The organism is Sphingomonas sp., from assembly GCF_041661885.1.
In the GTDB taxonomy this organism is placed as follows: Bacteria; Pseudomonadota; Alphaproteobacteria; order Sphingomonadales; family Sphingomonadaceae; genus Sphingomonas.
Genome location: NZ_JBAZTL010000002.1, coordinates 113,620 through 168,373, shown reverse-complemented (window position 1 = coordinate 168,373; position 54,754 = coordinate 113,620). Strand labels below are relative to the sequence as shown.

At 65.3% G+C, this 54,754-nt stretch carries 58 protein-coding genes (2 of these 58 running past the window's edge); 35 read left to right on the top strand and 23 right to left on the bottom strand.

Annotated features, from left to right (window positions below; translation table 11 throughout):
- Nucleotides 1-1,488 carry the 3' portion of an ABC transporter permease/substrate-binding protein gene (locus WC704_RS04935; RefSeq protein ID WP_372888873.1) on the top strand. Its footprint begins 45 nt before the window's first position, so the window shows 1,488 of its 1,533 coding nt (coding positions 46-1,533); the start codon falls outside the window, past its left edge; it ends in the stop codon at nucleotides 1,486-1,488.
- 43 nt (nucleotides 1,489-1,531) lie between these two features.
- Here the strand turns inward: WC704_RS04935 and ubiG are convergent, their stop codons facing one another.
- On the bottom strand, nucleotides 1,532-2,272 hold the full coding sequence (ubiG, locus tag WC704_RS04930) for a bifunctional 2-polyprenyl-6-hydroxyphenol methylase/3-demethylubiquinol 3-O-methyltransferase UbiG (protein ID WP_372888872.1): 741 nt from the start codon (nucleotides 2,270-2,272) through the stop codon (nucleotides 1,532-1,534).
- 62 nt (nucleotides 2,273-2,334) lie between these two features.
- On the opposite strand from ubiG, the gene WC704_RS04925 reads away from it, so the two are divergent.
- On the top strand, nucleotides 2,335-3,594 hold the full coding sequence (locus tag WC704_RS04925) for an aspartate kinase (RefSeq protein WP_372888871.1): 1,260 nt from the start codon (nucleotides 2,335-2,337) through the stop codon (nucleotides 3,592-3,594).
- A gap of 14 nt (nucleotides 3,595-3,608) precedes the next feature.
- Here the strand turns inward: WC704_RS04925 and WC704_RS04920 are convergent, their stop codons facing one another.
- Complete coding sequence (locus WC704_RS04920; protein WP_372888870.1) at nucleotides 3,609-4,286, bottom strand: hypothetical protein; 678 nt, start codon at nucleotides 4,284-4,286, stop codon at nucleotides 3,609-3,611.
- 42 nt (nucleotides 4,287-4,328) lie between these two features.
- A complete protein-coding gene (locus tag WC704_RS04915) occupies nucleotides 4,329-5,390 on the bottom strand; it encodes a hypothetical protein (RefSeq protein ID WP_372888869.1) in 1,062 nt (353 codons plus the stop codon).
- Between the two features lie 425 nt (nucleotides 5,391-5,815).
- Here WC704_RS04915 and WC704_RS04910 point away from each other — a divergent pair, with 425 nt between their 5' ends.
- Nucleotides 5,816-6,802 carry an NAD(P)H-dependent flavin oxidoreductase gene (locus WC704_RS04910; RefSeq protein ID WP_372889103.1) on the top strand — a complete coding sequence of 329 codons (987 nt, stop codon included), beginning with the start codon at nucleotides 5,816-5,818 and terminating at the stop codon, nucleotides 6,800-6,802.
- 3 nt (nucleotides 6,803-6,805) lie between these two features.
- On the opposite strand, the gene WC704_RS04905 is transcribed toward WC704_RS04910, so the two are convergent.
- A complete protein-coding gene (locus tag WC704_RS04905; protein ID WP_372888868.1) occupies nucleotides 6,806-8,254 on the bottom strand; it encodes a hypothetical protein in 1,449 nt (482 codons plus the stop codon).
- 8 nt (nucleotides 8,255-8,262) lie between these two features.
- On the bottom strand, nucleotides 8,263-9,021 hold the full coding sequence (locus WC704_RS04900) for an ABC transporter ATP-binding protein (RefSeq protein WP_372888867.1): 759 nt from the start codon (nucleotides 9,019-9,021) through the stop codon (nucleotides 8,263-8,265).
- A gap of 98 nt (nucleotides 9,022-9,119) precedes the next feature.
- Between WC704_RS04900 and ybgC the strand changes: the two genes are divergently transcribed.
- The 10 genes from ybgC to WC704_RS04850 all read left to right on the top strand — a co-directional run bounded on the left by ybgC (nucleotide 9,120) and on the right by WC704_RS04850 (nucleotide 16,188).
- On the top strand, nucleotides 9,120-9,602 hold the full coding sequence (gene ybgC / locus WC704_RS04895) for a tol-pal system-associated acyl-CoA thioesterase (RefSeq protein WP_372889102.1): 483 nt from the start codon (nucleotides 9,120-9,122) through the stop codon (nucleotides 9,600-9,602).
- 8 nt (nucleotides 9,603-9,610) lie between these two features.
- Nucleotides 9,611-10,300, top strand: a complete 690-nt coding sequence (gene tolQ / locus WC704_RS04890) for a protein TolQ (RefSeq protein WP_372889101.1) — start codon at nucleotides 9,611-9,613, stop codon at nucleotides 10,298-10,300.
- A gap of 50 nt (nucleotides 10,301-10,350) precedes the next feature.
- Entirely contained in the window at nucleotides 10,351-10,788 is a 438-nt protein-coding gene (gene tolR, locus WC704_RS04885) for a protein TolR (protein ID WP_372888866.1), read from the top strand.
- Complete coding sequence (locus WC704_RS04880; RefSeq protein ID WP_372888865.1) at nucleotides 10,785-11,690, top strand: cell envelope biogenesis protein TolA; 906 nt, start codon at nucleotides 10,785-10,787, stop codon at nucleotides 11,688-11,690. The genes tolR and WC704_RS04880 overlap by 4 nt, the downstream gene beginning before the upstream one ends.
- A gap of 11 nt (nucleotides 11,691-11,701) precedes the next feature.
- Nucleotides 11,702-13,123, top strand: coding sequence for a Tol-Pal system beta propeller repeat protein TolB (tolB, locus tag WC704_RS04875; RefSeq protein ID WP_372888864.1), 1,422 nt, complete (start codon nucleotides 11,702-11,704; stop codon nucleotides 13,121-13,123).
- Between the two features lie 60 nt (nucleotides 13,124-13,183).
- A complete protein-coding gene (gene pal / locus WC704_RS04870) occupies nucleotides 13,184-13,681 on the top strand; it encodes a peptidoglycan-associated lipoprotein Pal (RefSeq protein WP_372888863.1) in 498 nt (165 codons plus the stop codon).
- 172 nt (nucleotides 13,682-13,853) lie between these two features.
- Entirely contained in the window at nucleotides 13,854-14,756 is a 903-nt protein-coding gene (locus tag WC704_RS04865) for an SPFH domain-containing protein (protein WP_372888862.1), read from the top strand.
- A gap of 10 nt (nucleotides 14,757-14,766) precedes the next feature.
- Nucleotides 14,767-14,982 carry a toxin-antitoxin system HicB family antitoxin gene (locus tag WC704_RS04860; RefSeq protein WP_372888861.1) on the top strand — a complete coding sequence of 72 codons (216 nt, stop codon included), beginning with the start codon at nucleotides 14,767-14,769 and terminating at the stop codon, nucleotides 14,980-14,982.
- The gene (locus WC704_RS04855; protein WP_372888860.1) at nucleotides 14,969-15,238 is read left to right on the top strand and encodes a hypothetical protein; all 270 of its coding nucleotides are present in this window, start codon (nucleotides 14,969-14,971) and stop codon (nucleotides 15,236-15,238) included. The genes WC704_RS04860 and WC704_RS04855 overlap by 14 nt, the downstream gene beginning before the upstream one ends.
- Nucleotides 15,235-16,188 (top strand): alpha/beta hydrolase, encoded by a 954-nt coding sequence (locus WC704_RS04850; RefSeq protein WP_372888859.1) that lies wholly within the window; start codon nucleotides 15,235-15,237, stop codon nucleotides 16,186-16,188. The genes WC704_RS04855 and WC704_RS04850 overlap by 4 nt, the downstream gene beginning before the upstream one ends.
- A gap of 132 nt (nucleotides 16,189-16,320) precedes the next feature.
- On the opposite strand, the gene WC704_RS04845 is transcribed toward WC704_RS04850, so the two are convergent.
- From WC704_RS04845 to WC704_RS04835, 3 genes are all read right to left on the bottom strand, one after another.
- Entirely contained in the window at nucleotides 16,321-17,196 is an 876-nt protein-coding gene (locus WC704_RS04845) for a S1/P1 nuclease (RefSeq protein WP_372888858.1), read from the bottom strand.
- A 74-nt stretch (nucleotides 17,197-17,270) separates the two neighbouring features.
- Nucleotides 17,271-18,185 (bottom strand): isoaspartyl peptidase/L-asparaginase family protein, encoded by a 915-nt coding sequence (locus WC704_RS04840; protein ID WP_372888857.1) that lies wholly within the window; start codon nucleotides 18,183-18,185, stop codon nucleotides 17,271-17,273.
- Entirely contained in the window at nucleotides 18,182-19,324 is a 1,143-nt protein-coding gene (locus tag WC704_RS04835; RefSeq protein ID WP_372889100.1) for an acyltransferase family protein, read from the bottom strand. Before WC704_RS04835 ends, WC704_RS04840 begins: the two co-directional genes overlap by 4 nt.
- Before the next feature lie 100 nt (nucleotides 19,325-19,424).
- Here WC704_RS04835 and ispG point away from each other — a divergent pair, with 100 nt between their 5' ends.
- The 3 genes from ispG (at nucleotide 19,425) to WC704_RS04820 (ending at nucleotide 22,056) form a co-directional block, all read left to right on the top strand.
- Nucleotides 19,425-20,549: a flavodoxin-dependent (E)-4-hydroxy-3-methylbut-2-enyl-diphosphate synthase gene (gene ispG, locus WC704_RS04830; protein ID WP_209612536.1), complete on the top strand. Its 1,125-nt coding sequence runs from the start codon at nucleotides 19,425-19,427 to the stop codon at nucleotides 20,547-20,549.
- Nucleotides 20,550-20,686: 137 nt separating this feature from the next.
- A complete protein-coding gene (locus WC704_RS04825) occupies nucleotides 20,687-21,580 on the top strand; it encodes a DMT family transporter (RefSeq protein ID WP_372888856.1) in 894 nt (297 codons plus the stop codon).
- A complete protein-coding gene (locus WC704_RS04820) occupies nucleotides 21,577-22,056 on the top strand; it encodes an N-acetyltransferase family protein (RefSeq protein WP_372888855.1) in 480 nt (159 codons plus the stop codon). The genes WC704_RS04825 and WC704_RS04820 overlap by 4 nt, the downstream gene beginning before the upstream one ends.
- 36 nt (nucleotides 22,057-22,092) lie before the next feature.
- On the opposite strand, the gene WC704_RS04815 is transcribed toward WC704_RS04820, so the two are convergent.
- From WC704_RS04815 to WC704_RS04805, 3 genes are read right to left on the bottom strand one after another with little or no spacing between them, the layout of a single operon-like run.
- Nucleotides 22,093-22,557, bottom strand: coding sequence for a RidA family protein (locus tag WC704_RS04815; RefSeq protein ID WP_372888854.1), 465 nt, complete (start codon nucleotides 22,555-22,557; stop codon nucleotides 22,093-22,095).
- Nucleotides 22,554-23,201 (bottom strand): HAD family hydrolase, encoded by a 648-nt coding sequence (locus WC704_RS04810; RefSeq protein ID WP_372888853.1) that lies wholly within the window; start codon nucleotides 23,199-23,201, stop codon nucleotides 22,554-22,556. Before WC704_RS04810 ends, WC704_RS04815 begins: the two co-directional genes overlap by 4 nt.
- Nucleotides 23,198-23,473, bottom strand: coding sequence for a DUF3572 family protein (locus WC704_RS04805; protein ID WP_372888852.1), 276 nt, complete (start codon nucleotides 23,471-23,473; stop codon nucleotides 23,198-23,200). Before WC704_RS04805 ends, WC704_RS04810 begins: the two co-directional genes overlap by 4 nt.
- 36 nt (nucleotides 23,474-23,509) lie before the next feature.
- On the opposite strand from WC704_RS04805, the gene WC704_RS04800 reads away from it, so the two are divergent.
- The gene (locus WC704_RS04800; protein WP_372889099.1) at nucleotides 23,510-23,872 is read left to right on the top strand and encodes a response regulator; all 363 of its coding nucleotides are present in this window, start codon (nucleotides 23,510-23,512) and stop codon (nucleotides 23,870-23,872) included.
- Between the two features lie 170 nt (nucleotides 23,873-24,042).
- Here WC704_RS04800 and rpmG read toward each other — a convergent pair whose 3' ends face one another.
- Nucleotides 24,043-24,210 carry a 50S ribosomal protein L33 gene (gene rpmG / locus WC704_RS04795; protein WP_010162189.1) on the bottom strand — a complete coding sequence of 56 codons (168 nt, stop codon included), beginning with the start codon at nucleotides 24,208-24,210 and terminating at the stop codon, nucleotides 24,043-24,045.
- Nucleotides 24,211-24,381: 171 nt separating this feature from the next.
- Here rpmG and WC704_RS04790 point away from each other — a divergent pair, with 171 nt between their 5' ends.
- The 3 genes from WC704_RS04790 to WC704_RS04780 all read left to right on the top strand — a co-directional run bounded on the left by WC704_RS04790 (nucleotide 24,382) and on the right by WC704_RS04780 (nucleotide 25,879).
- Nucleotides 24,382-24,705, top strand: a complete 324-nt coding sequence (locus tag WC704_RS04790; protein ID WP_372888851.1) for a hypothetical protein — start codon at nucleotides 24,382-24,384, stop codon at nucleotides 24,703-24,705.
- Nucleotides 24,706-24,715: 10 nt separating this feature from the next.
- On the top strand, nucleotides 24,716-25,279 hold the full coding sequence (locus WC704_RS04785) for a TMEM165/GDT1 family protein (protein ID WP_372888850.1): 564 nt from the start codon (nucleotides 24,716-24,718) through the stop codon (nucleotides 25,277-25,279).
- A 108-nt stretch (nucleotides 25,280-25,387) separates the two neighbouring features.
- Nucleotides 25,388-25,879 (top strand): Dps family protein, encoded by a 492-nt coding sequence (locus WC704_RS04780; RefSeq protein WP_372888849.1) that lies wholly within the window; start codon nucleotides 25,388-25,390, stop codon nucleotides 25,877-25,879.
- A gap of 4 nt (nucleotides 25,880-25,883) precedes the next feature.
- Here the strand turns inward: WC704_RS04780 and WC704_RS04775 are convergent, their stop codons facing one another.
- Nucleotides 25,884-26,714 carry a metallophosphoesterase gene (locus tag WC704_RS04775; RefSeq protein ID WP_372888848.1) on the bottom strand — a complete coding sequence of 277 codons (831 nt, stop codon included), beginning with the start codon at nucleotides 26,712-26,714 and terminating at the stop codon, nucleotides 25,884-25,886.
- 49 nt (nucleotides 26,715-26,763) lie between these two features.
- Here WC704_RS04775 and WC704_RS04770 point away from each other — a divergent pair, with 49 nt between their 5' ends.
- Genes WC704_RS04770 through pip form a run of 3 tightly spaced genes read left to right on the top strand, consistent with a single transcriptional unit; the run spans nucleotide 26,764 to nucleotide 30,683 of the window.
- Nucleotides 26,764-28,353: a cisplatin damage response ATP-dependent DNA ligase gene (locus WC704_RS04770; protein WP_372889098.1), complete on the top strand. Its 1,590-nt coding sequence runs from the start codon at nucleotides 26,764-26,766 to the stop codon at nucleotides 28,351-28,353.
- A 58-nt stretch (nucleotides 28,354-28,411) separates the two neighbouring features.
- A complete protein-coding gene (locus WC704_RS04765) occupies nucleotides 28,412-29,710 on the top strand; it encodes an amidohydrolase family protein (protein WP_372888847.1) in 1,299 nt (432 codons plus the stop codon).
- Nucleotides 29,711-29,729: 19 nt separating this feature from the next.
- Entirely contained in the window at nucleotides 29,730-30,683 is a 954-nt protein-coding gene (gene pip / locus WC704_RS04760; protein WP_372888846.1) for a prolyl aminopeptidase, read from the top strand.
- A 413-nt stretch (nucleotides 30,684-31,096) separates the two neighbouring features.
- Here the strand turns inward: pip and WC704_RS04755 are convergent, their stop codons facing one another.
- Together WC704_RS04755 and WC704_RS04750 are read right to left on the bottom strand one after the other, a co-directional pair.
- On the bottom strand, nucleotides 31,097-31,603 hold the full coding sequence (locus tag WC704_RS04755) for a thioredoxin family protein (protein WP_372888845.1): 507 nt from the start codon (nucleotides 31,601-31,603) through the stop codon (nucleotides 31,097-31,099).
- A gap of 232 nt (nucleotides 31,604-31,835) precedes the next feature.
- Nucleotides 31,836-32,636: a cold-shock protein gene (locus WC704_RS04750; RefSeq protein ID WP_372888844.1), complete on the bottom strand. Its 801-nt coding sequence runs from the start codon at nucleotides 32,634-32,636 to the stop codon at nucleotides 31,836-31,838.
- Nucleotides 32,637-32,842: 206 nt separating this feature from the next.
- Here WC704_RS04750 and WC704_RS04745 point away from each other — a divergent pair, with 206 nt between their 5' ends.
- From WC704_RS04745 to rpoN, 6 genes are all read left to right on the top strand, one after another.
- Nucleotides 32,843-33,619 (top strand): TerC family protein, encoded by a 777-nt coding sequence (locus tag WC704_RS04745; protein WP_372888843.1) that lies wholly within the window; start codon nucleotides 32,843-32,845, stop codon nucleotides 33,617-33,619.
- Between the two features lie 48 nt (nucleotides 33,620-33,667).
- Complete coding sequence (locus tag WC704_RS04740) at nucleotides 33,668-34,288, top strand: ribonuclease D (RefSeq protein WP_126845202.1); 621 nt, start codon at nucleotides 33,668-33,670, stop codon at nucleotides 34,286-34,288.
- A complete protein-coding gene (gene lptC / locus WC704_RS04735; protein WP_372888842.1) occupies nucleotides 34,281-34,916 on the top strand; it encodes an LPS export ABC transporter periplasmic protein LptC in 636 nt (211 codons plus the stop codon). The genes WC704_RS04740 and lptC overlap by 8 nt, the downstream gene beginning before the upstream one ends.
- 5 nt (nucleotides 34,917-34,921) lie before the next feature.
- Nucleotides 34,922-35,446 (top strand): LptA/OstA family protein, encoded by a 525-nt coding sequence (locus WC704_RS04730; protein ID WP_372888841.1) that lies wholly within the window; start codon nucleotides 34,922-34,924, stop codon nucleotides 35,444-35,446.
- Between the two features lie 145 nt (nucleotides 35,447-35,591).
- A complete protein-coding gene (lptB, locus tag WC704_RS04725; protein WP_372888840.1) occupies nucleotides 35,592-36,368 on the top strand; it encodes an LPS export ABC transporter ATP-binding protein in 777 nt (258 codons plus the stop codon).
- A 128-nt stretch (nucleotides 36,369-36,496) separates the two neighbouring features.
- The gene (gene rpoN, locus WC704_RS04720; protein WP_372888839.1) at nucleotides 36,497-38,014 is read left to right on the top strand and encodes an RNA polymerase factor sigma-54; all 1,518 of its coding nucleotides are present in this window, start codon (nucleotides 36,497-36,499) and stop codon (nucleotides 38,012-38,014) included.
- Nucleotides 38,015-38,027: 13 nt separating this feature from the next.
- Here the strand turns inward: rpoN and WC704_RS04715 are convergent, their stop codons facing one another.
- Nucleotides 38,028-39,026, bottom strand: coding sequence for a ligase-associated DNA damage response exonuclease (locus WC704_RS04715; protein WP_372888838.1), 999 nt, complete (start codon nucleotides 39,024-39,026; stop codon nucleotides 38,028-38,030).
- A gap of 80 nt (nucleotides 39,027-39,106) precedes the next feature.
- Here WC704_RS04715 and WC704_RS04710 point away from each other — a divergent pair, with 80 nt between their 5' ends.
- Genes WC704_RS04710 through WC704_RS04700 form a run of 3 tightly spaced genes read left to right on the top strand, consistent with a single transcriptional unit; the run spans nucleotide 39,107 to nucleotide 43,998 of the window.
- Nucleotides 39,107-41,518 (top strand): ligase-associated DNA damage response DEXH box helicase, encoded by a 2,412-nt coding sequence (locus WC704_RS04710; RefSeq protein ID WP_372888837.1) that lies wholly within the window; start codon nucleotides 39,107-39,109, stop codon nucleotides 41,516-41,518.
- A gap of 41 nt (nucleotides 41,519-41,559) precedes the next feature.
- Complete coding sequence (locus WC704_RS04705) at nucleotides 41,560-42,531, top strand: retroviral-like aspartic protease family protein (RefSeq protein WP_372888836.1); 972 nt, start codon at nucleotides 41,560-41,562, stop codon at nucleotides 42,529-42,531.
- Nucleotides 42,532-42,591: 60 nt separating this feature from the next.
- A complete protein-coding gene (locus tag WC704_RS04700; RefSeq protein WP_372888835.1) occupies nucleotides 42,592-43,998 on the top strand; it encodes a M20/M25/M40 family metallo-hydrolase in 1,407 nt (468 codons plus the stop codon).
- A gap of 30 nt (nucleotides 43,999-44,028) precedes the next feature.
- Here WC704_RS04700 and phnX read toward each other — a convergent pair whose 3' ends face one another.
- From phnX to WC704_RS04670, 6 genes are all read right to left on the bottom strand, one after another.
- Nucleotides 44,029-44,844, bottom strand: a complete 816-nt coding sequence (phnX, locus tag WC704_RS04695; RefSeq protein WP_372888834.1) for a phosphonoacetaldehyde hydrolase — start codon at nucleotides 44,842-44,844, stop codon at nucleotides 44,029-44,031.
- A complete protein-coding gene (locus tag WC704_RS04690; RefSeq protein WP_372888833.1) occupies nucleotides 44,841-45,977 on the bottom strand; it encodes a TIGR03364 family FAD-dependent oxidoreductase in 1,137 nt (378 codons plus the stop codon). Before WC704_RS04690 ends, phnX begins: the two co-directional genes overlap by 4 nt.
- The gene (locus tag WC704_RS04685; protein WP_372888832.1) at nucleotides 45,974-47,284 is read right to left on the bottom strand and encodes a DUF5690 family protein; all 1,311 of its coding nucleotides are present in this window, start codon (nucleotides 47,282-47,284) and stop codon (nucleotides 45,974-45,976) included. Before WC704_RS04685 ends, WC704_RS04690 begins: the two co-directional genes overlap by 4 nt.
- 74 nt (nucleotides 47,285-47,358) lie before the next feature.
- Complete coding sequence (locus WC704_RS04680; RefSeq protein ID WP_372888831.1) at nucleotides 47,359-49,665, bottom strand: molybdopterin cofactor-binding domain-containing protein; 2,307 nt, start codon at nucleotides 49,663-49,665, stop codon at nucleotides 47,359-47,361.
- The gene (locus WC704_RS04675) at nucleotides 49,662-50,132 is read right to left on the bottom strand and encodes a (2Fe-2S)-binding protein (protein WP_372888830.1); all 471 of its coding nucleotides are present in this window, start codon (nucleotides 50,130-50,132) and stop codon (nucleotides 49,662-49,664) included. Before WC704_RS04675 ends, WC704_RS04680 begins: the two co-directional genes overlap by 4 nt.
- Nucleotides 50,132-51,472, bottom strand: a complete 1,341-nt coding sequence (locus tag WC704_RS04670; protein WP_372888829.1) for a cytochrome c — start codon at nucleotides 51,470-51,472, stop codon at nucleotides 50,132-50,134. Before WC704_RS04670 ends, WC704_RS04675 begins: the two co-directional genes overlap by 1 nt.
- 161 nt (nucleotides 51,473-51,633) lie before the next feature.
- Here WC704_RS04670 and WC704_RS04665 point away from each other — a divergent pair, with 161 nt between their 5' ends.
- Both WC704_RS04665 and WC704_RS04660 read left to right on the top strand, forming a co-directional pair.
- Nucleotides 51,634-53,085, top strand: coding sequence for a helicase HerA domain-containing protein (locus tag WC704_RS04665; RefSeq protein WP_372889097.1), 1,452 nt, complete (start codon nucleotides 51,634-51,636; stop codon nucleotides 53,083-53,085).
- A 144-nt stretch (nucleotides 53,086-53,229) separates the two neighbouring features.
- The gene (locus WC704_RS04660) at nucleotides 53,230-53,883 is read left to right on the top strand and encodes a hypothetical protein (protein ID WP_372888828.1); all 654 of its coding nucleotides are present in this window, start codon (nucleotides 53,230-53,232) and stop codon (nucleotides 53,881-53,883) included.
- Nucleotides 53,884-53,899: 16 nt separating this feature from the next.
- On the opposite strand, the gene WC704_RS04655 is transcribed toward WC704_RS04660, so the two are convergent.
- Nucleotides 53,900-54,280 carry a VOC family protein gene (locus WC704_RS04655; RefSeq protein WP_372888827.1) on the bottom strand — a complete coding sequence of 127 codons (381 nt, stop codon included), beginning with the start codon at nucleotides 54,278-54,280 and terminating at the stop codon, nucleotides 53,900-53,902.
- Between the two features lie 96 nt (nucleotides 54,281-54,376).
- Here WC704_RS04655 and WC704_RS04650 point away from each other — a divergent pair, with 96 nt between their 5' ends.
- Nucleotides 54,377-54,754, top strand: the 5' portion of a protein-coding gene (locus tag WC704_RS04650) for a cystathionine gamma-synthase family protein (protein ID WP_372888826.1). 960 nt of this gene lie beyond the right edge of the window; 378 of the gene's 1,338 nt are visible here — the first part of the coding sequence; it begins with the start codon at nucleotides 54,377-54,379; its stop codon lies off the right edge, out of view.

The window sequence follows — 54,754 nt, the reverse complement described above, 5'->3', positions numbered from 1 at the left end:
GCGGCGCATCTGTTGCTGGCAGCGGCGGCGTTGGTTTTAGGTGTGGCGATCAGCCTGCCGCTGGCGATCTGGTCGGCGCGGCGGCCCGGCGTCGCGCGGGTGGCGCTAGGGTTCGCCAGCCTGGTGCAGACGGTGCCGAGTCTGGCGCTGCTCGCGCTTTTCTATCCGCTGTTGTTGTTCGCGTCGGGGCTGGTCGGGGGCGGGATACCGGCCCTGGGGTTTCTGCCCTCGCTGCTCGCGCTGACGCTCTATGCGCTGCTGCCGATCCTGCGCAACGGCGTGACCGGGCTGGCCGGGATCGACCCCGCCGTGATCGAAGCGGCAGACGGCATGGGCATGACGGCGTGGCAGAAGCTGCGGCTGGTCGAGGCCCCGTTGGTGGCACCCGTGCTGATGGCGGGGGTGCGCACGGCGGCGGTGTGGACGATCGGCGCGGCGACGCTGTCGACCACGGTCGGCCAGCCGAGCCTGGGCGATTTGATCTTCGCCGGGCTGCAGACGCAGAATTGGGCGCTGGTGCTGGCGGGGTGCGTCAGCGCGGCGGGGCTCGCGCTGGCGGTCGATGCGCTGCTCGGGGTGATCGAGCGCGGCATTGCGATGCGCAAACGCGGGCGGGTTTACGGCGCGGGCGCGGCGCTGCTGCTCGCTGTGCTGGCCGCGCTTGCGCCGCTGGCGGTGCCGCGCGCGCCGACGATCGTGATCGGTGCCAAGAATTTCTCCGAGCAATATATTCTCGCGCGCGTCATCGGCCATCGGCTGGAGCAAGCGGGCTACCGCGTCGAATATCGCGAGGGGCTGGGCTCGGCGGTGATCTACGGCGCGCTCAGCACGGGCGCGATCGACGTCTATGTCGATTATGCAGGGACGCTGTGGACCAATGCGATGCGGCGCAGCGATACGCCGGCGCGGGCCCAAATGGTGGCGGCGATTGGGGAGTGGAGCGCGCGGACCTCGGGGGTGCGGTTGCTGGGTGCCTTGGGGTTCGAGAATGCCTATGCCTTTGCGATGCGCGGCGAGGCGGCGCGGGCGAAAGGGATTGTCTCGCTCGATGATCTGGTGCGCGCGGCACCGGGGCTGACGCTCGGTTCCGACCTTGAATTTCTGGAGCGGCCCGAATGGGCGGCGGTGCAGCGCGCTTATCCGATCCGCTTTGCCGCCACGCACGCTTATAGTCCGACCTTCATGTATCGCGCGCTGGAGAGCGGGCAGGCCGATGTCATCTCGGCCTTTTCGTCGGACGGGCGGATCGCGGCGGAGCATTTGACCGTGCTCACCGACCCGCGCCGCGCGATTCCGGGCTATGATGCGATTCTGCTGCTGGCACCCAAGCGGGCGAAGGATGCGCGGCTGGCGGCGGCGCTCAAGCCGCTGGTCGGGCGCATCCCGGTATCGGTGATGCGCGAGGCGAATTATCTGGTCGATCGTGACCGGGGCAAGGTGTCGCCCGAGGATGCGGCGCGCTGGCTGGAGCGTCGGCTGGGGTTGTAGCGTGCGCGGGCTCCCCTCCCCTCCCTTCCAGGGAGGGGAGGAGTTACGCCCGCACCGCCGTCACGAAATAATCGAGCTTGGTGTCGTCGGTCAGCACAAAGCCCTTGGCGACCGAGAAGCCCAGCCCGCGCACATCGACCACGCGCAGCCCCGCTGCCTCGACCAATTCGGTCAGCGTATCGGGCGTCAAGAACTTGTCCCAGTCATGCGTGCCGCGCGGGATTTGCCCGAGCCCTTCCCCCACGGTAATCAACGCAAGCCGCGACAGCGCGGTGCGGTTGGGGGTGGAGAGGATCAGCAGGCCATCCTTCGCCAAAGCACCCGCCAGCCCGGCAATGAAGGCGGCAGGGTCGGTAACGTGCTCGATCACTTCCAGGCTGGTGACGAGATCGAAGGTTGCTCCGTCCAGATCCTCGACGCTGCCGGTGCGATAGTCGATCGCGAGGTGCGATTGCGCGGCGTGCGCGCTCGCCACCGCGACATTCTCCGCCGCCGCATCGAGCCCGGTGACGTCCGCGCCCAGCCGTGCCAGCGGCTCGCACAACAACCCGGCGCCGCAGCCGACATCGAGCGCGCGCTTGCCCGCGAGCGGGGTGAAGCCGGTCTCATCGCCATGCCAATGCGCGTCGATCCGTTCGCGCAGATAGCGCAGCCGTACCGGGTTCAGGCGGTGCAGCATCGCCGATGAGCCCTTCGGGTCCCACCACTGCGCCGCCATCGCGCCGAAATGGGCGGCCTCGGCCGGGTTGATAGTGGTTACAGACGTTACGGTTGCGCTCTTCATGCGCGCTTCCTATCAGGACGCCCCCAATAGCCCAAGCCCTACCCCAAGGACGTTTGCTGCGCATGGCCCGTATCGTAATGAAATTCGGCGGCACCTCGATGGCCGGGATCGAACGGATCCGCAGCGTTGCCGCGCGCGTAAAACGCGAAGTCGCGGCGGGCAATCAGGTTGCGGTGGTCGTCTCGGCGATGGCGGGCGAAACCGATCGGCTGGTCGGCTTCTGCCGCGAGGCCTCGTCGCTTTATGATCCCAAGGAATATGACGTCGTCGTCTCGGCGGGCGAACAGATTACCAGCGGCTTGCTGGCGATCGCGCTGCAGGCGGCGGGCGTACCCGCGCGGAGCTGGCTTGGCTGGCAATTACCGATCGCGACCTCGGACGCGCACGCTTCCGCCCGGATCGAGGGCATCGACATGGCCGCGCTCGAGGCGAGTCTCGCGGCGGGCGAAGTCGCGGTTATTCCGGGTTTTCAGGGCATCGATGCCGATGGCCGCGTCACCACGCTTGGCCGTGGCGGGTCCGATACCTCGGCGGTGGCGATGGCGGCGGCGATGCAGGCGGACCGCTGCGACATCTACACCGATGTCGACGGGGTCTATACCACCGACCCGCGCATCGTGCCGCGTGCGCGCAAATTGAAGAAGGTCACCTACGAAGAGATGCTGGAGCTTGCCAGCGTCGGCGCCAAGGTGCTCCAGACGCGCTCGGTCGGGCTCGCGATGAAGGAAGGCGTGCGCGTGCAAGTGCTGTCGTCCTTCACGGGTGAGGACGCACCGATGGCGGATACATTGCCCGGCACGATGATTGTGGGCGAAGAGGAGATTGCAGACATGGAAAGCCAGCTCATCACCGGCATCGCGCATGACAAGAACGAAGCCAAGATCACGCTGACGGCGGTGCCGGACAAGCCCGGCGCGGTCGCGGCGATCTTCGAGCCGCTCGCGGCGGCGAACATCAACGTCGATATGATTATCCAGAACATCGCCCATGCGGCAGGCTCGACCGACGTGACTTTCACCGTACCGGCGGCGGATCTGGCGCGCTCGATCGAGGCGCTGAACGCTGGGCGCGAGAAAATCGGCTTCGTGTCGCTGGTGCATGACACGCGCGTCGCCAAAATTTCGGTGGTGGGCGTGGGGATGCGCAGCCATGCCGGCGTCGCCAGCACGATGTTCTCGACGCTGGGCGAGCGCGGCATCAATATCCAGGCGATCTCGACATCCGAAATCAAGGTCTCGGTGCTGATCGAGGAAGATTATACCGAGCTGGCGGTGCGCGTGCTGCACACGGCATACGGGCTCGATGCCGAGGATGCCGCCTGAAGGTCATGGCACGCTCAACGGGTGGTGAGCGTGCCGTTGCCTGAGGCATCGAAGGTCAGGATATATTGGCCGCCAATCGGCATTGACCAGGCTTCCTCGGTCGCGTTGATAACGTCGCCAATGTCCTGGCTGCCGGCATCGCGGACGAGCTGAAATCCGCCGGCTGCGACCAAGACGGTTTTGACAGGTGACACCTGCAAGGAATAGGCGCAGAAAATCGGATCGGCGCCAAGGCCAAAGCCCACGCACACCTGATACAGGCTCGAATCGTAACTCGGGATGCGCCACCCGGCGGAATCGTGCGTGAGCGTAATCGCCTTGTTGAGCGGTAGCGTGAAGCTGTCGGCATCGCTGGAATAGGCAAACGCCGCCGCATTGGGCCGGATTTCACCGGTTTTATAGACCGAAGCGAACCAGGACAGCGGCAAATCGCGATTGAAGGCGATGTAGACATTGGTGTCGACCGTTTGCAGCCCGGCGACGATGCGCTCCCCGCCAAGCTGCGCCAAATTCATCGGGTAAAAGGTCGCGACCAGCGCGATCGCATAATCCTGGGCGGGCTTGATCGTGACGGTTGTGGCGGGCGGCAAGGCAGCAGTGGCTGCAGGGGCGGTCCCTGCAGCCACCGGGGTGAAGCGCGGATTGGCCTGCGCGATCTCGGCGGTGGTCGGTGAAAAGGGGGGGCTTGTCACCAACGGATCGCCTTCATCGTTTGGCACAGGCTTCGGCGCCCTTCAGGGTTTGCTTCCCCCAAAGATGACCTGGGCACCCGCCACCAGCAGGCTTTGTATCGCCGCTGCCGACTGGGCACCGCTGTAGCTGAAGTTGACGGTCTTCTCGCCGTTGATGCTGGTGACCGAGAATTGCACGCCGCTGAGCACGAAGTACGTAAATCCGGCGGTCAAAGCCGTCGCGACTGTCATCTTTCCGGTCAGGAACGTGGTTGCGACAAACCCTTCCGATTCATCTTCGGCGGAGAGCGTCGATACGTCGCTGCTGTCCCAGTGAACCGCTGTTACTTCTTCTTTTTGGACGTCGGCATCTTCGAGATAGGCCATCGCCACCAATTCAGCATGTTGATCGGATTTCAGGAAAGACAGATTTTCCAGCAACGCGAATTGGGCGGGCTTGCCGGGAGCAATATTCCACTTTCCGTTGTTCAGCAGCGTCACCGTGCAAGCCCCGGCGGCAAAGGAGCCGGGGACCGAGACTTGGGCAGAATCGTTGCTTACCTGTGTCCAGTCGGCCAGCGTCGATGATCCGAACGATCCGACGCTGATGTAGAAGCTCAGCTTCGGCGTCAGGGTCCGGCTTTGGTTGGGGGAGGGTGACCAGGTCATACCCATGAAGCCGCTGGCCGTCTGGATGCCGAACGACTGGTTGCTGTACCAGCCCAGCGCTTCGTTATCTTCCTGGTTGAAGGAGTTGGTGACGAGTTTGATGCTGTTCGGGCCAGTTGACGTGCTTGCCGCGTTCAGTTTTGGCCCCTTTTTGGGTGGAGCGTTGGCATAATCGGCGTTCCACACCTGTGCGAGGTCGCTATTTTGCGAGATCGTCGAGGTGACTTGAACATCGAGGCCAACGGCGTTGTTGCTGGCCCCGGCGCCGACCGAATATTGGACGGGGATCACGAAGTAATTCGTGCTCGGATCGTTCGAATCGATCGCGATCGACGCGCTGGAATTGGCAAAGACGTTGGGATCGCTCGCGATTTCCGCAGGACGGGTGAGGAAGCACCAGAAGGTTTGGGTGGATGAGGACTGGTTGACCAGATAGATCGTATATTGGCTAGGCATAATCATCTCCATTGAGAGAAAGATACGCTGCACACCACTATCATGCGACAAGATGTATCAAATCGGCCAGTCTAGGCGATGTATTTCTATCCTAAATATAGAATGATAGAAGGCGCATAGAAGGAATCGGTGATAAGATCATCGCAACGTCCAAAAGCGACATGATGTTCATACTATTGATGGATTTTATCGCACTGTTTTGATGATCCGATTTGACGGTTATAAGGAAAATCGGTTCTTATGCTGATCCGATTTGGAGGCAATGCCGAATTGTTGGATCAAAACCTCACCACTCCGGCGTCGGCGGTTTGGTGGATGTCGGAGGGGGCTGGATGGTCGCGCCGGTTGCGGCTAGGCACGCCGACATGACACAAGCCACCCCCACCGTATCCCAGCTTTCCGGCGCCGAGCGCCTGCAGCGTCGCATGGCGCGCGGCACCGCCTTTCTCGGCAGCAAAACCGCGATCGTTTGCGGCGCGATGTCGTGGGTGTCCGAGCGGCACCTGGTTGCGGCGATTTCCAACGCGGGCGGGTTCGGCTTGATCGCGTGCGGCGCGATGACGCCGGAATTGCTCGATGCCGAGATTGCGGCGACCAAGGCGCTGACCGACAAACCATTCGGCGTGAACCTTATCACGATGCACCCTGCATTGTTCGATCTGATCGAGGTGTGCAGTCGCCACGGCGTCGGCCATGTCGTGCTGGCGGGCGGCTTGCCACCGGCGGGATCGATCGATGCAATCAAGGCCAAGGGGGCGAAGTTGATCTGCTTTGCCCCGGCGCTCAGCCTTGCCAAGAAATTGATTCGCTCAGGCGTCGATGCGCTCGTCGTCGAGGGCATGGAAGCGGGCGGGCATATCGGCCCGGTGTCGACGAGCGTGCTCGCACAGGAAATCCTGCCCGAAGTCGCCGACAAGGTGCCGGTGTTCGTGGCCGGCGGGATCGGGCGGGGTGAGGCGATTGCCGCCTATCTCGACATGGGTGCGGCGGGCGTGCAGCTCGGCACGCGCTTCGCCTGCGCGACCGAGAGCATTGCGCATCCGAATTTCAAGAAGGCGTTCCTGCGCGCGTCCGCGCGCGATGCGGTGGCAAGCGTGCAGATCGATCCGCGTTTGCCCGTCATCCCGGTGCGCGCGTTGAAGAATGCGGGCGCTGATCTGTTCACCGCCAAGCAGCGCGAAGTCGCGCAGGCGTTGGACGAGGGCACGATCGCAATGGCCGAGGCGCAATTGCAGATCGAACATTATTGGGCGGGCGCGTTGCGGCGCGCGGTGATCGAGGGCGATGTCGAGCATGGCAGTCTGATGGCGGGCCAGTCGGTCGGCATGGTCACCAAGGAAGAACCCGTCGCCGACATCATCGCCAGCCTGATGGAGGAGGCCGCCGCCGCGCTGGCGCAGCGCGCGGCCTGAACCTCAGCCGAGCTGCGACAGCCCGCCGCCGAGCAGGAACACCGCCAGCGCCGCGCCACCGCCAAATACCAGCGCGATCAGCAGCGACAGGATGCCCGCAACCACGCCGCCCTGGCGGCGGCGGGCGAAGGTGCTGCGCTGGCCGGGCTTGCCGAGCTTGAGTTCGACATAACCCGCCGCCGCGCCGCCAAGCGCGGTCATTACCAGCGTGATCGCGGCACCCGGCACCGTCTGGGTGGCGATGGCGATCGGCAGTAGCAGCGCGAACGGCGCGGCCATCGCGAAGGCGGCGAGCAGCTTGGCGAGATCGATCTCGTCCTTGCCGACGGGCGCGACCGCCAGCAGATCGGGCGAATCCTCGGCCGAAACCGCGAGCCAGGCAAAGCTGCCGACCAATTGGCTGGCGATGAGCACGCTGCCAAAGGCGAGCGTCGCCGGGAGCGGAGGAGCGTGATGATGGCCAAAAGCAACGAACAGCAGCGGTGCCATATACACCAGCCGCAACACGATCTGGAATGCGAGTGCCGGGTCGCGCGCCAGCAACCGCCATTCCTTGGCGAAGATCGTGCGCGTCAGGCCTGCATGAAACAGCCGCCGGGAGGCGCGGCCAGTGGGTTTGCTGCGCGACAGGCGCATCCCGCCGTCTTGATACCCCGACAGGAACAAGCGTTGCAGGGCCGATCCGGCGGCGGTGAACAGCAAGAGCGCAAGCCCGAGCACGATGAAGATGGCGAGCGGATCGCCCAGTGCCGCACGACCGGGCACTGCCGAAATGCCCTCCGAGCCGAGCCCCTCCGCACGCAGGCGCTCGAACAGCGTAACCAGCGCGCCCGCGCGCCGATCGCTATGCGACACCAATTGGGTGCCGAGAAAGATTGCGCCGCCGAGCAAGGCCGCGACGATCTGTCCCACGGTACGCGCGGCGCGCGGGCCGATCAGCGTCGCGATCGTCAGCGTCAGCGCGAGACCAAAAGCGGCGGCGGTCAAGGCGAGCGCGGCGAGCAGCGCGACCAGCCCGAACAAACGCGGATGGCCGAGAATCGCGACCGGCACGACGATAGGCAACAGCAAGGTCGTATAGGTCAGCGCGATCGTACCGGCGATGCCGAGCAATTTGGCGAGCAGGACTGCCCGTTCGGGGACGGGGGCGGTAAACAGCAACGACAGGTCGCCGCTATCGTAGAGCGTGCGTTGGCTGCCGATCATCGCCTGCGCGGTCATGAAGGTCAGCGCCAGAACACTGGCGCCGAGCACGCCGACCAGAATCTCGGGCAGGACCGGGATCGGTGTATGCCGCAGCGCCCAGCCGGTCGCGCAGCCAATCAACAGCCACAGGCCGAGCAGGCCATAGCCGATCCAGCGGGCAACGCCTTTGCGGGGCCGGGCGCGAAAGGCCAGGCGCAGTTCGTGCAGCGCCAGCCAGGCGAAGCTTCCCGGGCGCGCCAAGCGCATTGCCCAGCTCATGCGGCGACGGGCTCCCCGCTGGTCAGGCGGATGAAGGTGTCTTCCAGCGTCATGCCTTCGGTGCCCGCACGGTCACGCAGTTCATCGAGCGTGCCCTCGGCGAGCAAGCGCCCGCCACCGATGATGCCGATACGATCGGCCATGCGTTCGGCGACTTCGAGGATGTGGGTGGTGACGATAACGGTCTTGCCCGCATCCACCTGCGCGCGCAGCGCATCCTTGACCGAGCGCGCCATGCTCGCGTCGAGCCCGGTCAGCGGCTCGTCGAGAATCAGCAATTTGGGATCGTGGATCAGCGCGCCCGCCAGCGCGACCTTCTGCTTCATGCCGCGCGAAAAGCCCTCGCACCGCGTGTCGCGTTGCTCCCACAGATCGAGCCAGTGCAGCAGGCGATCGGCCTCGCGCGCGGCGAAAGCCGGGTCCATCCGCCACAGCCCGGCGACGAAGGCGAGATATTCCAGCGGCGACAATTTGTCATAGAGCATCGGCTCATCGGGCAGCCAGGCGGTGATCGCCTTGGCCCCCAGCGGGTCGCGCCGCGTGTTGATGCCGAAAATTTCGATCGATCCGGCGTCAGGCTTGGCCAGCCCCGCCACCATGCGCAGCGTCGTGGTCTTGCCCGCGCCATTGGGGCCGAGCAGTGCGTAGAGTTGGCCACCGGCAATATCGAGATCGAGCCCGGCAATGACAGGCTTGTCGAAGCTCTTGGCAAGGCCTCGAATGCGCAGGGCGAGCGCGGGCGCGGAGTCGGTCATGTGTCCTGTTTAGGCGATACACCGTGGCCGTCCAGCCCGAACGCGCGGGCGCGTGCGGGGTTTTCGGGAGCGCGATCGATCGCTACAGGGCAAGGGTCATGCCGCACCCCGATCTCGACTTGCCCGCCCAGGGCCGTATCGTCGCTGGCGAACACCGGTTTCCGCTGCGGGTCTATTTCGAGGATACCGATCTTTCGGGCATCGTCTATCACGCCAATTACCTGCGCTACATGGAGCGCGCGCGTTCGGACATGTTGCGCCGGGCCGGGGTTGACCAGCGCGCGCATCAGGAAAGCGGCGGCGGGGCGTATGCGGTGACCGCGCTCAACATCCGCTATCGCGCGCCGGCGAAACTCGATGATGCGCTGCTCGTTATAACCCGATTGGCAAAAGTTCGCGCGGCATCGGTCGATATTCATCAGCGAGTCATGCGCGGCGGCGAGATACTGACCGAGGCCGAGGTCACTGCGGCGCTGGTTGGTGCAGCGGGGCGCGCCGTGCGCCAGCCCAGGGATTGGATTGCCGCTTTCGCCCAAGTGATGGGCGAAGGCGTTACGACATCAGGAGATCAACGTTCGTGAACGGATTCATGCTCAATACCGATGCGACGACCCTGTCGCCGATCGCGCTGTTCCTTCAGGCGGATTGGGTGGTGAAAACGGTGATGATCGGGCTGATGCTGGCGAGCATCGCGACCTGGGCGGTGATCCTTGGTTTTCTCTTCAAGCTGGGCAGCACGCGTCGCCAGATTGCACGGTTCGAGCGCGATTTCTGGAAGGCCGAGGACATCGACGCCTTCCATCGCGGCGAGAGTGACAGCAAGCTGTCGATCGCGCGTGTGTTTACGGCGGGCGTCGCGGAATGGCGGCGGTCGACCGCAGGCGGCCATGTCGATCGTGAAGGCACGCGGGAGCGGCTGGCAACGGCGATGGGGTCGGCGGTCGCGAGCGAGATCGATACACTGTCCGACCGGTTGAATATCCTGGCGACGGTCGGCGCGGTGGCGCCCTTCATTGGCTTGTTCGGCACGGTGTGGGGCATCATGCGCAGCTTCACCGGGATTGCGGCGGCGCAGAACACCTCGCTCGCGGTGGTGGCGCCGGGCATTGCCGAGGCGCTGTTCGCGACCGCGCTCGGCCTGTTTGCCGCCATTCCGGCGGTGATCGCCTACAATCGCTTCAGCCACGGCATCAACCGCATCGAGGCGCGACTCAACCGCTTTGCCGATGCGTTCCACGCGACCCTCAGCCGTCAGCTTGAAGTCGAGGTCCGGCGGTGAGCGGGGTGTCCTTGTCTTCGCTTTCAATGGCGCGCGGGGCGTAAGCCGCGATGGCGATCAACCTCCCCTCCCAACGCGGCCGCGGGCGGCGCGCACCGATGGCCGAAATCAACGTCACGCCGATGGTGGATGTGATGCTGGTGTTGCTCATCATCTTCATGGTCACGGCACCGTTGCTGACGGCGGGCGTGCCGGTGAATTTGCCCGACAGCCGCGCCAAACCGCTCGACCAGGACCAGAAGCCGGTACAGATTTCGATCGATGCGACCGGCAAGCTGTTCGTCGACAAGGAAGCGGTCAATGAGGCGCTGCTGCCCGACATCCTGTCGCAAATCGCCGCCAAGGCCGATCCCGCCAAGCCGCCGCAAGTGTTCCTGCGCGCCGATCGCAAGCTCGATTACGGGCGGGTGATGCGCGTGATGGGCGAACTCAACCGCGCCGGGCTCAACCGCGTCGCGCTGGTTACGGTCGGCCAGGACGGCAAATGAAGCGGAGTGACGGACTGGGGCTGGGGCTGGCCGTTATTGGCCATGTCGCGGTGTTCGCGCTGCTTTCGCTCGCGTGGACGAGCGCACCGCCGCCGCCGCCACAGAACAAGCCGATCGAAGTGTCGCTCGCCGAGGATGTCGCGCTTGACCAGCACGCCCCGGCTGCACCTGAACCCCCTGCGCAGTCCGCTGCCCCCGAAGCAGGCCCACCCGAGGATGCACCACCCCCGTCCAAGGTTGAAAAGGCCGCGCCCGATCCAGCCCCGCCCAAGCCGCAGCCCGAGGCCGCACCGCCACCCAAGCCTGCGCCCAAACCCGTCCCCGCGCCCAAAAAACCCGTTGCGGAGAAGCCGGACAAGCCGGTCAAGACCACGGCTCCGCCGGTAAAGGCGGCGGCTCCTGCGGCCAAGACCGAGACGAAAGCACCCGTGGCCAAAGCCGCCGGCACCAACCCGAAGGCGACCAAGTCGCGCCCGACCGGATCGTTGCTCGACGATGATTTTCGTAAAGGGCTGACCCAGGCGCCGTCGCGTACGAAGGTTTCGCAAGCCGCCCCCGGCGTAACGATGGATGCCAAGGCGGCTGCGGATATCGGCTCGGCGATCCAGCGGCAGGTGCAACCCTGCGCTAACCGTCAGGTAATCCCCGGCCCCGGCGCGGCAAAAATCGTCGCTTTTGTGCGGTTGCAGCTCAATCGCGACGGATCGCTGGCCGCACGCCCGACGATCCTGCCCAATCATCGCGGGGTCGATGACGACAACCGTATCTATGTCGATGCGGTGGACCGTGCCGCAATCGCGACCTTTATGGGCTGCGCGCCGCTACGCGGGTTGCCACCTGAACTTTATGACGTGCCACGCGGGTGGAAGGTCTTTATCCTGACCTACCACATGCCCGGCTGAGAAGGACGACGATGCTCCATAAGACGATCTTCGCGGTTGTGCTGGCGGTTGCCGCGCCAGGCGTGGTGCTGGCGCAAACCGCGCCCGCTCCGCTACCGTCGCCGAGCGCACCATCGGCCCAGTTTCCAGCCCAGTCTCCGGCGCAGCCGACCGGCACCAACCCGCAACAGCAAGGCGAATTGGTCGTCGACGTTGTCGGCGGCGTGTCCGCCCCGCTCGGTATCGCGATTCCGGTGATGCCAACGTCCGATGTAGTGAATACGCCCGCCGGACGCACCGACCAGCTCGGGCAGCAGCTTGCGCAGATCGTCACCACCGATTTGCGCAACTCGGGCCTGTTCAAACCGCTTGCTTCGGGCGTGAAGCCGGTGCTGTTTCCCGAAGTGACCGCGCCGACCTTCGATTATTGGGGCGGAGCGGGCGCGTCCGCGCTGGTCCAGGGGTTCATCCGCGCCAATAGCGATGGCACGCTGACGGTCGGTTGCTATCTGTACGACGTGTTTTCGCGGGTCGAACTCGCGCGGCAGGGCTTTGTCGTGCCGCCAAGCGAATGGCGCCGCGCCGGGCACAAATGCGCCGACATGGTCTATTCCAAGCTGACTGGCGAAGGCCCGTATTTCGACAGCCGCGTGGTTTACGTGTCGGAGACAGGCCCCAAGGGCAAGCGCATCAAGCGGCTCGCGATCATGGATCAGGATGGCGGCAATCACCGTTTTCTGACCAACGGCCAGGCGATCGCGCTCACCCCGCGCCTGTCGCCCGATCAGCGATCGATCGTATATATGAGCTATATCGACGATCGCCCGGCGATCTATGTCTATGATGTCGAGAGCGGGCGGCAGCGGCTGCTGGTGCCCAATACCCATTTGACCTTTGCGCCGCGCGTTTCCCCCGATGGCAAATGGGTGCTGTTTTCGATGGCGGTCGAGGGCAATACCGACATTTACCGCGTGCCGCTCGGGGGCGGCAAGGCACAACGGCTGACCGACGCGCCGGGCATCGATACGGGCGGCACCTATTCGCCCGATGGATCGCGGATCGTGTTCGAAAGCGATCGTTCGGGCACGCAGCAATTGTACGTGATGAATGCCGACGGGTCGCAGCAACAGCGCATCAGCTTTGGCAGCGGCCGCTACGCAACCCCGGTGTGGAGCCCGCGCGGCAATTTGATCGCCTTCACCAAGATCGGCGGATCGTTCCGTATTGGTGTAATGAGCCCGGCGGGGGGCAACGAACAATTGCTGACCGACGGTGCCCAGGACGAAGGCCCAAGCTGGTCGCCCAATGGCCGCGTGCTGATGTTCTTCCGCTCGAGCGGCGGGGGCAATGGCCGTGCCGATTTGTGGTCGGTGGATCTGACCGGGGTCAATGTTCGCCGCGTTCCAACGGTTCTCGATGGATCCGATCCGGGTTGGGGACCGTTACGCCCCTGACGCAAACTGCCGGTAAACACGTGACTGCGCGCTTAACCGTTCCCTGAAGGAGAAGCTGACATGGCTAAACTAACCACCTCGCTGCTGATTGGCACCGCATTGCTTACCGCCGCCTGTGCAAAGAAGCCGCCTGCCTATATCCCTCCGGCACCCGGCGCTGCTGTTGATCCCAATGCTGGCCAAGGTGGCGTCGCCCCCGGCTCGCGCGCGGATTTCGAGCGGACGGTCACCAGCAACACCGTCAATTTCGCGCTCGACAGCTTCTCGCTTGACGACCGTGCGCGCGCAATCCTCGATAGCCAGGCGCAGTGGCTGACGCGGTACACCAATGTACCGGTCAGCCTGGAAGGGCATTGCGACGAACGCGGTACGCGCGAATATAACCTTGCGCTGGGCGATCGTCGTGCGCTCGCCGCCAAAAACTATCTGGCCGCGCGCGGCGTTGCGCCCGGTCGCATCTCGACGATCAGCTATGGCAAGGAGCGCCCGATTGCGCTGGGTTCGGACGAGGCAAGCTGGGCGCAGAACCGCCGCGCGGTGACGATCGTCCTGAACTGAAGCGAAATCCGATCGCTCTCCGTTGGGGAGCGTGAGGAGAAAGGCGACGCGGGCGAAAGCCGGCGTCGCCTTTTCCATGCGTCCACACCTGCTCCCGCCGGGTGAAGGAACGACGCTTGCAGATCGTCTCGATTCGATATAAATATGATATCATATTTAACGGGAGGATCAGATGGTCGAGTCGGGTACACGCAACACCGCGCTGACGCTGTCGAGCGAGCAGGGCGCAGCGACGTCGAGCGGCTATGCGATGCTGATGGTGATGCTGGCATCGCTCGCGCTGGGCATTTTCGGGGTGACGTTGCTCAAAGCTCATGCCGATTTGGGCGGTCCGATCGTGGCGGTGGCGAGCATCGTGTTCGTGTTCGTATCGGGCGGTTTCTACATGCAGCAGCCCAATCAGGCGACCGCGATCACGCTGTTCGGCGCGTATAAGGGCACCGATCGCAATACCGGCTTGCGCTGGTTGTTGCCGTGGCTGGGGCGCAAGAAGGTGTCGCTGCGCGCCAACAATATGATTTCCGAACGGCTGAAGGTGAACGACCTGCGCGGCAATCCGATCGAGATCGCGGCACAAGTGGTGTGGCGTGTGACCGACACCGCGCAGGCGCTGTTCGATATCGACGATTACAAGGCGTTCGTGATCGTCCAAATCGAGGCGGCGGTGCGCACGATCGGTGCGCGCTATCCTTATGACGATTACGAACATCAGGAAGTGACGCTGCGCGGCAACCACGATCAAGTCGGGGCGGAGTTGCGCCAGGAATTGATCGCGCGGCTGGTGACGGCAGGCATCACCGTCGACGAATGCGGCTTCACGCACTTGGCTTATGCGCCGGAAATTGCCGGCGCGATGCTGCGGCGGCAACAGGCGCAAGCGGTGGTCGCGGCGCGCAAGACGTTGGTCGAGGGCGCGGTCGGCATGGTTGAAATGGCGCTGGCGATGCTGAGCGAGAAGAATGTCGTCGAGCTGGACGACGAACGCCGCGCGGCGATGGTCAGCAACCTGATGGTCGTGCTGTGCGGCGAGCGCGATACCCAGCCGGTCGTCAACGCCGGTTCGCTCTACCAATAGGGCGCGCACGTTGGCGCCCCCCCCAAAAAAGGCGTTTCCGTTGCGTCTCGACCCCGCGCTGTATGCCGCGGTCGAGCGGATGGCGGCGGCCGATTTGCGGAGCGTCAATGCCGAGTTCGAATGCTTGCTGCGCGAGGCATTGGCCAAGCGCGGCGTGAAGCTCGCCGCGCCAAATCCGCCGCGGCGCGGGCGCCCACCCAAGGGAGAAGACCATGAAGATGCGTGATCTCGTCGACCATTACCGGGTCGAACAGGGCTATTGGTTCGTGCCGCATATGTTCGGCTTCGGCGTCACGCCGGTGACATGGCAGGGCTGGGTCGCCACGATTGTTTTTACAGGCTTGTTGAGTGCCGACATTTTGCTCCTGCGGGATCAGATTGCGCAGATCGGTATCGGCGTGGCGTTGGTCGCGCTGTTCATGATGATCGCGATCCGCAAGACGCAAGGTGGGCTGAGCTGGCATTGGGGAGCGCGCAAATGATCCGCGCTGCGCTTCTTGCAGCGGCTGCCCTTACGGCATCGCCCGCGCTTGCCGCTACTCCCGCACCGGTCGAGCTGACCGCGCCGGGCCCCGAGGGGCCGCTCGCGGGGACGCTGCTCGATCCCGATGCCAAGGCGCCGCTGGTGCTGCTGATCCCCGGCTCGGGACCGACCGACCGCGATGGCAACAATCCGTTGGGCGTGGCGGGCGGTCCCTACCGCCAGCTCGCCGAAGCGCTCGCCGCCAAGGGCATCGCCACGCTGCGCATCGACAAGCGCGGGCTGTTCGGCAGCAAGGCAGCGCAGGCCGACCCTAATGCCGTAACCACCGCCGATTATGCCGCTGATGTGCAGGCATGGAGCCGCGTGGCGCGTGTGCGGACCGGGCGATCGTGCGTTTGGCTTTTGGGCCATAGCGAGGGCGGGCTGGTCGCGTTGCAGGCGGCGCAGACTCCGGTCGGGATCTGCGGGCTGATCCTGGTGTCGAGCGTCGGCCGCCCGATGGGGGCGGTGCTGCGGGAACAATTGCGGGCCAACCCTGCCAATGCCGCGCTATTGCCCGCCGCCGATGCGGTGATTGCATCGCTGGAGGCGGGCAAACGAATCGACGCGACGCAATTGCCCGCGCCGCTGCAATCGCTCTTTCCCGATCGTTTGCAGGGCTATTGGATCGATCTGTTGTCGCATGATCCCGCACGGTTGGCGGCGGCGGTGCAGTTGCCCATGCTGATCCTGCAGGGCACGCGCGACATACAGGTGAGCGTCGGCGATGCCGAGGCGCTGCACCGCGCGCAGCCCAAGGCAATGCTGACGCTGTTGCCCGGCGTAAACCACGTGCTGCGCCCGGTGGCGAGTGAAGACCGCGCGGCGAACCTCGCCACCTATCGTGACGCGACGTTGCCGATTTCGCCGGGCGTGGCGGAAGCCGTCGCGGCGTTTGTGCCACGGTAGCGCAGGCGTGAACTGCCGCCCAACACCGTTCGGGTTGAGCCTGTCGAACCCCACCCCTCCAGCACGCGTTGTCGCGTGGGTTCAGGTGCCTTCGACAAGCTCAGGGCGAACGGAAGGCGGGGTCGAGTGCTCTCACCCCAGCGCGGCGTCGAGCAATTTGGCGAGGCGCAGGCCGCCGCGTTCGACTTCGAGCCGGGCGACGGGGACGAGTTTCTCGATCGTCGGTTCATCGAGCGTCACGCGCGCCGGGGTGGGGGCGCAGGGATCGGGGATGACGCTGCCATAAACCGCATTCTGCGCGATTTGCCAGCTTTCGCGGCTCCAGTCGGTGACGTCGCCCGCTGCGATCGTCGCGCGCACGGCGGCGGGGTAGCGGCGCACCAGCGACGGGCCGGTGGTGATGGCGCGTTCGGCAAGATAGCCGTCCCAGACGCTGTGCAGGTTGAGCCGAGCCGGGCCGTAGCTGCCATAGACCGCCTTCACGTCATTACCGCCTTTGTCGTCCTTCTCGCCGGCATGGAGCGGCTGGTGCAGATCGCCGACGAAATGGATCAGGAAAGCGAGCGCTTCGATCCGGTCCTTTTCGGGCGCGTGGCGGTTCTTGAGCAAGGCAACGTCGCGGGTGATTTGCGCCGATACGCAATTGCCGTCCTTGCACGGCGCCGCCAGATCAAACGGGTGGCAGATGTTCACGTCCTGAAAGTGCCACGTATAGGCATAGCCGAAGCGCGCTTTGCCGTTCGCGTCTTTCAGCGGCTTGATGCAATCGGCCCAGACGCTCGCCTCGGCGATGGTCGTGGCCTTGCATTCGGGCGTGGCAAGCAGATCCGAATGGCGGAGCAGTTCGCGAATCGCGGTGCGCGTCTTGGGGCGGACGTTCGCCTCGGCGATGCGGGCGACCGTCTGGTGGCCATATTCCCAATAAGCCGAAGCGGGCGCGGCGACGGTGGCGGCCAGCAGGGTGGCGAGAACGGCAAAGCCGGGGCGAACGCGACGAATACGGGTCATGAACTGGCTTTAGTCGTGTGGTGCCGCCGACGAAAGCGCAGATCGTATTTCCCTCTCCACGGGGAGAGGGACTTTCATTCGTCGCCGAAGATGGCGACTACACGCCCGCCGTCGGAGCCCAGGCGTGCGCGGTACATGCCGGGGGTGGTGAAGTGCCACAGCGCCTGCCCATTCGGGCCGGTGACGATCACTCCGCCCGTGCCACCGAGCGCGGCGACTTCTGCCAGCACGGTTTCGGCAGCAACCGCCAGCGATTCGCCCGCGAGGCGCGCCCGTGCGCAGATTTCGTGCGCCACGTTCACCCGGATGAAGAACTCGCCCGAGCCGGTGCATGACACCGCGCCCGCGCGATCATCGGCATAGGTGCCAGCCCCGATCAGCGGCGAATCGCCGATACGGCCCCAATTTTTGCCGGTCACGCCGCCAGTCGAGGTGGCGGCAGCAACGTGCCCGGACGCATCGCAAGCGACCGCGCCGACCGTGCCATATTTCATGTCGACATCGAAGGCGCCGCCGCCACCGAGCATCTCGTCCAGTTGCGCGCGGCGCTCGGGCAGGATCAGCCAGTCCTGCGTCGCGGGCTCGCAGCCCTGTTCGCGCGCGAAGGTTTCCGCACCCGCGCCGCTCAGCAGCACGTGCGGGCTGTGCGCCATCACCGCGCGGGCGAGCGAGACCGGGTGGCGCGTGGCGGTGACCCCGGCGACGGCCCCCGCCGCGCGATCGCGCCCGTCCATAATCGCGGCGTCAAGCTCGGCCACGCCCGCGCGCGTCAGTGCGGCACCGCGCCCGGCGTTGAAATGCGGGTCATCCTCCAGCACGCGCACCGCCGCTTCGACCGCGTCGAGCGCCGCACCGCCAGCGGCGAGGATCGCCGCCCCGGCATCGAGCGCGCGGCCCAGGCCAGCGCGCGCACCCTCGGCTTGCGTAGGCGTGATCGTGGCGCGCGTCATCTTCCCCGCGCCGCCGTGCAGCACCAACGTCCAGTTCATCGCATCATTTCCTTACGCGGACGCGGTCTCAAGCCAATCAGCGGGCGGAGCCAAGCGATCTCGCGCCCCACCGCATAAAAGATCCAGCAGCCGCTAAGCGTCGCCACCATCAGGATAGCAAATTCCGCGCCGCGCGGCAGGCCGAAGTGCAGCAGCCAGCCTTCGATTCCGACGATGATCGTCTGGTGGATGAGGTAGAAGGGAAAGACCGCCTCGGTCAGCGCGCGCCGCCACGGGTGATCGCGGTTGAGATAGGTGTCGGCGAGACCGATCAGCGCGACGATCATGCTCCAGCCCTGCACCGCGCGCGCACTGGCGAACAGGATGCCCCACGGCCAGGTCGGGCTGGCGCTGTTCGGCCAGCGCAGTTCGATCGCCGCGACCAGCGCATAACAGAGCAGCCCCGTGCCAAGCGCCCACGGCCACCAGCGCCGCATCGCCGCCAGCCCGGTCGGGGAGCCCGCGAGCGCGAAGCCGAACAGGAAGCCTGGTAGATATTGCGCGTGCGACACCAGATCGCCCACCAGATCGTTGGTCGGCGCGACACCGGGGAACAGCCACGCGCTGACCACCACCAGCCATGCCGCCGGGATCAGCCACACCAGCGCCCCGCCGAACACGCGGTCGAAAACGGGCTGGAGGCTCCGCCGCCCGACCAGCGCGACGGCGAGCGCCAGCAACATCGTGTAGATCCACAGATAGCCGACGAACCACAAATGCTGCCAGGTCGGTAGCGTAATACCGCTGACGCTGGCGAAGCGAAAATAATCGTGGGCCAGGAAATAGCCGAAATCACGCGTGTAGCCGTGCTGCGTGGCGAGTTCGACCCAGGGTTGCAGCGGCACGATCACCACCACCCCGAACAGCAGGGGCAGGATCAGCCGCAGCGTGCGGTTGGCGACGAAATCGCCGGTGCCCTCGCCACGCACCAGCAGCGCGCGACTGGCATAGCCCGACACCACGAACAGCAGCAGCAGCCGCCAGCTATTGATCGCCAGCATCGGCACCACCACCCATTGGAGTGGCTGCGCGGTCTTTGCATGGAATCCCCAGGGCACGAACACCATGCCGATATGATAGAGAATCAGCAGGCCGAACGCGCCGATGCGCAACCAATCCAGTCCGTAATGGCGTTCCATCGGGCGGACGTAGGGGAGAGTGTTTGTTCGCGCAAACTCTAGCGGTTTCGGTCGGCGCAGGACGGCGCTATAGGGCGCTTGCAACCAGAGGAATTTCTTCATGTCCGTTCGCCCGTGGCGCGACATTACCCGCCGCCAAAGCCGTCAAATCATGGTCGGCAACGTCCCCGTCGGGGGCGATGCGCCGGTCACCGTGCAGACGATGACCAACACCCCGACCAGCGATGCCAAGGCGACGATCGACCAGATTCGTCGCTGCGAGGATGCCGGCGTCGACATCATCCGCGTGTCGTGCCCCGATGTGGAGAGCACCGCCGCGCTGAAGCAAATCGTCCGCGCGAGTCGCGTTCCGATCGTTGCCGACATCCATTTCCACTATAAGCGCGCGCTGGAAGCCGCCGATGCGGGCGCGGCGTGCCTGCGCATCAACCCCGGCAACATCGGCTCGGCCGAGCGCGTCAACGAAGTGGTCAACGCCGCCAAGGCCAATGGCTGCGCGATTCGCATCGGCGTGAATGCGGGGAGCCTCGAAAAGGACCTGCTCGAAAAATATGGCGAGCCGTGCCCCGAGGCGCTGGTCGAATCCGCGCTCGACCATATCAAGCTGCTGCAGGACCGCGACTTCCACGAATTCAAGGTGGCGGTGAAGGCGTCCGACCTGTTCCTGGCGGTGGCGGCGTATCAGCAACTGGCCGAGACGGTCGATTGCCCGCTGCATCTGGGCATCACCGAGGCGGGCGGCTTTGTCGGTGGCACGGTGAAGTCGGCGATCGGGATCGGCTCGCTCTTGTGGTACGGCATTGGCGATACGCTGCGCGTTTCGCTTTCGGCCGAACCCGAGGAGGAAGTGCGCGTCGGCTTCGAAATCCTGAAGGCACTCGGCATTCGCAATCGCGGAGTGCGCGTGGTGTCGTGCCCAAGCTGCGCGCGGCAGGGCTTCGACGTGATCCGCACGGTGCAGGCGCTGGAGGAACGGCTCCAGCACATCCGCACGCCGATGTCGCTGAGCGTGCTCGGCTGCGTCGTCAACGGCCCCGGCGAAGCGCGCGAGACCGACATTGGCCTGACCGGCGGCGGCAATGGCAAGCACATGGTGTATCTGTCGGGCGTGACCGACCACACCGTGAACAGCGAGGACATGCTGGAGCATATCGTCAAGCTGGTCGAGGAAAAGGCTGCGGCGATCGAGGCGCATGAGGCGCAACAGGCGGTGGCGGCGGAATAAGGGCGCGTTTCTCCGGCGCAGGCCGGATGTTGGCGGGTGCCGCGCTTCCGCAAAGGGAGTGCAGTATAGCGGTATATCCTGACCGGGCGGTGATCTTTCCCCTTACGGACTGCCCGCCGCGCGCTATGCCGACCACCATGAAACCCGTTTCCGCCACGCTCGCCTTCACCGTCGCCGCTGTCGGCATCGCCACTTATTCGGCGATGGACGTGCTGATGAAGGGTTTGTCGATCGCCAGCGGTGCCTATTCGGCGGTGTTGTGGCGATCGGTGGTGGGTACGGCGCTGCTTGGCGTGGTGTTCGTCATGCGACGGCGACCGTGGCCGGGGCGGGCGGCGTTGCGGTTGCATTTCCTGCGTGGCGCGACGGCGGGGGTGTCGGTGCTGCTGTTCTTCTGGGGGCTCGCGCGCGTGCCGATGGCGCAGGGGGTGGCGCTGACCTTCCTCGCGCCGTTGATCGCGCTCTATTTCGCGGCGGCGATGCTGGGGGAGACGATCCGGCGTGGGGCGGTGCTCGGCTCGGTGGTGGCAAGCGCGGGCGTATTGGTGATCGCAGCGGGGGAGGTGCAGGCGCACGCTTCGACCGCGCATGTGCTGGGGTCGATCGCGATTTTCGCGGCGTCGATCTTCTATGCCTTCAGCCTGATCCTGCTGCGGCAGCAAGCGCAGGTGGCCGACCCGCTGGAAGTGGCGCTGTTCACCAGCATTGTGCTGGGCGCGTTGTTGTTGATCGGTGCGCCGTGGTTTTCGGGGTTGCCGACGGTGGCGCAATGGCCCGAAATCGGCGCGGCGGCGGTGCTGGGTTCGGTTTCGGCAATGGCGCTGGCCTGGGCTTATGGCCATGCGGAGGCACAAGTGCTGGCGCCGGTTGAATATACCGCCTTTTTGTGGTCGGCTTTGCTCGGATGGTGGGTTTTCGGCGAGGCGGTGTCACTCTACACGACGCTCGGAGCGGCGCTGATTATCGCGGGGTGCGTCGCTGCGGTGCGCGGCCATGCCGCCGCCGCCCCGCAAACCGAGGCTGCCGCATGACCCATATCCGCCCCGCCACCCCTGCCGATGTGCCGCTGATTCTGCATCTGGTACACGAACTCGCCGCGTTCGAGCGCGAATCCGACAAGGTGGTGGCGACCGAGCCGCTGTTGCAGGACGCGCTGTTCGGGCCACACCCCGCAGCCGAGGCGGTGGTTGCCGAACTGGACGGCAAGCCCGTTGGCATGGCGCTGTTCTTCCACAATTTTTCGACCTGGACCGGTTGGCGCGGGCTGTATCTGGAGGATCTGTACGTCACGCCCGAGGCGCGTGGGAGCGGGGTGGGCAAGGCGTTGCTCAAGCATCTGGCGGCGCTGGCGGTGGCGCGGGGTTGCACGCGCTTCGAATGGTCGGTGCTCGACTGGAACGAGAAGGCGATTGCCTTCTATCGCTCGATGGGCGCACTGCCGATGGAGGAATGGACGGTGTACCGCGTCACCGGCGATGCGCTGGCGGCGTTGGCGCAGCCCGGCTGAGGGCGGCGCGGGTCTGCGGACCCGCGCCGAGTACGCTCAAGCGGCGATTTGCACGATCGCATCGACTTCGACTGCGGCACCGAGTGGCAGCGACGCCACGCCGACGGCGCTGCGGGCGTGCTTGCCGGCTTCGCCGAACAAGGCGACCATCAGGTCCGACGCGCCATTGGCGACCTTGGGCTGATCGGTGAAATCGGCAGTCGAGTTGACGAACACGCCGAGCTTCACGATCCGCTCGACACGGTGGAGGCCGCCGAGTGCCGCCTTGATTTGCGCAACCAGCATCAGCGCGCACGCTTGGGCTGCGGCGGCACCCGCTGCGAGATCGACCGATTCGCCCAACCGTCCGGCGATCACCGCGCCATCCTTGAACGGCAATTGGCCCGAAATGTGGAGCAGGCCGTGCGCATCGACGGTTGGCACATAAGAGGCGACCGGCGCGGCGGCGGCGGGCAGGACAAGGCCGAGTTCGGCAAGCTTGTGGTCGATACGGTCGGTCATGCTGGGGTCCTTTCAGGGGGAGAGGTAGCGGGCAGCCCCGCCGCGAAACGATCGGCGATCCACACCTGCGCCGCTTGCCAATCATCGATACGGACATGTGCCGCAGGGGCCGGAGGCACGTTGGGCGCGAGCGCGGGTTCGGAAATCATGTGCAGGCGGTGGACCTCGGGCGCGTGCTTGGCGACCGAGGCGTGATGGACCGCAAGGTCATCGACGAACACGGTGACGGGGTTGCCATGTTCGGCGACCAGCCGCGCGACGGGATCGCCCTTGCCGCCCTGGTTGGTCTCGACGCGATACGCCATGTCATGGCCAAGCAATTGCGCGATACGCGGTTCGCGATTGTGATCGGCGAGGTTGGTCAGGAGGACGACGTCGGCGACGTGTGACAGCGCGGCGAGCGCTTCACGGGCGTGGGGAACGAGCGTCTGGCGGCCCATCTCGGCGGGGAAGAAGCCCTCGAGCAGGCCCCACATCTCCTCGCGCGTCGGGGCGGGGCCGCCCGAGATGCGCGTCATGCTGGTGGCGAAATCGCCGCCATTGGCGGTAAAATCGATGTCATGATGCTCGCGCAGCCACACGCCGAAATGCCGCACCATGTGCAGCAGCACTTCGTCGCAATCGCAGATCAACAGGCCCTTCATGCGGCATTCTCCAGCGCGGCACGCGCGGCGACAATCGCTTCGGGCCGCGCGCCAATCCCGGCGGCGCAGGCGACCAGATCGGGTTCGTAGGATTCCAGGAAACCGAGCACCGCCGACAATACTGCGGGTTCGCCCGCGCGCGCGCGCAAGTCGGCGGGGGTCATGCCCGTAACATCGAGCAGGCGCTGCGCCCGGTCCGGCTCACCCAGCGTCCACACCAGCGCGTGCAGCGCCAGTTCGGCCGGTTCGGGGTTTGTTTCTCGGGCGCGCATTGCGTAGGAAACCCTATGGATCAAGGAATGGCGGGCGTGGCAAAAAGGGTGCTCGTTGTCGAGGACAACGAACTCAACCTCAAACTTTTCTGCGATCTGCTGCGCGCGCATGAATATGCGACCGAGGGCGTGCGCGACGGGCGCGAGGCGGTGGCGCGCGCGCGCGCTTTTGCGCCCGACCTGATCGTGACCGATATCCAGTTGCCGCATCTCAGCGGCTATGATTTGATCCTGCAGTTCAAGGCCGACGAGGCGTTGCGCACCATCCCGATCATGGCGGTGACGGCTTATGCCGGACGCGAGGATGAGGAGCGGATTCGCGCGGCGGGCGCCGATGCCTATGTATCCAAGCCGATTTCGCTGATGCGCTTTGTGGATGCGGTGGCGGCGTTGGTGTGAGGGGTGCGCGGTGGGGGACTGCCGCCGTTCGGGCTGAGCCTGACACAACCCTCCTCCCCTCCCTTTCAGGGAGGGGAGGCATCCGGCAAACTAAGCCAACACGAAAAGGGCCGTCGAGCATGTGCTCGCGGCCCTTTTCTGCTCCGGCTGGCTTTGCGCCAGCGCCGGGCTTACTTGATCTTGGCTTCCTTGAACTCGACATGCTTGCGCACGACGGGATCATACTTGCTGAAGCTCAGCTTTTCGGTCTTGGTGCGCGGGTTCTTCTTGGTGGTGTAGAAGAAACCAGTGTCCGCCGTGCTGACGAGCTTGATCTTGACCGTGGTCGGCTTTGCCATGACCTGAATTCCTGTGATCTGAAAATGCAAAAGCGGCGAACCGGTCGCCGCTCTTAAGCGTCGCCCGATGACGGATGCGGTGCGCAATGTCAAGCACGCCAGCCGATTCGCCGCAGCTTAAGCGCGTGTTTACCACTACGCGCGCAGGATGCCCACCAAAGGGGACGGGATATGGCGGCACCGGACAGCGCAATGGCAATCGCCCAGGCCGAACTCGCCGCGCGAGTCGCGATGGTGGGGATGCGCGCGAATGTCGCCTCGACCGCCGCGCTGGCCGCCGAGGTCGATGCGATTCGCCGGGCGGCGCTGGCTTATGGCCTGTATCCCGCCGTCGCCGTCACCCATGCGATCGATGCCGCGCTGGCGCGGGGGGAGCGCGGGGCGCTGGTGCTCGGCTGGATCGAGATCCTGCGTGATGCGGTGTCGTCCGACCAGCATGACCGCAGCGCCTGCGAAACCTTTGCCGCCGCCTGCTCGGTCCGGCTGGCGGGTTGAAGCGGATTCGATGGACGCGCTGATGGCCGCGCTGGTCGCGGCGCTGTTGACGCAGGCGAGCGACCGTACGCCGTGGGCGGCGGCGGGGCTGGGGGATCGCTATGAGCAGAAGGGCGCGGTGATCGCGGGGGTCGCGCTGGCGCTGGCATTCGGCAATGCGCTGGGCGTGGTCGGCGGAATCGTGGTGGCGCCGATGCTGTCGCCCAATGCGCAGCAGCTGTTGCTGGCGCTGGCCTTGTTGTCGGGCGGCGTAGCCGGGTTCTGGCCGACCAGGCCCGCCAAAGCACGCGGCTGGCGGCTCGGGGCATTCGGGTCGAGCCTTGTGGCGGTGGCGGTGCTCGGCTTTGGCGATCGCACGCAATTCGTGACTGCGGCATTTGCGACGCAGGCGACCACGCCCGCCTTTGCCGCGATCGGCGCGACGATCGGCAGCGTGGCGGTCACCGTGCCGGCGATTTTGCTGGGGGAGCGGGGTTTGCGCAAACTGCCGACCACTGCGCTGCGCCTGGGTGCGGCGGCGGTGCTGACGCTAGCGGGGGCGGTGCAAGCGCTGTCGGCGCTTCGCCTCATCTAGGCGTTCGATTGCTGAAATCGCAATTTTATCCAAGCCGACCGGGAGCCAATTCGCTATCGCTTCGTTGCAGCACCGAACCGAATTTCCCGCCTGCCAATGGAGCGAAACATGGCTGCCGATGCACTGAAAACCCCGACCGATTTGAAGACCAACGCCGTCAAGACCGTGGCGCAGGCGCTGAACGGCCTTCTCGCGGATTCGTTTGCGCTCTACCTCAAGACCAAGAATTTCCACTGGCACGTGTCGGGCCCGCATTTCCGCGATTATCACCTGATGCTCGACGAGCAGGCCGCCGAAATCTTCGCCGCGACCGATGACATTGCCGAGCGTGTGCGCAAGATCGGACAGACCACGCTCCGCTCGATCGGAGATATCGCGCGCCACCAAACGATCACCGACAATGATGCCGATTTCGTCGCGCCCGAGGCGATGCTGAGCGAATTGCGCGACGACAATCTGAAGATGGTCGAGGCGCTGCGCGAAGCCAAGGACCTGGCCGATGCCGCCAAGGACAATGCCACCAGCGCGGTGATCGACGACTGGACCGATCAGGCCGAGCGCCGCGCCTGGTTTCTGTTCGAGGCCAGCCGCAAGGGCTGACGCCTCACCGCTCTGCCGGACCGACGGTGACGAGCCACAGGTCCGGCGGCGCGTGGACGCGCAGCGGCAAATTGCTGGTGCCGAGCCCCGCCGACACCACCACCGTGCGCGGCCCGTCGTTTATAACGCCGCACAAATAGCGCCGTGGCACCGAAGGCACGACCAGCGCGCCGACGAACGGCAGCACGACCTGGCCGCAATGCGTGTGGCCGCTCAACAGCAAATGGATATCGCCGGGCAATTGCGCCGCCTGGGCCGGGGTGTGCGCAAGCATGATGCGCGCGCCGTGCAATGTGGCCATCGCGGCGAGTGTTTCGGGAAGCCGCGCATTGCCGCTATAGCCATCGCCCAACCCGCCAAGGACCAATGGCCCGCGCTGGATCGCCTGATTTTGCAACACCGGGATGCCGACATCGGTCAGCGCGGTCGCAACGGCCTTGGGGTTGGTGCCATAATCATGGTTGCCGAGCACCGCGACCGTGCCGAGCGGGGCCGCCAACCGCGCCAGCGCCCCGGCAATCGATCGTGACCGCGCCGGTGCTTCGGGCTTATCATATTCCGCCAGAAAATCACCGCCGAGCAGAACCATATCGGGTTGCAGGGCGTTGATTTGCGCGACGATGCGATCGAGCCGCGCGCGGTCCATGCTGGCATTGCCGAGGTGAATGTCGGTGGCCAGCGCCAGCGTGATCGGCTTCTGGCCCTTTGGCCAATCGGGCAGGGCCACGCTGACGCGATTGACGATCGGCGTGACGCGGGAGGCAACATAGGCACCAATCAGCAGGGCAAGCCCGATCAGGACCAAGCCTGTGACGAATCGAAGGAAGCGCGACATGTCAGGAGTGCTAGCGGGGCCGATGGCGATACGCCATGATGCTGCGACGATGCGCGCCTTTGCCGATCTCCTCGACGGGTTGATCTACACCCGCTCGCGCAACGCGAAGCTGAAGCTGATCGTCGATTATCTGCGCGCGGTGCCCGATCCCGATCGCGGCTGGGCGATGGCGGCGCTGACCGGGGAACTCGATCTGCCGGGTGTGAAGCCGGCGGTGATCCGCGCGCTGATCGAGGAACGCGTCGATCCCGTGTTGTTCCGCATGAGCCGCGATTATGTCGGTGATACCGCCGAAACGGTTGCCTTGCTGTGGCCCAAGCCTCTGGTCGTGCCGGACGCAGAGCCGCTCGGCATCGCGCAGGCGGTCGATCGGCTGGCGGTGCTGTCGCGATCGGACACGCCTGCCGTGCTGGCCGCGATGCTCGACCGGCTCGACGCCGATGAACGCTTTGCCCTGCTCAAGATGGCAACGGGGGCGTTGCGGATCGGGGTTTCCGCGCGCCTCGCCAAGACCGCGCTGGCGCAGGCGTTTGCGCTCGATGTCGCGGCGGTGGAGGAAGTGTGGCACGGGATTGCGCCGCCTTATGCCGCGCTGTTCGATTGGGCGGAGGGGCGCGGCGCGCAGCCGACCAGCACCGAGGTGCCGGTGTTCCGCCCGTTCATGCTGGCGCATCCGCTCGAGGATATACGCGTCGATCTCACCGATTATGCCGCCGAATGGAAATGGGACGGCATTCGCGTGCAACTGGTGCATGTCGCCGGGCAGACGCGGCTGTACAGCCGGACCGGCGATGACATCACCGCGAGCTTCCCCGACGTGGCGCGCGCCTTCGCGACGGCGGGCGTGCTCGACGGCGAATTGATGGTGAAGGGCGATGCCCAGGGCGCGGCAACCGAAGAAGGCGGTGCGGCGAGCTTCAACGCCTTGCAGCAGCGGCTGGGGCGCAAGGTGGTGTCGGCGAAGATGCTGGTCGAGGCTCCGGCGTTCGTGCGGCTTTACGACATTCTCTATGATGGCGAGGAGGACCTGCGGGGCCTTCCGTGGAGCGAACGCCGCGCGCGGCTGGAGGCGTTCGTCCCACGGCTTGATGCCGGGCGGTTCGATCTCAGCACCGTCATTGCCGCCGAGGATTTCACTGCGCTGGAGGGGCTGCGCGCGGGCGCGCGCGACGCTGCGATCGAGGGAGTGATGCTCAAGCGGCGCGATTCGTCCTATGTCGGCGGGCGCAAGACCGGGCTGTGGTACAAATGGAAGCGCGATCCGCTGACTGCCGATTGCGTGATGCTCTATGCGCAGCGCGGAAGCGGGCGACGATCGTCTTTCTATAGCGATTACACCTTTGGCTGCTGGAGCGAGGCGGGCGAGCTGCTGCCGGTCGGCAAGGCTTATTCGGGGATCACCGACGACGAGTTGAAGATGCTCGACCAGTTCGTGCGCAACAACACGATCGCGCGCTTCGGCCCGGTGCGCGAGGTGGAAAAGACGCTGGTGCTGGAGATTGCGTTCGATTCGATCCACGCGTCCAAGCGCCATAAATCGGGGGTGGCGATGCGCTTCCCCCGCATTGCGCGCATCCGCACCGACAAGCCCGCCGCCGAGGCCGATACCGTGGCGGCGCTCAAGCGGATGATTACGTGAGTCCCCTCGACAGCGATGCTTAAGGGCGTAGGTTGCGACGATAATTTTGGGGGATACGATGCGCACATTCCTGATCGCTGCCACGGCGGCATTGCTTTCCACCGCCGCGCCCGCCGTGGCTGAAACCTTCGCGATCCAGGCCGGGCATCTGATCGTCGATGCCGCCAAGCCCGAGCGCGGCGCCTCGACCGTGATTGTTACCGATGGCCGGATCGTGCGGATCGAGGACGGCGCAACCGCGCCTGCCGGGGCGACCGTGGTCGATTTGCGCGACCGTACCGTGCTGCCGGGGCTGATCGACGTACACGTCCATTTGACGAGCAATGCCGGGGAGCCGTGGTATCAGGGGCTGACTCCGAAATACTCCGAGCCGTATGCCGCGACGGTCGGCCTAAAAAACGCGCTGATTACCGCGCGCGCTGGCTTTACGACGGTGCGCGATTTGGGCGGCTCGCCCGCCGCCAGCATCGCGATGCGTGATGCCGTGAAGGAGGGCAGTTTCCCGGGGCCGCGCATTTTGGTGGCGGGGCCTGCGCTGTCGATCATCGGTGGGCATGGCGATGGCACGGTCGGGCTCAACCCCGATTTGCGAAACGCAATCGATGCGACGGGCGAGCAATTCTGGGTATGCACCGGGCCGCTCGAATGCGCCAAGGCGGTGCGGCGGATCGCGGCCTATGGCGTTGACGTCATCAAATTCCACGCGACGGGCGGGGTGCTCGATGATGGCAAGATCGGCCTCGAACAGCATTTTACCGATGAGGAAATGAAGGCGATTTGCGACACCGCGCATCAATTGGGGCTGAAGGCGGCAGCGCACGCGCATGGCCCCAAGGGTATTGCGGCAGCGGTGCGCGCGGGCGTCGATTCGATCGAGCATGGCACCTTTGTCGACGACACCGGCATTGCGCTGATGAAGGCGCACGGCACCTATTATTCTGGGACGCTGATGGCGTTTTCGGGGCTGCAACTGTATCTCGGCAAAGGCATTTACACCGCCAATACCGAAGCGAAGGGCCGCGCGACGCTGGCCGTGTGGGGCAAGGGCCTAAACCGCGCCTATAAAGCGGGCGTGCCGATTGCGCTTGGCACCGATGCCGCCGTCTATCCGCATGGCCGCAATGGCGAGGAACTTGGGCTGATGGTGTCGAAGGGCGGCATGACCCCGCGCGACGCGCTGATCGCCGCGACCAAGGGCGGTGCCGATCTGCTCGGCCTGTCGAGCGAGACGGGCACGCTTGATGTTGGAAAATCGGCCGATTTGATCGCGGTGGCGGGCGATCCGCTGGTCGATCCGGCGGCGGTGTTGCATATCGGCTATGTGATGGTCGAGGGACGACCGATTCCGCTCAAATAATCCTTTCTGGATGGACCCGATGGCCGACTTGCGCACCCTATACCCCGAGATTGAACCCTATACGACCGGGATGCTCGATGTCGGCGATGGTCACAGCGTTTATTACGAGCGCTGCGGCACGCCGGGAGCGACGCCCGCGGTGTTTCTGCACGGTGGCCCCGGCGGCGGCATTTCGCCGAGTCATCGGCGGCTGTTCGATCCTGCGCGCTATGACGTGCTGCTGTTCGACCAGCGCGGGTGCGGGAAATCGACACCCCATGCCTGTCTTGATGCCAATACGACCTGGCATTTGGTCGCCGATATCGAGCGGCTGCGCGCGCTGATCGGGGTCGAGCGGTGGGTGGTGTTCGGCGGATCGTGGGGATCGACGCTGGGGCTGGCTTATGCCGAAACGCATCCCGAGCGGGTGCGCGCGCTGATCCTGCGCGGCATCTACACCGCCACTCCAGCCGAGATGGACTGGTATTATCAGTTCGGCGTGTCCGAAATGTTTCCCGACAAATGGGCGGGCTTTGTCGCGCCGATCCCCGAGGTCGAACGTGGCAATATGGTCGAGGCTTATCGCCGTATCCTGACCGGCGACGATCCGGTCGCGCAGCTTGAAGCGGCGAAGGCGTGGACAATTTGGGAGGGCGAGACGGTCACGCTGCTGCCTGATCCGGAATTGAGCGAGGCGTTTCAGGACGGACATTTCGCGCTGGCGTTCGCGCGGATCGAAAATCATTTCTTCGCGCATGATGCCTGGCTGGAGGACGGCCAGTTACTGCGCAATGCCGGACGCTTGTCGGGCATTCCGGGCACGATCGTGCATGGTCGCTACGACATGCCGTGCCCGGCGCGCTATGCTTTCGCGCTACATCAGGCCTGGCCCGAAGCCGAGTTCCACCTGATCGAGGGTGCAGGCCACGCCTATAACGAGCCCGGCATCCTCGACCAGTTGATCCGCGCGACCGACCGGTTCGCGGGGGGCTGAGGGCTGGGTAGGTAGCCGCTACGACAACGGGATTGTCGCTATTTTCGATATGCCGATTTTCTGCAGGCATTGAAGTATAGCGTTTAGGTGTCTCTGCGTCGCCGGAAGGCGGCGGCGACCCGATCGACTATCAGGCCCAAACTCGCACAAGCCCCGGTTATTACGCCTGCGTTTATAACCTTCATCCATCCCCAGCTAATCATACAGGATGGACCGATGTGCATGTCGCAAGGCCGTTCGCCGAGCAGAAGCACGGCCCATAGCGGCAGCCCCACGAAGAGAAACAGCGCGAGCCCAAGTGCACATCCAGTGCAGCTTGAACGAGCGTAGGCCATGCTGCGATCATGCACCTTTGGCAGGGGGGGCAACGTTGGAATCCAGGGACCACTCGTTCCATCGCCCCGGGATCGGCGCTATTTCGTCCAGCCTGCCAGCCAATCGGCGAGGGCTTGCGGGCTGAGCGTGCGGGCATCGGCGAGGGCGGCGGTGCGGCCGGCATTTTTGAGCGCGTTGGTTTTCGGGTCGATGATCAGCACACTCGGCACGCCGCCGCCAAAGTGGCCGTTGAGCCCATATTGGGCGGCGATGTCGAGATTCTTGTCGAAGCGACCGACATCGACGGTGACGATCTCATAATGTTTGGCAAGGAAGCCGCGCAGTTCGGGCAATTCCATCGTGCCCGCGAGCAGACGGCAATCGAGGCACCAATTGCCGCCGAGATCGATCAGCAGCAATTTGTGCTGCGCCTTGGCGCGCGCGCGCGCGGCGGCGACCTGAGCCTTTGCATTGGCGGCTTCGTCATAGGGGAGGGGGAGTGGGGTCTTGAGTTGCGCGAAGCTGGTGGTGGCAACCTTCGGGGCCGGGGCAGCAATGGCCGGGGCGGCGAGGGTCAGGGCAATCGCGGCGAGAACGAGGCGCATACATCGTCTTTCTTGTGCTTTCCCGGCGAAGGCCGGGGCCCGGTGGCGGTCGGGCAGGTGGGGTTCACACCCAGGCAACGCAGATCAGCGCGAGCAGATCAGCGCGGCTGGGCCCCGGCCTTCGCCGGGGAAGCTGGAAGGATAGAGGCTGCCTCAAGCTGCGCACACAAAGAAAAACCCGGCAGGCCTAAAGGCCCACCGGGTCTATTCTTTTCGCACGAGGCGCGAGCGCTTACGCGATCGAGGTCAAATTGACCGCTGCCATCTTGCCGCGACGATCGACTTCGAGTTCGAACTCGAGCCGGTCACCTTCGTTGAGCGAGGTCATGCCACCACGCTCGACGGCTGAGATGTGGACGAACGCATCGGGCTGCCCATCGTCGCGCTGAATGAAGCCGAAGCCCTTCATCGCGTTGAAGAACTTGACCGTACCGGTCGCCTTCTCGCCCGTAAGCTGACGCTGCTGCGCGCCACCCGGGGCGGCACCGCGCGGTGCGCCGGGGCCTGCGTCACGGTCGCGCGGCGGGCCACGGTCGGTGACGGGGAGCGGCTCGCCGTCGATCTTGAGGTCGGTCGCCGAAATGCGACCGCCGCGATCGACGAGGGTGAAGCCAAGCGGCTGACCCTCGGCCAAACCGGTCAGCCCGGCTTGCTCGACCGCGGAGATGTGCACGAACACATCTTCGCCGCCATCATCGCGAACGACGAAGCCAAAGCCCTTCTGGCCATTGAAAAATTTTACGACGCCGGTGCCTTCGCCGACAACCTGCGGGGGCATACCGCGGCCACCGCCGCCTGCACCACCGCCGCCGAAGCCGCCACCACCGCCGCTGCGGAAGCCACCGCCGCCGCCACCACCGAAGCGATCGCCACCGCCGCCGAACCGGTCACCGCCACCGCCGAAGCGATCGCCGCCACCGAACCGGTCACCGCCGCCGAACCCGCCGTCGAAGCCGCCGCTGTCGCCGAAACCGTCGCGCTTGTCGCGCCCACGCCCGCCACGATCACCGCGGCGTCCTTTATCGAAACTCATGCCCTGTTCGTCTTCCCGGTTCGTCCGACATCGTTATAGCAACCGTTGCGTCGGACGAAAGACGCAGGGCTTTGTGCACCAAACCAAATGTGCCACCGACTCGTGTTAGCCTAAAATTTGAGACGCTGCGAACAAATTCGTCCAAAATGCGGCGATACCTGCGTCGATCTTGCGCGAACGTGGCAATACCGGCACAGGATGCCGCCATGACGTTCCTCCATTTGCTCGCCGATCCTGCCGCCTGGGCGGCCCTCGCCACATTGATCGTGATGGAGGTCGTGCTTGGCATCGACAATCTTGTGTTCATTTCGCTGCTGTCGAACAAACTGCCCGAAGGCCAGCGCGTAAAGGTGCGCCGCGTCGGCATCGGGCTGGCGTTGGGGCTGCGGCTGGTGCTGCTGTCGGCAATCGCGTGGATTGCCGGGCTGGTCGAGCCGGTGTTCGATCTGGGGATTGCGGGTGGGGTGGATGCGCACGGCGTGCCATCGTTCGAAACCGCCTTTTCGGTGCGCGACCTGATCCTGATCGCGGGCGGGCTGTTTCTGCTGTGGAAGGCGACGACCGAGATCCACCACACGATCGACCCCGACGATTCGGGCGAGGTGCTCGACAAGAAAAGTTCGGTCGCAATGTCGTTCGGTGCGGCGATCGTGCAGATCCTGTTGCTCGACATGGTGTTCTCGATCGATTCGATCCTGACCGCGATCGGCATGACCAACGATTTGCCGGTGATGATCGTCGCCGTCGTCGTCGCGGTCGGGGTGATGCTGGTGGCGGCGACGCCGCTTGCCAATTTCATCGATCGCAACCCGACCGTGGTGATGCTTGCGCTCGGCTTTCTGTTGATGATCGGCGCGGTATTGATCGCAGATGGCTTCGGCGTGCATGTGCCCAAGGGCTATATCTACGCGGCAATGGCCTTTTCGGGGTTGGTCGAAACGCTCAACATCGCCGCGCGCAAGGCCCGCGTACGCAACCGGTAGCGGCGGCACCCCATTGAGCGCGCGGCGATTCGCCGCTAGGGCCGCGCGATGACAGTGCATCTCCACGAAGAAGACATCCCCGCCAATCTGTTCGTCCCCGGCGTTGACATCGCCGTCGACACCGAGACGATGGGCCTGATTACGCCGCGCGACCGGCTGTGCCTGGTGCAGCTTTCGGATGGCGGACCGGACGAGCATCTCGTGCGCTTTGCCCCCGACAGCGATTATGCCGCGCCGAATTTGCGCGCGTTGCTGGCCGATCCGGCGCGGGTGAAGCTGTTCCACTTCGCGCGCTTCGATCTGGCGGCGATCAGCCATTATCTCGAAGTAACCGCAGCCCCGGTTTATTGCACCAAGATCGCCTCGCGGCTCGTGCGCACCTATACCGATCGCCACGGGCTGAAGGAGCTGGTGCGCGAATTGCTGGGGCAGGACATTTCCAAGGCGCAGCAATCGTCGGACTGGGGCGGCCCGGTGCTGAGCGAGGCGCAGAAGGATTATGCGGCGTCCGACGTGCGCTATCTGCACGCGATGCGCAACGAGCTTGACTTGCGGCTGGCGCGCGAGGGGCGCACCGAGCTGGCGCAAGCGTGTTTCCAGTTCCTGCCGTGGCGCGCTGAACTCGATCTGGCCGGTTGGCCGGAGGTCGATATCTTCGCCCATGCCTGATTCGGGGGCCATTCGCAGCCAGCGCCTGATCTGGGCCGCGCCGGGCAGCAGCCACGATCGCACGATCGGCGTGCTGCGCGTGGTGTTACCGATTCTGATCGGCGTGCTGGCTGCGTTCGTGGTGGTACTGCCGCTTTATTCGGGGGGCGATGTCAGCTTCCTGCTCGACAAGAACAAGGTCGAAGTCGCCAAGGAGCGCTTGCGCGTGCAATCGGCGACCTATCGCGGCAATGACGACAAGGGGCAGCCGTTCGCACTGATGGCGGGGTCGGCGATCCAGAAAAGTTCGGCCGAGCCGGTCGTCTGGTTGCAGAAATTGTCGGCCCAAATCGGGCTGAGCGATGGGCCGGCCAATGTCGTCGCCGATCACGGGCATTATAATATGGACCGCCAGCAAGTCACGATCGATGGGCCGCTGCAGGTGCACAGCAGCGGCGGATACCGGCTCGACACGCAGGATTCGACGCTCGATCTCAAATCCAAGACGTTGAAAAGCGGGGGCGCGGTGACGGGAACGGTGCCGCAGGGCACGTTCAGCGGTGACCAGATGAACGCCGATCTCGAAAACCATGTTGTTCGGCTGGACGGCAATGCCCGCTTGCGGATCGTCCCGCGAAAGACGAGATAGCGCACATGCGGTCCACCCTTGCCTTTATCGCCCTGTCCTTTGCCCTTGCGGGGACAGCAGATGCGCAGAGCGCGCACAATTCGGACGCGCCGATCAATCTTACGGCCGAGCATCTTGAATTGCAGGACAAAGCCAACCGTGCGGTGGCCATCGGTGCTGTTGTTGTCAAACAAGCGGAAATGACGCTTACTGCGGCGCGCGTAACAGTTGCCTATACCGGACAGTTTGTTGATGGCAGCCCGCAAATTTCGCGCCTCGATGCGTCGGGCGGGGTAACCGTGACACGGCCCGATCAGACTGCGCGCAGCAATTTCGCGGTGTACGATCTCAACAAGCGCGTGGTGACGATGCTCGGCGCGGTCACGCTGATCCAGGGCGGCAATACCGTCAATGGCGGGCGGCTGACGATCAACCTCGATACCGGGCGCGCGGTGATCGACGGCAATTCGGTGGGCGGCGGTGCGCCCGGAACCAAGAGCAGCGGTGGCCGGGTCAGCGGCACGTTCTCGGTGCCCAAGCGCGACAACTGAGGCGACCCGGCGCGCAGAGGGCGGCGGCGGCATCTTCCCAGCCGGGCGGGTTTCGCCTAGGCTGCGCCCGCGACCATGCACGAAGCCTGCCAAATTCGGCGCGGTAACCTTCCGTTCACTCTAAAGTGCGAGCACGGGACCTGTAATGACCGAGACCCTCACCCTCGAAAATGCCCCGCCGATCGCCGAAGCGCCGGTGCTGGACGGCCTGTCGGTCGTGTCGATCGCCAAATCCTATGACAAGCGTAGCGTGCTGACCGATGTGTCGTTGTCGGTCGGCAAGGGTGAGGTGATCGGTCTGCTCGGGCCCAACGGCGCGGGCAAGACAACGTGTTTCTATTCGGTGATGGGGCTGGTGAAGCCCGATTCGGGGCGGATCATGCTCGACGGGCAGGATATTACCGGGCTGCCCATGTATCGCCGCGCGATCCTGGGGCTTGGGTATCTGCCGCAGGAAACCTCGATCTTTCGCGGGTTGACGGTTGAACAGAACATCCTGAGCGTGCTCGAACTCGCCGTGCCCGACAAGCAACAGCGCATGGCGCGGTTGACGACGCTGCTCGATGAATTCGGGCTGACGCGGCTGCGCGATTCCCCGTCGATGGCGCTGTCGGGTGGTGAACGCCGCCGCGCCGAAATCGCGCGCGCGCTGGCCGCCGATCCGTCGATCATGCTGCTCGATGAGCCGTTCGCGGGGATCGATCCGCTATCGATCGCCGATATTCGTGACCTCATCTGCGAGCTCAAGAATCGCGGCATCGGCGTGCTCATCACCGATCATAACGTGCGCGAGACGCTCGAAATCGTCGACCGCGCCTATATCATCTATGATGGCCGCGTGCTGTTCACCGGCTCGCCCGAGGAACTGGTGGCCGACGCGAATGTACGGCGGCTGTATCTGGGCGAGGGCTTCTCGCTTTAGGCTATGCGGACTGCTCTTAATCCGTTCGTGCTGAGCTTGTCGAAGCACTGCTCGCCGCAGATGGGACCTTGCTCGCTGCGCGGGCCCTTCGACAGGCTCAGGGCGAACGGTATTTGGGTGGCCAGCCAATGAGCCTCGCCCCACGCCTCGACCTGCGCCAGTCGCAATCGCTGGTGATGACGCCGCAATTGCAGCAGGCGATTCGCTTGTTGGCGCTGTCCAACCTCGAGGTTGAGGGCTTTCTCGCCGAGGAGATCGAGCGCAATCCGTTGCTGGAGGCGAGCGCGCCCGACGATGACGGGCCGACACAGGAACGTGAGGCGGACGCGCCAATCCGCGACGAGCCCGCCACTGCCGACGAATTGCTGATGCGTGGCGGTGACGCGGGCGAGGCCTCGCTCGACGTCGATTTCACCGCCGAGAGCTTTCACCACGACAGCGCGTCGGATTCGATCGGCGATCAGCCGGGGGCGGTGGGCATGGACGGGGCGCTTGGCCTCAACGGTGCCAGCAGCGGCGGCGGGCTGGGCGAGGATGGCCCTGATTTCGACAGTTTCGCTGACACCGGGGTGACACTGTCGGATCATTTGCTCGCGCAGGCGGGCACGGCGGTCGACGGACCGGACCTGTTCATCGCCGCGCATCTGATCGACCAGATCGACGAATGCGGCTATCTCACCGCCGCGCTGCTCGATGTCGCCACAAGGCTCGGCGTGCCGCTGGTGCGGGTCGAGGCGGTACTCGGCATCATCCAAACCTTCGACCCGACGGGCGTCGGCGCGCGCGACCTCGCCGAATGTCTCGCGCTGCAAGCCAAGGAGGCCGATCGTTACGATCCGTGCATGGCGCGGTTGATCGACAATCTCGATCTGGTCGCGCGCGGTGATCTCGCGCGGCTCAGGCGGTTGTGCGATGTCGATGACGAGGATCTGGCCGACATGATCCGCGAATTGCGCGGCTACGATCCCAAGCCCGGCTGTCGCTATGGCGGGGAGCCGACCCAGGCGGTGGTGCCCGATCTGTTCGTAGCGAAGCGCAAGGATGGTTGGGGGATCGAAATCAACGCCGCCACGCTACCGCGCGTGCTGGTCAACCGTAGTTATTACAGTGAATTGTCGACCGCGCGCGGCGACAAAGCGAGCAAGGCGTGGCTGGGTGAAATGCTCGCCAGCGCCAATTGGCTGGTGAAAGCGCTCGACCAGCGCCAGCGCACGATCATCAAGGTCGCCACCGAAATCGTGAAGCAGCAGGAGGCGTTCTTCCTGCACGGCGTGGCGCATTTGAAGCCGATGACGCTGCGCCAGGTGGCGGATGCGATCGAGATGCACGAATCGACGGTCAGCCGCGTTACCAGCAACAAATATCTATCGTGCGCGCGCGGGTTGTATGAACTCAAATACTTCTTCACCTCGGCGATCCAGTCGTCCGATGGCGGCGATGCGGTGTCGGCGCAGGCGGTGAAATCGGCGATCAAGGCGCTGATCGCGAATGAGGGCGACAAAATCCTGTCGGACGATACGTTGGTCGAATTGCTCAACGCCAAAGGCTTCGATATCGCGCGGCGCACGGTTGCCAAATATCGCGAGGCACTGGGGATCGGGTCCTCGGTGCAGCGCAGGCGGGCACGGGCGCTAGGGGCGGGGTGAAACGGCTGTCCCGCTAATCGTCCTCATCCTCGAAGCCCAGCAACGCCAATGCGCGCGCCTTGATCTGGTGCGTCTGGCACCAATGCACCAGCGCCTCCTCGCGGCCATGCGTGACCCACACTTCGCGCGGGGCGATTTCGGTGAGCGTGGCGGTCAGTTCGTCCCAATCGGCATGATCGCTGAGGATCAGCGGCAGTTCGACGCCGCGTTGCACCGCGCGCTGGCGCACGCGCATCCAGCCGCTCGCCATCGCGGTGATGGGGTCGGGCAAACGCCGCGACCAGCGGTCGGCCAGCGCCCCCGGCGGGGCGAGCACGACATGGCCCATCATCTCGGTTTTGCTCGCGGTGGTGGCGGGGCGCAACTCGCCGAGCGCCACGCCATGCGCTTCATACAGCGCGCAAAGCCGTTCGAGCGCGCCGTGGATGTAGATCGGCGCCTCATGCCCGCGCGCGCGGAGTTCGGCGATGACGCGCTGCGCCTTGCCCAGCGCATAGGCCCCGACCAGCACGCAGCGCGCGGGGTTGGCGTGGAGCGCGCTGGTCAATTTGTCGATTTCATCGCCAGTATCGGGATGGCGGAAGACGGGCAGGCCGAAAGTTGCCTCGGTAATGAACACGTCGCATTGGACCGGCTCGAACGGCGCGCAGGTCGGGTCGGCGCGGCGTTTGTAATCGCCCGAGACGACGATGCGTTCGCCGCGATATTCGAGCAGGATTTGCGCCGATCCCAGCACATGCCCGGCGGGGACGAAGGTGGCGGTGACGTCACCAAAACGATGGCTGTCGCCATAGGCAATCGGATGCCCCGCCTGTGGGCCGTAACGCGTTTCCATGATCGCCAGCGTCTCGGGCGTCGCCCATACCGCGCCGTGCCCGCCGCGCGCGTGATCGGCATGGCCGTGCGTGACGAGCGCCACTGGCGACGGGCGCGCCGGATCGACCCACAGGTCGGCGGGTTTCACGTAAAGGCCGTGCGGGTGCGGTTCGACCCAGTCGCCGAGCTTTGCCATCGTGCCTATATGGGCGGGATGGCCATTGGTTCCCAGCTTGGTGGTTGTACCAACTTCCTTACCCTTGCGATGGGAGACGGATGACCATCGCGCTCCCCCCTGCGATCACCGAATGGTTCGCCGGCAAGGGCTGGGCGCCGCGCGCGCATCAGGTGGCGATGCTCGATGTTGCGCGCACCGGCGATCACGGCTTGCTCGTCGCCACCACCGGCGCGGGCAAGACGCTGGCGGGGTTCTTGCCGACGCTCGCCGATCTGGTCGAGGCCCCGAGCGAGGGGCTGCACACGCTCTATGTCTCACCGCTCAAGGCGCTGGCGGTGGATGTGCAGCGCAACCTGCTTACCCCGATCGCCGAGATGGGGCTCGATATCCGGGTCGAGACGCGCACTGGCGACACGCCCTCCGACCGCAAGGCGCGGCAGCGCATTCGCCCGCCGCACATCCTGCTGACCACGCCCGAATCGCTCAGCCTGTTGCTCAGTTATCCCGATAGCAGCCTGATGTTCGAGGGGCTGAAGACGATCGTGGTCGATGAAGTTCACGCCTTCGCCACGGGCAAGCGCGGCGATTTGCTGAGCCTGTGCATGGCGCGGCTGCAACGCCTCGCCCCCGATCTGCGCCGCGTCGCGCTGTCGGCGACGGTGGCCGATCCCGATGCCTATCGCGCCTGGCTCGCACCCGATGGCGATATCGATGCGGTGCGGCTGGTGCGGGGCGCGGCGGGCGCGCCGCCCAATGTCACGATCCTGCTGCCGCAGGGGCGCGTGCCGTGGTCGGGTCATTCGGGGCGCTATGCCGCCCAACAGGTGATGGCCGAGATCGAAACGCACAAGACCACGATCGTGTTCTGCAACACCCGCGCGCTCGCCGAATTGATCTTTCAGGACCTGTGGAAGGTCAACGACCGGAACGTGCCGCTCGGCGTGCATCATGGTTCGCTCAGCCTGGAGGCGCGGCGCAAGGTCGAAGGCGCGATGGCCGATGGGCGGTTGCGCGGGCTGGTGGCGACCTCCTCGCTCGATTTGGGGGTCGATTGGGGCGATGTCGATTGCGTGATCCAGATGGGCGCGCCCAAGGGATCGTCGCGGTTGCTGCAACGCATCGGGCGCTCCAACCACCGGCTCGACGAACCGTCCGAGGCGATCGTCGTGCCCGGCAATCGCTTCGAATATCTCGAGGCGCGCGGCGCGCTGGATGCGATCGAGGCGGGCGAACTGGATGCCGATGTGTTCCGCATGGGCGCGCTCGACGTGCTGGCGCAGCATGTGATGGCGTGCGCTTGCGCCGCGCCGTTTGAGGAAGCCGCGTTGCTCGACGAAGTGCGGTCGGCCTTGCCCTATTCGGCGCTGACGGCGGACACGTTCGCGCAAGTGCTCGGCTTCGTGCGCGATGGCGGCTATGCGCTGAAGGCTTATGACAAGTTCAAACGGCTGACGCAGGACCCGGACGGAAGCTGGCGCGTCAGCCATCCACGCTTCATCGCGCAGCACCGCTTGAACGCCGGCATCATCGTTGAGGCGACGATGCTGAGCGTGCGCTTTGGCAACGGTCGCACGCTCGGGCGGGTGGAGGAGGGGTTCGCCGCGACGTTGTCGCCGCACGACACCTTCTTCTTCGCCGGGCTGAGCCTGGAGGTGGAGCGGATCGATACCGAGGCGGTGGTGGTGCGCGCGACCTCACGCCCGGCCCGCATCCCGAGCTATGGCGGCGCGCGGATGCCGCTGTCGACCAATCTCGCCGAGCGCGTGCGCGGATTTCTGGCGAACCCGGCGGCGTGGCACCGCTTCCCCGACGATGTGCGCGAGTGGCTGGAGGTGCAGCAGCAGCGATCGGTGCTGCCGCGACCGGGGCAATTGCTGGTCGAGACCTTCCCGCGCGAGGGGCGGCATTATCTGGTCGCGTACAGTTTTGAGGGCTGGAATGCGCATCAGTCGCTCGGGATGCTGCTTACGCGGCGGATGGAGACGCAGGGGCTGAAACCGATCGGCTTCGTCGCCAATGATTATGCGCTGGCGTGCTTTGGGCTTGAGTCCGTAATCGATCCGGCGGCGTTGTTCTCGCGCGACATCTTGGAGGATGAATTCGTCGATTGGGTGCAGCAATCGTCGCTGCTGAAGCGCGCCTTTCGCGAAGTGGCGGTGATTGGCGGGCTGGTCGAGCGGCAGATTCCGGGCAAGCGCAAGACCGGCAAGCAAGTCAGCTTCTCGACCGACCTGATCTATGACGTGCTGCGCAAATATGAACCCGGCCATTTGCTGTTGCAGGCGGCGTGGGCCGATGCGCGCGCGCGGATGACCGATGTCGGGCGTTTGGCCGATTTGCTCGATCGCGCGCAGGACACGATGCTGCATGTGCCGCTGGAGCGCGTGTCGCCGCTGGCAGTGCCGGTGCTGACGTTGATCGGGCGCGAACATATCGCGCAGGGGCTGGCCGACGATGCGCTGCTGATGGAGGCCGAAGTGCTGGCGGCGGAGGCGATGCGGCTCGATTGATCGGGCTTGTTACGGGATCGGCGCGGGCGTAGCTTTGCGCAATGGCCCCGGCACTGTTCCTGATCGTGCCGTTGGCAACGGCGCTCGCTGCGGCACCGCTCCAGACTCAGGAGTCCGCGGCGGCGCCCGCTGCGCTATCGCAGGACAGCCCCCCTGCGCCGACCGACGCGCTTGGCTTTACCGATGATGGGCTGCGCATGTCGGTGCCGGTGATGATTGGTGTAAACGGCCCCTATCGCTTCATCGTCGATACCGGGGCGGAGCGAACCGTCATCGCGCGCGAATTGGCGACCACGCTCGGGCTGGCACCGGGCAAGCGCGTCCGCATCACCGCGATGGCGGGATCGACCGGCACCGGCACCTATATCCTGCCCGAAATCAGCGTGGGTGCGGCGACCCTGGCCGAAGGCGTGCGCTTGCGCGGATCGGGGATCGAGGCACCGGTGCTTTGGGCGGGCAATCTCGGCGGGCAGGGCCTGGTCGGCATCGATACGCTGCAAGGGCGCGCGGTGACGATCGATTTCGCCACGCGCACGATGGTGGTTCTCCCCGCGACCAAACGCACCAAGCGCGAGGTGTTCGACCGCGACGACATCGTCGTCCGCGCGCGTAATCGCTTCGGGCAGTTGGTCGTTACCGATGCCACCTATAACGGCCATAAAGTGCGGGTGGTGATCGATACCGGCGCGGTCGTCAGCATGGGCAATCTCGCCTTGAAGCGATTGGTCGGGGGTGATCTGGCGCAGGGGCAGCCGATGACCTTGCTGAGCGTAACCGGAGGCAAGCTCGAAGCCGAGTTCGGGCTGGTGCCGCGTTTCACCATTGGCGACACCGGTTTTGCCAATTTGCCTGTCGCGTTTTCGGATGCGGCACCCTTTGCCCGGCTTGGCTTGACCGGGCGCCCTGCGCTGTTTCTCGGCATGGATGCGCTGCGCCTGTTCGGGCAAGTGCGGATCGATTTCGCCAATCATGAATTGCGCTTCGCCAGGCCAAAATCCGGCAGCGCGCGCTAACGGTTGCGTTCCGCCCGCGCGGCGTTAGCTTCCTCCCGACATCATTTTTGGGGGTTTATCATGCGCAGGATCAGCAAACTCTTGGGCGCGACGATTTTGGGGGTGGCGGGATTTGCCAGTGCTGCCTCGGCGCAGGACCGGCCCGACCAGAAGGCGTATCTCGGCCTCTACAAGGAACTGGTCGAAACCAACACCACGCTGTCGAGCGGTAGCTGCACCACGGCGGCGGCGCAGATTGGCGCACGGTTGAAGGCAGCGGGCTATGCCGAGCAGGATATTACCTATTTTGCCGTGCCCGATCACCCCAAGGACGGCGGTCTGGTCGCGGTGCTGAAAGGCAGCGATGCCAAGGCCAAGCCGATCCTGTTGCTGGCACATCTCGACGTGGTCGAAGCCAAGCGTGCCGATTGGGAGCGCGATCCGTTCACGCTGATCGACGAGGGGGGTTATTATTACGGGCGCGGCACCGTCGATGACAAGGCGATGGCGTCGGTATGGGCCGACAGCATGATCCGCTTCAAGACCGAAGGCTATCACCCCAAGCGGACGGTGAAGCTGGCGCTGACCTGTGGCGAGGAAACCACCTTCGCCTTTAACGGCGCGGAGTGGCTGTCCAAGAACAAGCGCGAGCTGATCGACGCCGAATTCGCGCTCAACGAAGGTGGCGGCGGGCGGTATGGCCCCGACGGCAAACCGCAATTGATCGCGCTGCAAGTAGGCGAAAAGGCCGCGCAGAATTACACGTTCGAGGCAATCAACCCCGGCGGGCACAGTTCGCAGCCAGTGCCCGACAATGCGATCTATCAACTCGCCGATGCGCTGAAGGCGGTGCAGGGATACGAATTCCCGGTGAAGTTTACCGATACGACGCGGGCGTTTTTCGGCATGGTCGCGCTCGGTTCGCCCGCGCCGTTGCGCACGGCGATCACCACCCTGCTCGCCAACCCGCAGGATGCGGCGGCGGACAAGATCGTCAGCAGCGACAAGATGATGCATTCCACGCTGCGCACCACCTGTGTCGCGACCATTGTGAATGCGGGTCATGCGGAAAATGCCCTGCCGCAGCGCGCCACCGCCAACGTCAATTGCCGCATCTTCCCTGGTGAGACGGTGGAGGGCACGCTCGCCAAATTGCAGGAGCTGGCTGGCCCCAAGGTGAAAGTGACCGCCAATGCGCCGATTCGCCCGACGGCTGTTCCGCCGGCGCTCGATCCGAAGGTGGTCGGCCCGGTCAAGGCGGTCGCGGCCAAGCATTTTCCGGGCCTGCCACTGCTGCCGTTGATGTCGACGGGCGCGACCGATGGCGTGTTCCTGGAGGCGGTCGGCATTCCGGTTTACGGCGCGCCGGGCTTCTTCATCGACAAGGATGGCAATGGCACGCACGGCCTGAATGAGCGGATGCGCAAGGATTCGCTCTATCAGGGGCGCGACTATCTGTTCGATTTGGTCAAGGCGTTCGCGGGCTGAGCGGCGGCTGGCGCTCCCTCCCGGCCTGGGTCAGGCCGGGGTGGGGCGTTCACCCGCTTCGATCCGGCGCGCAATCGTTTCGAGCACGGGCCACAGATCGGCGACGCTGTCGATGACATAATCCGCGCCTGCCGCGTGCAAATCGGCGGCAGCGGCGGCGACGCGGCGGGTGCGGTCTTCGGGGGCGAGGGCGAGCAGGGCGTCATGGCTGAGACCCACGCCATTGCCGGATGCGGCGAGCCCGACGGTCCACGCCCCCGCCGCTTTGCCCTCGCCGATCCCAACCGTGGCGTCATCGACCTTGACGCAGGCGGCGGCGGGCCACACGCCGAGTTCGACCAGTCCCTTCCACAGCATCAGCGGGGAGGGGCGACCCTCCAGCGTCTCGCCCGAACAGACCACGACATCGGGTGCATAACCCTGTTCGGCGGCGAGCGGCAGGATGTCGGCCATCATCGGGCGGGTGTAGCCGGTGCAGGACGCGATCTTAACGCCGTGCGTGCGCAGCGACGCGGTGAGTTCGGCAGCACCGGGGATCAACGCGGCACAGTCCTTGGCCGCGCCGCGCATCATCGGTTCGACAGCATCGTGCAATGCGGTCACGTCGGCTTCGGCGGGCTGCGCCGTGTGCGCCGCCTGCCACGCCTCGGCCACGCGCGGCTTGGCCAGGATGGCGCGGATATGGTCACGCTTGGCGTGGCCCATGTCGGCGCGGGCTTCCTCTTCGGAGACTTCCACGCCTGCATCGGCGAAGACGCGTTGGAGCGCGATGACCGGCGCGCAGCAGCCATGATCGATCATCGTGCCCGCCCAATCGAGCACCACGGCCTTGATCGGAAAACTCATGCAACGGCTCCTTGGGGTTGCGCCGCAATCGCCGCGATCGTTTCTTCGGCAAGCGCAAAGGCGGTCGAAGCACCGGTGCCGCTGGTAACCGTCACCACCTGTACGCCGGGGAGCGGGCGCGTGACGCGGCTGTGGCTGGCGGCGGAGGCATAGGTCCCGGTCCAGCGTTCGAGCACCGGCGGGACATGGCCGAACACCGCGCGAAACTCATCGAGAATCAGCGCGTCGACCGCTTCCTTGCTGAACGGATCGGGCGTGGTGGCGTAATGATGGCTGTCGCCGACGACCAGGCTGCCATCGGCGCTTTGCACCACAATCAGATGGATACCGTTGGCGAGATGATCGGCCTGTTCGGCCTCCAGCCGCTGCCGCAGCGCCGTCGCCTCGGGCAAAGCGGCATAACCGAGATAGAGCACCATGCCGAGATCGGACATGATCGCCCCCGGCAGGCGATAGCCCGGATCGGCGAGGCGCAGCATCTGCAATTTGCAGCGCGTGATTCCGGCGAGCGCATCGGGGAAGAGCGTGGCAAGATCGTCACCGGGGCAGACGATGATCGCGCGCGCGGGTACAACGCCGACCGAAGTATCGAGCTGCCCGGTCTCGACGCCATGAACCGCGACGCCGCGCCAGAATTCGACGCCGTGATGCGCGGCGAGCCACGCCGCCAGCTTGGGGATGGCGGTGCGCGATTCGACGCGGATGTCGATTGCGCTGGTCAGCACGCCTTCCAACGCTGCCGGGCGGATCGCGCCGAGCAGCGCCTGCGCCGCCGCCGCGTCATGCCACGCGCACCCCTCGGCCATGTCGGTTTGCAGGAAGGCCGCGCATACGGCGCGCGCCTCGGGCCGCTGCGCGACCATCGTCAGGCCGTAATGCTCCACGGCGATCCCGGCGGGCGCAGCCACCTCCATCCACACATCGCGCGAGCGGCGCGCGCGCCGCCAGACGGTGCCCTGTTCCTGGCCGGTGACGGTGACGAAGCCGAAATTGCGGATCGACGCGCCATTGGCCTGCGCATCGCGATCGATCACCAGCACGCGGCGTCCGCCCCGCGCGGCGGCGAGCGCGTGGGCGAGGCCGACGATCCCCGCGCCGACGATGGCGACGTCGTAGGAGTCGAACTCGCTCATGCGGGCACGGCTGCCCGGGCGTCAGCGGCGCTCCGCTCGGGCGCACGGCGGAAGAAATACAGCGCGGCGAACAGTGTCAGCACCGTGCCGACCACGCTGGTGACATAGGCCCCACCCATGAAGAAGCTCAGCCAGTCGAGCGAGCGCTGCCCGAAATTGCGCCACAGCAGCAAGGCGACGCTGCCGAGATAGCCGAACGAGTCGGCGACATAGATCAGAAAACCGGCATTCGCGATCCGGCCGCTCGCCGCCACCATCCGGTCGAACAGCACCGCATTGATCGGGCTATAGGCGATGTAGAGCCCTGACCCGGACAGCACCACCCATACAAAGGGCGAGATCAGATGCGCCTGGAAGGCGAGCGTCGATACGCCCAGCAACGCAAAGCCACTGGCAATCATGATGTGGATGACGAACAACGCGCGGCGATTGTCGCGCACCAGAATGACCAGCGCCATCGCCGATAGCGCGACGAGCGCGACGGGAAGCTCGCTTGCCGAGAAGATCGCCGCCTTCCCGCCATAACCGAGCGCGGCCCAGATTTCGGCGGCGAAATTGTCGCGGAAATCGCGAAAGGCGGTGAGCAGGACATAGGCGACGACGATTGCGATCAGCCCCGGTGCATAGGCCTTGAGGAAGCTCCGGCGCTCGGCCCCGGTCATCGGTGCGCGCTTGACGCGTTCGGCCTCGTCGCGTGCGCTCGGCGGGGGCAGCGCGCTCAACACCCAGACCGCGCCGAGCAATAGCGGCATGAACAGCAAGCCCGTCGCGGCGGGCATCCAGAAACGGTCGATATGCTCGCTTTGCATCAGCCAGGTGCCAACCGATTTGACCACGCCCGATGCGAGGATGAAGCTCGCGCACAGCATCGAGGCGAGCACTTCGGACACGCGCCGCCCCTCCATGAAACCAAAGACCAGCCCCCAGATCATGCCGAGCGGCACACCGTTGAGGAACAGGGCCGCGACGTTCCACGGTGCTGGGATGACCGCAAAGGCGACCAGCGCGAGCCAGGACAGGCCGATCAACCCCAGGATGGCGGCGGCGCGGTGGCGCGGTGCGATTTCCGACACGACCTTTACGCCGATGAACTTCGACAGGGCATAGCCCGCGACCTGCGCGACGATCAGCGCGATCTTGTAATCGAGCACCCAATGCCAACCCGGCACCAGCTCGAACGTCGCCGCCGTGAACGGCTTGCGAAAGGCGTACATCGCGAAATAGGCGCAGAAACCTGCGGTTCCCGCGACCGCCGTGAACACAGCAGGATGAGCCTGCGCCAAAGCACGCCGAAAACGACCGTCCACCTAAACCCCCCGGCCCTATCTCCGTGCGACCGCCCTATGCGCGCACGATGACACTATCGCGTCGATCGCTTGGATCAAGCGCTCCGACCGGCGAGCGCGTCGAGCACTGCCGCCGGGGTAATCGGCAAATGGCGCACGCGCGCACCCACGGCGGCGAAAATCGCATTGCCGATCGCGGGCGCGACCACCGTCGTCGCGGGCTCGCCCAGGCCAACGGGGACGTGTTCGCTTTCGACAAAGGCAATGTCCAGTTCAGGCACGTCGGCCATGCGCAGCGGCAGATAGCTGTCGAGATTGGTGTCCTTGACCAAGCCGTTGACGAATTCGGTGCCCTCATGCAGCGCCATGCTCAGGCCCCACAAAGCGGCCCCTTGCGTTTGCGCGAGCGCGCCATCGGGGTCGACGATCGTCCCGGCATCGGTGACCAGGGTCAGCTTCTCGACGCGCACCACGCCAGTCTTGCGATCGACATGCACGCGCGCGACGCAGGCGACCCAGGTTGGCATGTCGCGCTCCTGGCCGAAGCTGGTGGCGATGCCGAGTCCAGTGTCGGGCGGCAGTTTTTCGCCCCAGCCCGCGCGGGCGGCGGCGCGGCGCACGACTTCGGCCTGGCGCAGCGCCCCGCCAATGGCGCTGGGGGTTGACCCGGCATTGCGACCGGCCCCCGTAAGCAATTTCAGGCGGAAGGCGACAGGATCGCTCTTCACCTGCAGCGCCGCTTCATCGATGAAGCTTTCCACCGCCCAGTTGGTCCAGCCGGGCCCGACCGAGCGCAGCCAGCCCGAGCGGATGGTGGTGTTGGCGAGATCGTTGGGGATGGCATGGACGGTCTGGTGGCCGACTTCATACCAATGGTCCGCGCCCGAAATGGCGAACGGGTCATAGGCCCCGCCGCTCTTGGCCTTGGCGAGCAGGGCGGGCGCGTTCATCTGCGTCGGCCAACCGGCGGCGGCGTAATGCTCCATCGCGACCACCGCATTGTCCTTGTCGAAGCTCATGCGCACGCGTTGCACCGAGGGCGAGCGCACCGAATCGAACAGCGCGTCATCCTGTCGCGTCAGCACCATCTTGACCGGACGCCCCAGCGCCTTGGCCGCCAGCGCGGCGGGGACGGTGTAATCGCCGTTGAGCCGCCGTCCGAAACCGCCGCCCAGCATATAGGTGCGCAGGATGATCTTGGTCTCGGGCACGCCGAGCGCCTTGGCGAGTGTCGGCAGAATCAGGCTTTGCCACTGATTGCCGGTATGGATTTCGAAGCGGCCATCCTTTTCGAAGGCGAGCGCGTTGAGCGGTTCCAACTGGAAATGCAGCACGGTGCTGGTGGTGTAGACGCGTTCCAGCGTACTGGCAGCGCCGGCGGGTTTGGCACCAGCGTTGACGATGTCGAGCCCGACCCCGCTATCGGCCTTGCCCGCCAGGTCGGCGGCATGGGCTTGCAGGTCCTTTTCGGAGGTGGTGGCACCCGGCCCGGCGGTCCACGTTACTTGGAGCAGATCGGCGGCGCGGATCGCGGCGGGATAGTTTTGCGCAATCACCATCACCCAGCCGGGCACCGTGTCCGATGGATCTTCGATGACGAGGTAGCGCAAATAGCCGCGCACCGTCTTGGCCTTGCTGTCATCGACCGAAACGACCTTCGAACCGAAGCGTGTCGGCGGCAGCTTGGGCCGGGCATAGACCATGTTCGGCACCTTGGCATCGATGCCATAGAGCGCGGTGCCGTCGGTCTTGGTGGCGATGTCGAGCGCCGCAACCTGCTTGCCGATCAGGCGACGGTCCTTGACCGGCTTGATCGGCAGCGCCTTCAGTTCGTCGGGGGTGAATTGGCGGGCGACGCCGCCACGCTTGGCGATGTCGCCATAGGAAATCGAGCGACCACCCGCATGGACCGCGCCGCCACGCGCGGTGCAATTGGCGGCACTGGTGCCGAGCAGCTTCGCGCCTGCCTCGATCAGCGCGATGCGCCCGGCGGCACCCGCCTGGCTGAACACCGGGAAAGTCTGCCATACCGACCAGCTCCCGCCGGTGACCATCAAGCCCCATTTGGGATCGGTATCGACATGGACGATGCGCACCTTGTCCCAATCGGCCTCCAGCTCGTCGGCGAGGATGCGGGCGAGCGCGGTGCCGACATGCTGGCCCATTTCGGCGCGGATGATGTTGACGGTAATGATCCCGGCAGCGTCGATCCCGAACCAGATCGAGGGTTCGAATTGCGGGCCCGTCGGGGCGGCGGGGGTGCCGCCGGGCACGGCGGGATCGATCGCCGCCAGCACTTGCGAAAAGCCGAAGGCGATCCCGGCCGCACCACTGGCGACAAGGAAACTGCGGCGCGACAGCGGGTTGCGCGCGGCTTTGGCAGTCGAGGCGAGGCGGCTCATGCCTTGGGTCCTTCCGCCAGCGTGCCTGCCGCTTGCCGGATCGCGGCGCGGATGCGGACATAGGTCATGCAGCGGCACAGATTGCCGGTCATCACCGCGTCGATGTCCTCATCGCTCGGCGCGGGGAAATCCTTGAGCATGGCTGCGGCCTGCATGATCTGGCCCGACTGGCAGTAACCGCATTGCGGGACCTGGATCTCGCGCCACGCCTGTTGCAGCGGATGCTCGCCCTTCGGGTCGAGCCCCTCGATCGTGGTGACATCGGCTCCATCGACTGCGGAGACCGGGGTGATGCACGACCGCGTCGCCCGCCCGCCGACATGCACGGTGCACGCCCCGCACATGCCGATGCCGCAGCCGAATTTGGTGCCGGTCAGCCCGATTTCATCGCGGATCACCCACAAAAGCGGGGTGTCATCCTCGACCGTGGTGGTAACCGAGCGACCGTTGATCGTGAAACTGGTCATCACTCCTGGCCCTTGCCCTGCGCGCGGATCGTCGCGACTTTCTGTTCGAGATCGGGCCATGCCGCCTTGGTCGTCCGCGTTGCGCGCAAATAGGCGGCGATGCGCGCGACATCGGCGTTGGTGAAGCCCGTGCCGAAGCCCGGCATCACCACGCCCGGCGCGCCGTCCTTAGCGTCGATGCCGTAGAGGATGACGCGGATCAAATTGGTCGGATCGTCGAGATGTGCCGTGCTGTTGAGCGACAGGTCTGGACGCAGCGGGTTGAGGCCCTTGCCGCCATTATAATGGCATGATGCGCAGGCGGCGGTAAACAACCGCGCGCCGGGATCATATTGCAGGCCGGTGCCGACACGGTCAGTGGCAAGTGCCTTCTGGATCAGCGCGGCATCCTGCCCGGCGCGCTCTGCCGAGCCGTTGAAGCTGGTGAAATAGCTCGCGATCGCCGCCACATCGGAGGCGGGCAGGCGGGAAAGCCCGCGCGGCACCGCCGCCATCGGACCCGCCGCCGTGCCATGATACTGGCTGACCCCGCTGCCGAGATAGGCAACCAATTCGGCCTGGCTCCACGCGATCGGCGCAGGGTTGGTCTTGTCGAGCGGCGGCGCGATCCAATTGTCGATCGCGGCCCCGGCATAGGCCTTGTCCTTGAGCTCGGCGCCGAGCGCCCCGCGCGGCGTGTGGCACGCGCCGCAATGGCTGATCCCTTCGGCGAGATAAGCCCCGCGATTCCACGTCGCATCCCTGGTGGCGACGGGCACATAGCGCCCGGGCTTGAAGAACAGCAGCTTCCAACCCGCCTGCAGCATCCGGATGTTGAGCGGGAAGGGCAGGCTATTGGCCTTGTCCGCAGCGCGCACTGCAGGCTGCGTCATCAGATAGGCATAGAGCGCCGAGAGGTCGGCATCGGTCAGCTTGGTGAAATGGTCATAGGGGAAAGCGGGGAAGAGGTGCGCACCGTCACGCCGGACGCCTTCGTGCATCGCACGGCGGAAGGCGGCTTCGGACCAGCCGCCAATGCCGGTGTCGAGATCGGGGGTGATGTTGGTCGAATAGATCGTGCCGAAGGCCGTCGCCATCGCATAGCCGCCCGCCAGCGCGGCACCACCCTTTGCGGTGTGGCACGACGCGCAATAGCCGGCACTGGCCAGCACTGCGCCCTTGGCAACGAGCGCGGGCGCGAAGGATGCCGCAGCCGGGCGCGCGACCGGAGCGATGGCGGGCCGCCAGGCGAAGCCCGCAAAGACCGCCAGGCCGACGAGAAAGGCGATTCCGCCCCCCAGAAAAATGCGTTTCAGCACGCTATTCCCGCCGCCATCATCGTCACCTTGCGCCTTGAGCATTTCCGAACCGGCAATCCACCTTTCCGCACTCGACGTCCAGAAAGAACTCGACCGCGCGCCTGTGCGCCCCCGGGGAAAGGACGCGCGCCGGCATTGGGGGCTTTGCGCTCAGGGCGCGATGGCGCTTGCCCATGCCCCCCCGCATCGGCCATGTGGCCGCGATGACGTTTCAAGTCGACATGGGCCTCGACGCGGGCGGTGCGCCCGTCCCGATCGATCTCGAAGAATTGCTGGCGACGCGGTTGCTCGTACAAGGCAATTCGGGTTCGGGAAAATCGCATCTGCTGCGCCGCCTGCTCGAACGCAGCGCGGGGCAGGTGCAACAGATCATCATCGACCCAGAAGGCGATTTCGTTACACTTGGCGAACGCTATGGCCATGTCGCCATTACGGCGGCGGAGTATTCGGTGGCCGAGGTCGCGCGCTTTGCCGCGCGCATCCGCGAACATCGCACCTCGGTCGTGCTCGATCTCGAGGGCCTTGAGATGGAGGGGCAGATGCGCTGTGCCGCCGCCTTTTTGTCGGCGCTGTTCGATGCCCCGCGCGACCATTGGTTCCCGGCTCTGGTGGTGGTGGATGAGGCGCAGGTGTTCGCGCCGTCGATGGGGGCGGAGGTGACCGAGGAAGTCCGTCGCGCCTCGCTCGGCGCGATGACCAATTTGATGTGCCGTGGCCGCAAGCGCGGGCTCGCCGGCATCATCGCGACGCAACGCCTCGCCAAGCTCGCCAAGAATGTCGCCGCCGAAGCGTCCAATTTCCTGATGGGGCGCACCTTCCTCGACATCGACATGGCACGCGCGGCGGATTTGCTGGGAATGGAACGGCGGCAAGCCGAGCAGATTCGTGATCTCGCGCGGGGCACCTTTCTTGCCTTGGGGCCGGCGGTATCGCGGCGCCCGGTGGCGATCCGGATCGGCGCGGTCGAAACGGGCTCGCGTGGCGGTGGCCCCGCATTGATCCCGCTGCCCGATGCGCCGCCAGCCGACATGCGGCAATTCCTGTTCGCGGAAATGGAGGAGCCGGTGCGGCCTGCACCGCCGCCACTGCGCGCGGCCCCGGCCGAATATGTGTTCGAGCAGATTGAAACCGTCGCCGCGCCCGATCCGCTGCGCGAGGTTCCACAGCGCGACCCGGAAGAGCTGGCGCAGATTGTGTGCGACGTGCTGCGTGCCATCGTCGAGGATGCCGATTCAACCGCGCGTCCGGCGGCGGTATTGTACCAGGATTTTCAGGTGCGCTGTCGCATGGTCGGCGTGTATCCCGCGCCGCTCGATCCCTCCGGTTTCTCGCGGCGTTTGGCGGCGGCGCGCGCCGGAATTTTCGAAGGGCTGGAGGGGGATTGGGCCGAGGCGCTGGCGATCGCACGCGATTTGCCCGACGAGATGCTCGGCTGCTTCCTGCTGATCGCGCGCGCCGCGCGTGACGGGCTGCCCTGCCCGACCGACGCGGAGATTGCGCGCACCTATGGCACGAGCTCGCTTGGACGGGCGCGCCGCGTGATCGGCTATATCGAAGGGCGCAACCTGCTGGTTATGCGGGTTGATTTATCGGGAAAGCGGTCGCTGACGATCCCGGCGCTGGGCTGGACCACGGCTCCGGCCGATGCCGCATGACAAAGCGTTCAGTTTGCGCCGAACCTGTTGCAGCGCGGCACCGCGCGCTCTACGCGGGGCGGGATGTCCGCGGCGTCCTATCGATCCGATTCAGGTAAAGGGCGGCTTCGCGGCATAGCGCTTGCGCTTGCGGTGGAGGCGTTGGTGGCCTTGCTGCTGTTTCATCTCGGCAGCGGTATTTTTCAGAAGGTCGAGAAGGACAAACCGCTCAATACCTTCGACGTAAGGCCGGTCGGCCCGCCCCTCTCCAAACAGGCGCAGAAAACCCAGGTCGCGCATAAGCAAAAGCAGACGACAACCGCTTCCGCTGCCCCGCCGCCGCCAGTCGCGCCGCCGCCGGTGAAAAGCCCGGTGCCGTCCAAACTGATCCAATTGAGCTCCGAGGAGTTCGCGGCGTCGGACATTGGCAAGATTCCGGCGCATCAGGGCGAAGGGGACGATTCGGGCAGCGGCAAGGACAGCGTTGCCGCTTATGGGCCGGGGCAGGGGCCGGGTGGCGCCGCGTTATACAATGCCGAATGGTATCGCGAACCGCGCGATGCCGAGCTGAAGCCCTATCTGCAGGACTATGCCAAGGTTGGCTCGGGCTGGGCGATCATCGCCTGCAAGACCGCGCCCGAATTTCGCGTCGAGAATTGTCGCGCGCTCGACGAATCGCCGCCGGGTGGCGGGCTGGCGCGCGCGCTACGGCTGGCGGCGTGGCAGTTCCGGGTGCGACCGCCGCGCATCGGCGGCAAGCCGATTATCGGTGCCTGGGTCAGAATTCGGTTCGATTTGACCGTGGGCTTTCAGAAATAGCGTGGCGGGTGCGCCGCTAACGCGTCTTTACCTCATTGGGATCGGTCAATTGCGCGACGATCCAGCCATTGCCATCGGGGTCCTGCAGCATGGTGAAGCGACCCCACGGCTGTTCATCGACCGGGGACGCCGTTGCCCCAGCCGCCTCCAGCCGCGCATGTTCGGCGTCGATATCATCCACCGCCAGCATCAGCCCCTGTACCGAGCCGGGTGGCATCGCCTCGAACCACGTCACCAGCGCGACGGTCGCGCCGCCATCCTTGGGCTGCAACTGCACCCAGCGCATGTCGGGGCCCATCGCCTCGTCGCGCAGCACCACCAGTCCGAGTGTTTCCACATAAAAGCGCCGCGCGCGTGCCACATCGGTCACCGGCACCGAAACGATTGCGATCGGCATCACCTGTCCCCCCAAAGGATCTGCCGCGAAATAGTATCATTCGAGACTATCTCGCGGTAAGGCTTCCTATCATTTTTCGACGCAGGATGCACCCTCATGGCGAAGCCCACCGACCAGACCGACCCGCAGACCGAAGCCGATCTGACCGGCGTCGCGCCGCGCACCAAGCCCAAGCCCTCGATCGAAAAGATCGGCGACCGCAAGCTGAAGGCCTCCACGCTGATGATGGGCCACGGTTATGATCCGATGTTGTCGGAAGGCTCGCTCAAACCGCCGATCTTCGCCACCTCGACCTATGTTTTCCCCAATGCAGCCGCAGGCAAGCGCCATTTCGAGGGCGTCACCGGCAAGCGCCCCGGCGGCTCCGAAGGGCTGGTTTATTCACGCTTCAACGGGCCAAATCAGGAAATCCTCGAAGATCGCCTGGGCGTGTGGGAAGAGGCGGAGGATGCTTTGGTGTTCTCCAGCGGCATG

Coding starts and splice junctions, on each gene's coding strand:
- ubiG (WP_372888872.1), bottom strand. CDS start 2,272: ATGAAGAGCGCAACCGTAACGTCTGTAACCACTATCAACCCGGCCGAG.
- WC704_RS04925 (WP_372888871.1), top strand. CDS start 2,335: ATGGCCCGTATCGTAATGAAATTCGGCGGCACCTCGATGGCCGGGATC.
- WC704_RS04915 (WP_372888869.1), bottom strand. CDS start 5,390: ATGCCTAGCCAATATACGATCTATCTGGTCAACCAGTCCTCATCCACC.
- WC704_RS04910 (WP_372889103.1), top strand. CDS start 5,816: ATGGCGCGCGGCACCGCCTTTCTCGGCAGCAAAACCGCGATCGTTTGC.
- WC704_RS04905 (WP_372888868.1), bottom strand. CDS start 8,254: ATGCGCTTGGCGCGCCCGGGAAGCTTCGCCTGGCTGGCGCTGCACGAA.
- WC704_RS04900 (WP_372888867.1), bottom strand. CDS start 9,021: ATGACCGACTCCGCGCCCGCGCTCGCCCTGCGCATTCGAGGCCTTGCC.
- ybgC (WP_372889102.1), top strand. CDS start 9,120: ATGCCGCACCCCGATCTCGACTTGCCCGCCCAGGGCCGTATCGTCGCT.
- tolQ (WP_372889101.1), top strand. CDS start 9,611: ATGCTCAATACCGATGCGACGACCCTGTCGCCGATCGCGCTGTTCCTT.
- tolR (WP_372888866.1), top strand. CDS start 10,351: ATGGCGATCAACCTCCCCTCCCAACGCGGCCGCGGGCGGCGCGCACCG.
- WC704_RS04880 (WP_372888865.1), top strand. CDS start 10,785: ATGAAGCGGAGTGACGGACTGGGGCTGGGGCTGGCCGTTATTGGCCAT.
- tolB (WP_372888864.1), top strand. CDS start 11,702: ATGCTCCATAAGACGATCTTCGCGGTTGTGCTGGCGGTTGCCGCGCCA.
- pal (WP_372888863.1), top strand. CDS start 13,184: ATGGCTAAACTAACCACCTCGCTGCTGATTGGCACCGCATTGCTTACC.
- WC704_RS04865 (WP_372888862.1), top strand. CDS start 13,854: ATGGTCGAGTCGGGTACACGCAACACCGCGCTGACGCTGTCGAGCGAG.
- WC704_RS04855 (WP_372888860.1), top strand. CDS start 14,969: ATGAAGATGCGTGATCTCGTCGACCATTACCGGGTCGAACAGGGCTAT.
- WC704_RS04850 (WP_372888859.1), top strand. CDS start 15,235: ATGATCCGCGCTGCGCTTCTTGCAGCGGCTGCCCTTACGGCATCGCCC.
- WC704_RS04845 (WP_372888858.1), bottom strand. CDS start 17,196: ATGACCCGTATTCGTCGCGTTCGCCCCGGCTTTGCCGTTCTCGCCACC.
- WC704_RS04840 (WP_372888857.1), bottom strand. CDS start 18,185: ATGAACTGGACGTTGGTGCTGCACGGCGGCGCGGGGAAGATGACGCGC.
- WC704_RS04835 (WP_372889100.1), bottom strand. CDS start 19,324: ATGGAACGCCATTACGGACTGGATTGGTTGCGCATCGGCGCGTTCGGC.
- ispG (WP_209612536.1), top strand. CDS start 19,425: ATGTCCGTTCGCCCGTGGCGCGACATTACCCGCCGCCAAAGCCGTCAA.
- WC704_RS04825 (WP_372888856.1), top strand. CDS start 20,687: ATGAAACCCGTTTCCGCCACGCTCGCCTTCACCGTCGCCGCTGTCGGC.
- WC704_RS04820 (WP_372888855.1), top strand. CDS start 21,577: ATGACCCATATCCGCCCCGCCACCCCTGCCGATGTGCCGCTGATTCTG.
- WC704_RS04815 (WP_372888854.1), bottom strand. CDS start 22,557: ATGACCGACCGTATCGACCACAAGCTTGCCGAACTCGGCCTTGTCCTG.
- WC704_RS04810 (WP_372888853.1), bottom strand. CDS start 23,201: ATGAAGGGCCTGTTGATCTGCGATTGCGACGAAGTGCTGCTGCACATG.
- WC704_RS04805 (WP_372888852.1), bottom strand. CDS start 23,473: ATGCGCGCCCGAGAAACAAACCCCGAACCGGCCGAACTGGCGCTGCAC.
- rpmG (WP_010162189.1), bottom strand. CDS start 24,210: ATGGCAAAGCCGACCACGGTCAAGATCAAGCTCGTCAGCACGGCGGAC.
- WC704_RS04790 (WP_372888851.1), top strand. CDS start 24,382: ATGGCGGCACCGGACAGCGCAATGGCAATCGCCCAGGCCGAACTCGCC.
- WC704_RS04785 (WP_372888850.1), top strand. CDS start 24,716: ATGGACGCGCTGATGGCCGCGCTGGTCGCGGCGCTGTTGACGCAGGCG.
- WC704_RS04780 (WP_372888849.1), top strand. CDS start 25,388: ATGGCTGCCGATGCACTGAAAACCCCGACCGATTTGAAGACCAACGCC.
- WC704_RS04775 (WP_372888848.1), bottom strand. CDS start 26,714: ATGTCGCGCTTCCTTCGATTCGTCACAGGCTTGGTCCTGATCGGGCTT.
- WC704_RS04770 (WP_372889098.1), top strand. CDS start 26,764: ATGCGCGCCTTTGCCGATCTCCTCGACGGGTTGATCTACACCCGCTCG.
- WC704_RS04765 (WP_372888847.1), top strand. CDS start 28,412: ATGCGCACATTCCTGATCGCTGCCACGGCGGCATTGCTTTCCACCGCC.
- pip (WP_372888846.1), top strand. CDS start 29,730: ATGGCCGACTTGCGCACCCTATACCCCGAGATTGAACCCTATACGACC.
- WC704_RS04755 (WP_372888845.1), bottom strand. CDS start 31,603: ATGCGCCTCGTTCTCGCCGCGATTGCCCTGACCCTCGCCGCCCCGGCC.
- WC704_RS04750 (WP_372888844.1), bottom strand. CDS start 32,636: ATGAGTTTCGATAAAGGACGCCGCGGTGATCGTGGCGGGCGTGGGCGC.
- WC704_RS04745 (WP_372888843.1), top strand. CDS start 32,843: ATGACGTTCCTCCATTTGCTCGCCGATCCTGCCGCCTGGGCGGCCCTC.
- WC704_RS04740 (WP_126845202.1), top strand. CDS start 33,668: ATGACAGTGCATCTCCACGAAGAAGACATCCCCGCCAATCTGTTCGTC.
- lptC (WP_372888842.1), top strand. CDS start 34,281: ATGCCTGATTCGGGGGCCATTCGCAGCCAGCGCCTGATCTGGGCCGCG.
- WC704_RS04730 (WP_372888841.1), top strand. CDS start 34,922: ATGCGGTCCACCCTTGCCTTTATCGCCCTGTCCTTTGCCCTTGCGGGG.
- lptB (WP_372888840.1), top strand. CDS start 35,592: ATGACCGAGACCCTCACCCTCGAAAATGCCCCGCCGATCGCCGAAGCG.
- rpoN (WP_372888839.1), top strand. CDS start 36,497: ATGAGCCTCGCCCCACGCCTCGACCTGCGCCAGTCGCAATCGCTGGTG.
- WC704_RS04715 (WP_372888838.1), bottom strand. CDS start 39,026: ATGGCAAAGCTCGGCGACTGGGTCGAACCGCACCCGCACGGCCTTTAC.
- WC704_RS04710 (WP_372888837.1), top strand. CDS start 39,107: ATGACCATCGCGCTCCCCCCTGCGATCACCGAATGGTTCGCCGGCAAG.
- WC704_RS04705 (WP_372888836.1), top strand. CDS start 41,560: ATGGCCCCGGCACTGTTCCTGATCGTGCCGTTGGCAACGGCGCTCGCT.
- WC704_RS04700 (WP_372888835.1), top strand. CDS start 42,592: ATGCGCAGGATCAGCAAACTCTTGGGCGCGACGATTTTGGGGGTGGCG.
- phnX (WP_372888834.1), bottom strand. CDS start 44,844: ATGAGTTTTCCGATCAAGGCCGTGGTGCTCGATTGGGCGGGCACGATG.
- WC704_RS04690 (WP_372888833.1), bottom strand. CDS start 45,977: ATGAGCGAGTTCGACTCCTACGACGTCGCCATCGTCGGCGCGGGGATC.
- WC704_RS04680 (WP_372888831.1), bottom strand. CDS start 49,665: ATGAGCCGCCTCGCCTCGACTGCCAAAGCCGCGCGCAACCCGCTGTCG.
- WC704_RS04675 (WP_372888830.1), bottom strand. CDS start 50,132: ATGACCAGTTTCACGATCAACGGTCGCTCGGTTACCACCACGGTCGAG.
- WC704_RS04670 (WP_372888829.1), bottom strand. CDS start 51,472: ATGCTCAAGGCGCAAGGTGACGATGATGGCGGCGGGAATAGCGTGCTG.
- WC704_RS04665 (WP_372889097.1), top strand. CDS start 51,634: ATGACGTTTCAAGTCGACATGGGCCTCGACGCGGGCGGTGCGCCCGTC.
- WC704_RS04655 (WP_372888827.1), bottom strand. CDS start 54,280: ATGCCGATCGCAATCGTTTCGGTGCCGGTGACCGATGTGGCACGCGCG.